We start from the raw sequence: 51,906 nt of genomic DNA on the forward strand, positions 1-51,906 counted from the left end.
CGTATCCGCCTGAACGCCCGTGTGGCTTGCCAGGGTGCCCATCGCAGCGGCTCGGCGCTGAGCTTGAGTTCCTCCTCTTCGACCTCTTGGGAGGCCTGCCAGAAGAACAGATAAGGCGAGATCGTCGTGCCAAGGATTGCCAGCAATGTCGTGAAGAAAGCCCCGCTCCATTCGAAGTGCGGAATGAAGAGGCCTTTAGCCGCGTCGATCCACGGCACATTGGCCGCGAACATCGCGACCACATACGCAAAAAGGCTCAAGGTGATCCATTTGAGGACGGACACGTAGCGGGTGTAGTCGAGGAACACGATCGCCGAGACACAGATGATCGCGAAAGCGACGACATAGAGTGACCTCGGTCCGCCGACGAGCAGTTTCAACGCGTCGGCCATGGCGCTGAGATCGGCGCCGATATTGATGACGTTGGCGACGAACAGCAGCATCACCACAACGGAAAGCACCGGGGCCGGATAGTGTCGGCTGAGGTTACCCGAAATGCCCTTGCCTGTGGTGCGGCCAATGCGAGCGGCGATCTCCTGGATTGCCGCCATCAGCGGGAAGGTGAACAGCATCGACCAGCCGATGTTGAAACCGAGCTGGGCGCCAGCCTGGCTGTAGGTTCCGATGCCGGACGGATCGTCGTCGGACGCACCGGTGATGAATCCGGGCCCGATCGTGCGAAGGAACCGTTGGAAAGGACCTTTCGCCAAAGTGCTGCTTTGTTCTCGATCGATTTGGGAACCGACTCCGCTCATGGAAAGGCCACCGGCGCGAGGTCGGCGGTAAACGCGAGGTGCGCCATGAATTTGGGACGGCTGTTCCGCATTGCATAAGTACCGGCTAACGAAGGCATAGAGTAACCGGCGGATGCACGATCGGTTCCAGAGTGACCGTCACCTCGGCACGGCGAGCCGAGGTTCTCATCCACATTCGTTGGCGGCCCAGGTTCCAGCTGACGATCCGAAAACCGCGCGAGGCAGGCATCCGCAGTCCGCTCAATGCGAGCCGGCCTCGGCAATCCGGTGGCAAGGATAACCGCCGACAACCCTGAACTCGAACGGACCAGGGCGTAGCCACGTCGGCGGCCTGTCAGTCAGCTCGACAACTCGAGTCCGTCTGTTGGGGCCGGCGCGCAGCGTGCCCCTCCGGCGCCGAGCGCCTTTCGGGAGCGTGACGAAGATCAGAGCCGCAATGGCTGTCGCGCGGAATTTCTCGGCTCCGTCGGGAAATTCCGTCGTTTCGATCCCGCAATGGAACATAAGTGCCGGTGTCCGGTTCGGTGCCCGGCGGCTCCCCCGCCGCCATCGGGGTCCCTCCCGATAGAAGCCCGCCCGCTCACCCCTCCGGACGGGCTTCTCTGTGGGGAGAATTTCTTTCAGCCATGGGAGAGACTGGCATGGCAGGCAAGACCACGCATGATCAGCAGCAGCGCATCATCGAGGAGCGTGTCAACACCAAGAACGCCGGTAAGGACTTCAATGCCGAGGAGGAGCTGAAGCGGCCGCATCAGGAACGGGCTGCCCGCGCGAAGGGCAGTACGTTGAAGCCTGCCGAGAGCGACCTGATCGATCCCGACGACCGGCAGATGCTGCGCGGCGAGAACCAGGAGTCGCCGCACCGGAAACGGCGTTCTGAATGATGCAGCTGCCCCAAACTGCATAGCGGTTTTGGGAAGATGCCTCCAGTAGGCGATCAACGCGGCTCGCGCGCGTCATCGAGAGATAGATCGGATCGAATTCGGCGATCTGCTGCAGCCTCTGCCAGTCGAGGATCGTCACCGTATGGATCGCCCACGCGATCACGCCGCTGTTGCGCAGCGCGCTGATGACACGGTTCATAATGCACCACCGAAATGCCGGGAGCGCAGTGCGGCCGGTGTCGCCGGGCCGCCGTCGGCGGCGCCTTCCTGGAAAGCGACGCAAGGTGGCGCGCCGGAGCGTCGCGAAGGCAAGCGGAATCCGGATACTACGGCATGCCGGCCCATCGAACCTTTTGCGCCGGCCGGGCAGTTGCATGCCGACTTCATGGCCAAATGAATGTTGCGCGGCGGCAGATTTTGTTGCCGCGGCCTATCGGCCCGAACAGGACGATGCCGGATTGGAGACGATCGAGAGGGCGGCGGACAGGGTTCTCGAGGAAACGGGCACCCGCTTCCTGGACGATCCGCAGACCATCGACATTCTCAAACAGGCCGGTGGCGTGGCGACCGGGGATGTCGTGCGCCTGGATGGCGCCGAGCTGCGCCGCATCATACGCCGGCATGCGCCGGCAAAGTTCCTGCTGCGCGGCAGGAATCCCGCACGGGATACGCTGGTCGGCGGCGCCGGGCCGCCCATCTTCGCGCCGATCTACGGCGCGCCCAATGTCGTGCTCGACAGCGGGGAGAGGGTGGCAGGCAGCCGGCAGATCTACGGCGAGCTTGTCGCCGCCGCGCATGCCGCGCCTGGGCTCACCAACACCGGGCAGATGATCTGCGTCATGGAGGACGTCCCTGAAGACCGACGGCCGCTGGAGATGCTGCTTGCGCATCTCAGCCGCTCCGACAAGCCGTTCATGGGCAGCATCGCTTCGCCGGCGGCGGCCGAGGCGGTGATCGATTTGACCGCCGCCGCGGTCGGGCGGCCGGCGTCTGCCGGCGCGTGCAACCTTCTCCACCTGATCAATGCCACGCCGCCGCTGACCTATTGGCCGAACCCGTTGAAGTGCCTGCGGGCAATTGCATTGAAGGGCGAGGCGAGCATGGTGTCGTCCTACATGATGATGGGCGCGACGTCGCCCGTCACTGTGGCCGGCGCGCTTATCCAGGGCTACGCCGAGGTGCTTGCCGGGCTTGCGCTGGCTCAGCTCTGGCGTCCGGGCGCGCCGGCGGTGATGGGCATTCTCGCCTATCCATTCGACATGCGCCGGATGCTGCCCGATTTCGGCGACCCGGCCTCGCAGCTCGTCCAGCTCTACGCGGCCGGGCTGGGCAGGCGGCTCGGCGTGCCGGTGCGGGGCGACGGCGCGATCACCTCGGCCAAGATCGACGACGCGCAGTCTGGTGCCGAAGGGGGCAGGGTGCTCTCGGCCGCGGTGGGCTCCGGAGCGAGCTTCATCCTCCACGCCTCCGGTTGGCTGGAGCAGGGCCGCACGGTGTCGTTCGCAAAACTCCGCCGCGATGCCGCTGCTCTGGCTGAATTCGGTCATGGCAAGCCTGCCGATTTGCCGCCGCTGCCGCTTGAACGGGACATCGAGATGGAAATACGCAGCCGCCTCTCGCGGCCTTAACCGGCCAAACAAAAAGGGCGCCGTCGCGAGACGCCGCCCTTCCTGGTTAGCCAGTCGGCTTCTACCAGCTCTGGCGGCTGTACCAGTCGTCGATGTCGCGGCGCACGCGGTCCCTCTCGAGGCCGTAGCGTTCCTGGATCTTACCTTCGAGCTGGTCGCGTTTTCCCGCGATGCGGTCGAGGTCATCGTCGGTGAGCTTGCCCCACTGTTCCTTGACCTTGCCCTTCATCTGCTTCCAATTGCCTTCGACGCGGTTCCAATCCATTGCCTTACCTCCTGTTGAACACGGGTGGCTAACGGCGGCGTGGTCGCGAGGTTCCTGCCGCAAGAACGTTTCTTGGCCGGCAGGCCTGGGAGTGCCGTGCGTCATGCCGGCGCGCCGAGCGTGCATCCTGAAAATTGCAGGGCGTCGCGGGAACATTCGGCCTGCGCGGATGTTCTTGAATGCAGATGGCGCGCAGCCCCGCTCCCCCCGCGAAAGGCGCGCCACCGGACCGGGTTCAGACCCGAGCAGCCCGCCTCGGCCGTCCCTCGCCGGGGCGGGCTTCAATTTGACGATTGGAAGGACCATGCTTCACCGTGCGGCGAAGATCGCTGAGCAGGCTCACAGTGGTCAGAAGGAAAAGACCGGCAGACCCTATATCGAACATCTGAGACGCGTCGCCGATTCGGTCGAGACGCTGGATGAAAAGACCGTCGCTTATCTGCATGACGTCGTCGAGAAAGGCGAGGGCTGGAGCCTCGAGCGGCTCAAACAGGCCGGTTTCAGTTCATCCGTCGTTGCGGCCGTCGACGCGCTGACGAAACGGATGGACGAAAGCGAGGAGGGTTCGATTCTCCGTGCCGCCTCGAACGAGCTTGCCTTGCCCGTGAAAATAGCTGACCTGCGTGACAATCTCTGGCAGGCGCATCAGGCTGGCATTGCGCCGGACCGCTACGAGACCGGGCTCAGCATCCTTAGCGACGTGATCGCCAGGGGTGGACACTCCGTTTGACGCATGCCCACTGGCTTAGTCATCGAGCTGCAGCAGGTTGACCTGCGGGTCGGCTCCGCAACGCTCTCGCAGCGCCCTTTCGAGGTCATTGCGATTGTCATCGTCCAATATGTCGGGCAAATCAAGCGCCGTGAGAGCCTGATCGTCGAACTCGATCGGCGCGCCGTAAAGCTGAGCAATCTGCATCACCAGATCTTCAATGTCTTCGCGGGCGATGTTCTCGGCCAGGTTGTTCAGCCTGATCTCTTCCGAAAGCCGGATTATGTTCACGATGCCTTTGATCCGCAGAGCCTGTTGAACTCTGTGGTGGGCGTCATCGCGCAACCGGATGGAGAATCGTCGGAACATGGAATGCCTCCTTCCTTGGAGGTTATCCCTCGATCCCAATCATGCGCCCCGCGATCGCCAATAGCAAGAAAAAAAGCCAAAAAAAGAAACTAATCAATGAGTTAGCAGAGGCCAACAAATGTGATTTCGGCGCATCGTTGGTATAGTTAGTCTGCTCCCTCTTTCACAGCTTAGGCATCCTTGACGTCCTGTGTGGTAAACCCTAGTTTCTGCTCATAGTGAGACACTTACTCACTCGTAGCATTTTTGTCTGTGGTAGAGGCGGGCATGGCTGAACTCGAACGGCCGCAAAGATTGCAGATCATGCTGACCGACGAGGAATTGGCGGCGCTGGAGAACTGGCGTTTCGAAAAGCGCATGCCAAGCCGATCGGCTGCGGTGCGTGAGCTTTTGCGTCGCGGGCTTGCATCGGACGGATTCCTGACCGCCGACGCAGGCGCGAAGTCGCAGGATTTTGGCGTGATAGCCCAGGACAGAAAGGTCGGCGATGGCTCCAGAAACTCGAAGCCATAGCAGATGCGCTCGAGACGTTGCCTTGATGTCTGTCGGCCCTAGCTAATGCGCATGACCAATCCAGGGGGGATTTTTCGTCAGGACGCCCATGCCGACGCGCGCCTCGCGGCGATTGTCGATTCCTCCTACGACGCCATCATCGGCAAGAATCTCAACAGCATCATTACCGATTGGAACCAGGCGGCCGAGCGCATGTTCGGCTACAGCGCCGAGGAGGCCGTGGGCCAGTCCATACTGATGCTGCTCCCCGAGCATATGCACAACGAAGAGGCCGAGATCATCGGCCGCATTCGCAGGGGCGAGGGTGTGGGAAGCCACGAGACGACGCGCAAGCGCAAGGACGGCTCATTGATCGCGGTGTCGATCACGGTCTCGCCGATCAGGAACAACGCGGGCGAGATCATCGGCGCTTCGCAGATCGCCCGCGATATCTCCGCCGCCAAGGAAAGCGAGCGCCGTATCCGGCTCTTGATGCGCGAGGTCAACCACCGCGTGAAGAACCAGTTCGCGGTGATCCTGTCGATGGTCAGGGAAACCAGCAAGCGCTCGACCGACCCCCGCGAGTTCGAGGAAATGATCCGCGCCCGCATTATGGCGCTGTCGCGCTCGCACGACCTTCTGGTCACCACGGAATGGGCGGGCGCCAGTCTGTTCGACCTTGTCCAGGAGCATCTGAAGCCTTTCGGCCATGAAGACCGCATCTCGCTTTCCGGGCCGCTTCTGACGCTGCAGTCGAATGCGGTGCAGAATCTCGGCATGGCCTTCCACGAGCTCGGCACGAACTCGTCCAAATATGGCGCGCTGGCCTCGGGGGGCCGCATCGAAATCACATGGAAAGTCGAGACCGGACCCGAGGCGCAGCGGCGCTTTCATCTTGTCTGGCACGAGACCTCCGGCACGGCCGCGCAGATGGCATCCGAACGGAAGGGCGATCGCAAGGGTTTCGGCACGGTGGTGCTGCAGCGTGTGGCGCCGCAGTCGCTGAGCGGTTCCTCCAGCCTCGAACGCGTCCCCGAGGGTCTGAAGTGGACGCTTGAGGCGCCGCTCGAGGCGATAGTCGTGCCGCAGCTCGGCGCTGACGACGGAAGTGATTTCAAGGGCTGAGGGGCCGGCCCGGCCGGTCCTCCCTTGCAGCTTTGTAAAAATGCATTACATCATGTAACAGAGCGTGTGATTGCACGCTCGTATAGGTTGCTTTGGTCAAGCTTCTTCCATGGAGGTTGTCATGGCAATGATGGAAGCAAGAAAGAGTCTCGACTGGATCTCTCTGGTCCTCGCGGTCTGCCTGTTCATCTCTCCCTGGGTCATCGGATTCACCGCGGCGATGGTGCCCGCGTGGAACGCCTGGATTGTCGGCGTTCTGCTTGGCGCGCTGGCGCTGGCGACGCTTTCGGTGTTCGCCGAGTGGGAAGAATGGGCAAGCGTGATTCTTGGGCTCTGGCTGATCGTGTCGCCCTGGTTGCTAGGCTTCGCAGCTGACACCCGTGTCATGGCCACGCATGTCGTTCTCGGCGTGCTGGTGGTCGCGGCATCGGCCTGGGCCGTTTGGGACTTCCGTCATCCCCACGCGCATGCGTGAGCGGTGACTGAACGGGAGCCCGCCGCGTGAGCGGCGAGCTCCTCGGGCTTTGAGCTCTTTTGGGGCACGGGGCAGGCGGCTGTTGCGGCGGCTTCACGCAATTGCTGCAACCGGAAACCTTTTCGTGCATTCTTGGGAATGATCCCGATACTCCACCCCGAAACCCCCGCCAAATGCTGCTCTTATTGCGGCGGCCGCGACCATGATTTCGAGGAGTGCCCGAAACGCAAGGCCGATGCGGGGAAAGAGCGCGAGACGGCGCGGGTAGCGGCCGCTAAGGCTCAGCTCGCCAGCGAAGATGTCCGGCAGGACGAGGGGGCGCGCTGTTCCTCCAGCGCTGCCATCATTTCGCACCTTGGCCCTGAGCGCATGCTCCGCATCCGCCATTAATTGCAGGCCTCGCCGCATCCGCAACTAATTGAAATCCCGCCCCGTTGATGTCACGCGGTCGCGCCAAAGCCGTGACTTTTTCTGGATAATCGGAGAACGGGATCGGACCGGTCTATAATAGCGCCGGGCGTACGCGGGTAGCGGATATCGTCTCGATCAGAACAGGTGCGGAGCCTGCCGGGCGGCTGTCGGCGGAACGGTTGCGGTTCCTCGTCTCTCAAATCATTTGGCGCTTGCCTTATCCCGTCAGCACACGCGCCGCCGCCTCGGCAAAGGAGATGTCGCCCTTGATCTCGCGCATCGCCATCGAAGTCACCGTGCGCCGCACTCCGGGCAGGCGGCTCAGCTCCTCGCGCAGCATGCGGTCGAGCGCCATCATGTCGACAGTGACGATCTGGAGCAGATAGTCGGCTTCGCCCGTGGTGGCGTAGCAGCGGCGGATCAGCGGGTGCTTCTTCACCGCCGCCTCGAAGGCGTCCGACACCTCGAAGTCGATCGACACCTGAATGAAGGCCTCGATGCCGAAGCCGATCCTGGCGGGGTCGATCCGGGTCGAATAGCCGCGGATAACGCCGGCCTCTTCCAGCGCCTTCACGCGTTTCCAGCAAGGTGTCTTGCTCAAACCGACCTCCTCGGCGAGTTCGCCGAAGGAGATGCGCGCGTCGCGCTCAAGCGCGGCGACTATTCTGCGGTCGAGGGCGTCCGGCGTCATTCGTTCTCCAAAATGGCAGAAAAGCCCGACAATCGTCCTTCATCTAATGTAGTTTGAATAACAGAAAGGAACAATGTTCAAGCCGAAAGCGCTATCCTTGTCGCTGGGTCGAAAACCCGCCCGCGAGGAGGATGAGCCATGGACAAGACAGACTATCACGCCCGCATCGAGGCGCCCGAGATGCGCGATTACGGCGTCTATCTGAAGTGCGACCGGCTGCTCGCCTGCCAGAAGCCGCTCGCCGAGATGGTCAATGCCGACGAGCTGCAGTTCCAGATCGTGCACCAGGTCGAGGAACTTTGGATGAAGCTCATTGCCTATACGCTGGTCGACGTCCTGGACTATCTGGAAAGACAGGACACCCACCGCATCGTCACACTGATGGGCCGCGTGCACCGGCTGATGCGTATGATGACGGCGCAACTCGATCTCCTGGAGACGATGTCGCCCAAGGAGTACCAGCAAATCCGCCTCCAGCTCGGCAATGGCAGCGGCCAGGAATCGCCGGGCTTCAAGCTCTTGCTGCGCCTGCCGCCGGATCTTTGGCGGGCCTTCAAGCATGCCTACCTCGACGGCCGCGGGCTAACCGTGCAGGACATCTATGACGAGCATTACGATCACGGCGATTCCTATGTCGTGGCCGAGGCGCTGATCGAGTTCGACGAGCTGTTCCAGAAATTCCGCGCCAACCACCTCTATCTGATCCACCGCTCGATCGGGCTGGGCGCCAAATCGCTGAAAGGCAGGCCGGTGGAGATCCTCGAAGGCGGCGCCCGCCACCGCTTCTTCCCCGAGCTCTGGGACATTCGCTGCGACATGACCGACCGCTGGGGCGCCGAATACGGCACCGTGCGGGAGTCGATCAGCCATCCGCGGCACCATTCTCCTTCTTCCCTTGTGGGAGTTGGTGTCGCCGGAGGAGACGGATGAGGGGTGCTCCAGGGAAAACCGGCGTCTCACTCCGCTGGATCACCCTCATCCGTCTCGGCGCTACGCGCCGATCCACCTTCTCCCACAGGGGCGAAGGGAAGGGCGGCGCACGTCCCGCCAAACAATTTTTCCCACCCCTGTCGGAATCCTCTCCTTTCGCCCGTCCTTGGGGCATCAACAGACAAACCCGGAGGGACACTCGTGGAAAACACCCAATCGGCCTGGCAGACCGCCGCCATTCTCATCGCCCGCTTGATCTTCGCCGCCATGTTCGCGATGGCCGTGGCTTTCAAATTCATGGATATGGGCGCCACCGCCGGTTACATCGCCGCCGCGGGCTTTCCATTCCCGCTGTTTCTGGCCTGGTGCGCGGCGATCCTCGAGGCGCTGCTGGTGATATCCTTCCTCACCGGCGCTTATCTGACGCCGCTGGCGCTGATCGGAGCGGTCTATGTCACCTTCCTGGGCTTTGCCTTCCATGGCCCCTCGCACTGGGCCGGAAACCAGGCCGAGTTCGGCGCCTTCATGTCGCATTTCCCCTTCGCCGCCGGCCTGCTCTACGCCGCCGTGCACGGCCCGGGCAGCGTGCTTTCGCTGCGCCAGGGCTGGCCAGGCAGGGCGTGAACTCTTCCTTCTCCCCGTTCCACGGGGGTGAGGCGTGGTCCGCGCTAGCGGACGAAAAAGCCGATTGCCTGGCTTGTCCAACAATGACGCCCAGAGCGAAAGCGCAGGGCTGTCGTGCCCCGGTGGGGTGGATGCGGGGCGGAGCCGGCGTCCTCGCAAAGCGCCCTCCCGCAGCCTCACATCTGATCGTTATACGGCTCCTTCATTTGCCCGACCATGCGCGCCAGCTTGGAGAAGGACGGCATGTCCGCTTCCGGTTGGCACTGGTTGGCGAGCTCGAGCAGCCGGATCGGGAAATTGATGGCGTCGCGGTTCGAGGCCGAGATCGCCTCCGAACGCTCCTCGCCGGTCTCGCCGGCTTCGGCCTTGCGCAGCGCGATGTCGATTTCCTCGACCGTGAGCACGCCTTTCTTGACGAGCACATGGTTGATCGCGGCGACGGCCATCAGCAGGCCCTCGAGTTGGAGATTGGCGACGTTCATGGCGTTCCTCCCATTGACCTCGCCTCAAGAACGCATGAGGGGCGTTTCCGATCCGGGCGGGGAAGCTTGCGCGGACTAAGACTCCATCCACCGCTCGCCATATTCGTTCCAGAGCTGCCTGATCTCGCGGTTGCCGAGCGGCGGCGTCTGGCGGTCGCCGTACGAGACGGCGACGGCGCTGAGGTCGTACTGGCCCTCGGCTTCGGCGATGAAGCGGATCGCTTCGCCGAGTGGTCTCGAATGGAAGATCGGATCGGCCTGGCCCCGGCCCAGGCTGCGAACGCCCGAAATGCTTGCAGGCACATACCGCATCCGAAAGACGGATGCCATGGCAGGTCTGTCCATGCTGCTCTCCGCGATTCCCTCAGGGAATGATCCCATAAGCTCCGGCTAATGACCAGCCTCGGACAACCGGCCCACAGCACGGTGTGAAGGGGGCAACGCAGCCTTTGAAAGGAAAAAACCTGACATGGAAAGAAAAAGGCCCGGCGCGATAGCCTGGCCTTTTCTTCCGCGGCCGCCGCAAGGCAGCCTGCGCTCACCACCATTATCGATCGGGCCGCTGCAGCCGGACCGGGAAATGCCTACCGATGCCAGCGGCGCAGCCAGTCCGACTCGGGGTCGTCGGTTCGGCTGATCGCCATGCCGGCCAGCAGACCGACCACGCCGCCGATCAGCATCGCCGTCGAGAAGGTGCCGGGGTTCTGCTGCACTGCTTCCGACACGCTCTGCGCCTGGCTGCGCAATTGCCTGGCCGCGCGGGAGGCGCGATCCGATGCGCCGCTATACAGGTTGGAGGCGCGGCTGGAGGCGCCGCTATAGAGGTTCGACGCGCGTTCGGCCGCACCCTCATACCAGCCACTCGCGGCCTCGGCTTGCTCCTCGGCCTTGTCGGCCAGTGCGCGGTTCAATCGGCTGACCTCCCGTTTCAATTCGGCGATCTGCCGCTTCATCGCGCCTTCGGACGCCCTGGAGGAAGCCGCGCTGCCGCGCGATCCACCGCCACTGCGCGAGGCGCCGCTGCTGCGCGATGCGGCGTTACGGGGACGGGCCGCGTTGGCTGGGCTGGTGCCCGGGGTGCCGGTGCCGTTTGCCGCGCCGCCGCTGCTGCTTTCGTTGTCTGCCATGGGTTTCTCCTTTGTGCCCCTTGCAACGGTCGGGAAGCCGCATGGTTCCCCGCCGGAATTTCCACGCCTGGAGCGAGGTAGCCGTTCAAAAGACAATGGCCGTGGAGCTAGCTTCCACGGCCATTGGGCGACGAGATTTGTCGGCAGTCCTACTTGCCGCAGTTCTTGTCGTTGACGTTCGGCTGCATCGTGCCGGCGGTGGAGTTGCTGGCGTCGCCCTTGGAGGTCTGCGGAGTATTCGGACAGTTCTTGTCGGAGTTCGAGTTCATGTCGCCGCCGGTCACGCTGCCGGTCGTGCCGATATCGGGCGCCATCTGGTCAGGCGACGGAGTGGCCGGCGTCTTCGGGTCGACGGTGATGGTCTGGCCGCTGCCGCCCGCGCTGTCATTGCCGCTGCTAGTGCCGGCGGTCTGGGCCATTGCCGCCGTCGCGAGGCCGATCGTCAGGGCGGAAGCTGCAAGAATCCTTGTAAGCATGGTCTTCTCCTCTGTTGCGTGACGATTGTCTGTCGCGTTGCGACTAAGGGTGGAACCCATCGGACCAAGGTTGGTTCCGACAAAATCCGCCCCGCTTCCGGCTGGCGGTTCAACCTGCGGCTGCGGCGCCGGGACTGCGGGAAGAAGACGCGTTTCGACGGAGGGAGTTTTACAGCATAGGAAAATTTGCCTAGAACCTATTGCCCGGTGAGGGCAGCTATGCTACTATTTTGTCCATGGTGCTGATTTGCGCCGATGACCCGCCGCCCGGCGGGTTTTGTTTTTCCGATGCTTTCGAAGCCCTGGCAGGACAGAGAGACGCGTGAAGAATACGCCATGCCTCCCGACTGCCGACATTTCCACCAGAGATTCCCATGCCGCGCTACGCCACCATCATCACCGCCGATGACGGCGCCCAGATCGTCAGCGCCATCGGCGAATTCGAGAGCGCAAGCCTGCCGCCCAGCTCAGGCCGTGTCGAGCAGGTCGCGGCCGGCGTGCGCATCGGCATGATGCGTGGCGGCACGGTCGATGCAGTCGCCGGTTTCGGTTTTCCGCGCCAAGGCCTCGGCCCAGCGGCAGCCCGTGCGGTCACGGCGAAGCTGAAGGCGATGGCCGCGCCGACCGTCGCTTTCGAATCTCGGAAGTCTGTCCGCGCCAAGCCGCGAAGGAAACCGGCGCGCAAGATGCGCAAGACGAAGGCGACAAATGCCGCGCCATCGGACGCCGCGGCCCATGGCTGACGAAAACAAGGCCGTGCCGCGCAAGCCCGCTGGCGCGAAGAGGGCAGGGCGAAAGCCGCAGGCTCCTCGCGTGGATGCCGCTGTGCCCAGCCGCCCGAAGCGCTCGCGAAAGACGCTGGTCGATGACTTCTCCGCCGCCCTTCGCGCCGACTTTCGCGCCCATGGCGCCGGCGTCATCGCCGCGGTCAGGGCCGAAAAACCCGACCAGTATCTCAAGGTCGTGCTGACGTTGCTGCCCAAGGATTTTTCGGAAAATATCGATGCCGCCGGTAGAACCAGTCTCGAGCAATTGAGCGATGAGGAGATCCGCAAGCGCATCCGCGGCCTCGAAACGAGTCTCAGGCCGTTCCTCGACAGCGATGCAGACCTATCTGGCGCTGCTCGAGGAGATGAACCGGCGCCGTCGTCGTAACCTCCTTGCCGCCTACGCGCCGTACGAACGGCAGGCCGACTTTCACGCGGCAGGGGCGAGCCATCGCGAGCGCCTGTTCATGGCCGGCAACCAGCTCGGCAAGACCAGGGCAGGGGGCGCGGAGTGGGCCATGCACCTCACCGGTCGCTATCCCGACTGGTGGGTGGGCAAAGTGTTTGGCCAGCCGGTGCGGCTCTGGGCCGCCGGCGTCACCGGCGAGGGCACGCGCGACAACCCGCAGCGCGTGCTGGTCGGCCCGCCGCAGCAGCAGAGCGAATGGGGCACCGGCATGATCCCGGCCGACGCCATCGCCGGCACGGTGATGGGCCGCGGCGCGCCGGGAGCATTGGATAGTGTGATCGTGCGCTGGGGCGGTGGCGGCGACGTGCAGGCCGGCCAAAGCGTGCTCTCCTTCAAGTCGTACGAGAAAGGCCGCGAGAAATGGCAGGGCGAGACGCTGCACGGCGTCTGGTTCGACGAGGAACCGCCGCTGGATATCTATTCGGAAGGCCTGACCCGCACGAATGCGACGGATGGGATCACGATCGTGACGTTCACGCCGCTGCTCGGAATGAGCGATGTGGTGCTCAGGTTCTTGAGCGCGGAGGCGATTCAGGCCCTGGGTTCCTCGCCCCCGCAAGGCGGGGGAGAGGTGGCCGCGTAGCGGCCGGAGAGGTGGTTCTTCGTAGGTGAAAAGCTCTACGAATAGCTTGTGCTCTTACCTCGAAAGTCGGCGCTGCCTCCCGCTCCGTCGAGGAACCAGGGCTTGGAGAAACCGCCCCGAAACCATGATTTGCGATGCCGCTTTGGCCGCAACCGAAGGTCGAGTAATTTCCGGCCGCGATCCGGAGCCGACATGCGACCTGCATCCAACCTGCTTCTTCTTTGTGCGCTGCTCTCGGCCTACTCCGGCTCGAGCGGCGACTGGCGCGCCGATGCGATCGCTTCGGCCGAAGCCAGGATGCGCGGCCTGATCAACAATCCGGAGGCGAGTTTCTCGCATGTCGATCTCACTGGCGACAGCGCGAGCGGCCAGACATGCGGCGTCGTCGCAAGCAAGGTCGGCATCTTCACCAAGGAAGCGCGCTTCATCGTCTATATCGACGGCGCCGGCCCCTATGTCGAGCCGGGCCTCGGCTCGTCCATGTCGCAGGCCGATTTCGACTGGGCCTGGAAGAACGATTGCGTCAACGAGGGATACAAGGGCTGAGCGCCGCTTCCTCGCCCGCGTGAAGCGGGGAGAGTTGGCCACGCAGCGGCCGGAGGGGGCCTTCGTATAGCTCTGACCTTCGCCGAAGCGAGACTCGTCACATCCATTCGGCCTGCGCCGTCCCCTTTCCGTCGCGGCTTCGCCGCGCGCTCTCGCCGGGCGAGGAACTGGAGTTGCCATGTCCCGACACGTTACCTTCATGACCATCGACGATGCCGGGCACTATAGTCCCGAGCAACGCGCCGAGATCATCGCAGCTTACCCCGAGCACGAGCGCGAAGCCCGCGCGAAAGGCATTCCGGTGCTGGGCTCCGGCCGAATCTTCCCGGTGCCTGAGGAACTGATCGCCTGCGAGCCGTTCAAACTGCCGCGCTGGTGGCCGCGCATCGGTGCGCTCGATTTCGGTTGGGACCACCCTTCCGCCGCGGTCGAGCTTGCCTGGGATACCGAGGCCGATGTCGTCTACGTGACCAAGGCCCATCGTGCCTCCCAGCAGACGCCGGCCATGCAGGCGCTGGCGCTGAAGGCCTGGGGCGAATGGCTGCCCTTCGCCTGGCCGCGCGACGGCCGCCGCGAAACGCTGGAAGGCGCAGGCGTTGCGCTCGCCAAACAATATACCGCGCATGGGCTGAACATGCTTGCCAGTCACGCCCGTTTCCCCGACGGCTCGGTCTCGGTCGAGGCCGGGCTGATGGACATGCTCGACCGCATGCAGTCCGGCCGCTTCAAGGTGTTTTCGACTTTAGCCGCGTGGTTCGAGGAATTCAGGTTGTTCCACCGAAAGAACGGCCAGGTGGTCAAATTGCGTGACGATTTGATGTCCGCGACGCGCTACGGCGTGATGATGCTGCGGGAAGCCGTGGTTGATCCAATGGAGTTCAAGGCAGCGCGGCGGCCGGCGGGACAGAGTGATCCGCTGGGGGCTTTCAGGTGAGGCGCTGAAGCTGCCTTCCTCGCCCCGTTCACGGGAGAGGATGCCGGTAGGCAGATAAGGGGCAGCGCCAGCTTCTCGGAACGTCGCGCTGCCCCTCATCCGCCCTTCGGGCACCTTCTCCCCGTGAACGGGGAGAAGGGACGGAAATCCATACCGTGACCTCTGCCGCAGAGTGCCGCGGCGCAGAATTCTGTAGCCATTGCAATGGTTTAGCGTCGCGGCGTGGATCCTAAGGCCTGCGCGCGTCGCTCGGCTCCTTACTTCGCCCTAGGATGACGAAGCTCCTGCCGCCGGCGCTTTTATTCCGCGACGCCGCCACCTTCTCGTCTCTCCGAAAATCTCGATCCGACAGCCTCGAAAGCGGCAACCGATGCGCCATGCAACGGCCATGCTGCCGGGGGCGCATCCGCGCGCCAGGAAGCATTCACATGGTCCACATCATCCCGCTCTTCACCGATCAGCGCCGCCCCGATGCCGGCGATGCGGCGTCCGACGCCGGGCCGGCTGGCCCGCTCGATCCCTATTGGCAGGAGGTCGCCGCTCACTACGAACGCCGCATGGCGCGTCAGCAGGCCTTCGACACCGAGATCGCGGCGCGCAGGCTGGGCGGAGAGATCGCCAGCGCCGAGGCCGATGTCGCCGCCAATGCGCCGGCCGACGGGGAGGGGCTGCACCACGCCATGTATGGCGAGGTCGACCCGCATACCGGGCGCGTCGTGCTCAAAGGCCGCTTCGACACGCTGTTCGACAATTTCCTGAAGCAGGCGCCGCCCGAGCTGCGCGCCGGCCTCGCCAGCCGCAAGCCCGCCTTGCGAGAGGCAGGCTCGGTGCGCATGGCGATGCAGCAAAATCAGCGCCGCGCCCAGTATGAGCAGGACCACCTGGCGGCGGCCCAGGCCGAAGAACTCGACACCATCGCGAAGAGCGATCCGGACGACCACGCCGCCTTCGATGCCGCTCGCCAAGCCGGCCTCGACCTCATCGCCAAGATGAACCTGGACCCTGAGAGCCGGCAACAGACCGAAGCCGCGTGGCGCGAAAACACGGCAAGGACGCGCATCGAAGCGCTGATCGCGCGGGATCCTGGCCGGGCGATTGAGGTGCTGAACGGCGGAACAGTGGCGCGCAGCCGCCAAGCCGACGATCCAGGAACCGATCCTCTTGTCGATTTATCGTCCGACGGCATTCGGCAACTGCTCCGCCAGGCGCGCGCCGCGACAATGAACAGGCTGATCGACGCGCGCGCCAACATCGATCTCGCTTCGCAGAATGCCCCGGACGCGATTGCCAATACGGGCAACTACTCCGGCACCATGCCAAGCGCTGCGGATTTCGCTGCGAGGAGGGCGGTAATCAGTATCAGGAGTTCGGTCGAAAAATCGACGCCGGTCGCCAAGCCTTCGGCATGCGGACCATGCCGAACCAGGCGATCCACGCAGCGCTGCGTGATGTTGAGCCCGGCCCTAGGGCTTCCGACGAAGACCACCTCCGATATCAGGTCACTGCTGCAGCTGCGCTCAAGACTCTAGCCGAGAGGCAGGCAGATCCCGCAGGCTATGTTCGGGAAGTCTTTCCCGATGTGGACGCCGCGTGGGGCGAAGTCACTGGCCAGGCCGGCAAGCCAGGGATCAACGATCGGGAGGCGTACAGCCGGGCGATTGCCCTCTCGGTTGCGGCGCAACGGCAATTAGGCGTCGAAAATCCCCAACCTCTGCCGAAAGCCGTGGTCCGAAGCATCGCCGATGGTTTCGGCGAGAAAGGCGCGTCGCAGGGTGACAGGAACACTGTCCTGGGTGATCTTGTGGCGGCAGCCAACGATCCTGCGACCAGGAAAGCTTTATCTCAACAGCTAGACCAAGCCGGATTTTATCAGCCAACCGACGTCGATCCGATCACCACCGCGGCGACAGGGGAGCAATCGCCTTCTTCGGCGGCTCCTGGCGAAACCCAAGTCTGCAGTTCGACAGGCCGCAGAGGATTTCGGCAATTACCTCAGCGAAGGCTTCGAGTCCCTGGCCGGCGCCCCGCACGACATTGGGCTGGCTCTCAGGGACCTGCGCGATTCTCCTTGGGACTTCCTTGAACAACTGCCGGTCACCCCCGGCTCGGGGGCTGTTGCGGGAGGGCGCTTGGCGTCAGAGGCAGCCGGCGAAGCTGTTGCAAAGGGCTTGGCCATAGTCCGCGGCGGGACGGGCAAGTTCGGCAAGCCGCTGGAGGAGTTCGCGACAAGTGGTTCGCGCGCCAAGTCGGGGCTCGCCGCAGATGCTGCGGTGGCTCGCCAAGCGGCTGAGACGAAATCTCTGGTCAAAGCCGCGGAGGATATCGCCTCTCGTGTGGGCACGGGCGCCAATCTCAAGAAGGCTGAGGTTCTTGAGATCATAAAGGCGATCGCAAGAGATCCTTCCAAGGTAAAGTATCAAGGTGCATCGTTGGGGAGGGCTGCCTCAAAAAACTACCGTAAAACGTTTCTAGACGCGAACCCGAATCTGCAGGGAGAAGTTATCGTACACCATGCGGCGGAGCGACAGATATGGAGAAGATTCCCAAGCATCGTCGCTGCGGACGAGGAGCACTCTCTACAGAATCTTCGTGGCATCCCAAAAGAATTGGATAGCCTTTTGCATAAGGTCATTTTCCGGCAAGAGTGGGATGAATTTTACGAGTCGCATCCTCAGCCAACACGTCAGCAGGTGCTAGACTACGTCACCTACATCGACAAAAAATACGGACATCTGTTCAATCCTCCAATAGGTGAGTGATGCGATTTTTTAAAATACGGCCGAACGTCGCTGGTGGGATTGGCGAACACACGGTTCTTGACTCGAGCGTTCATCCACCCATCGTAACCAAACTTCACTACGAGGTAGAGGGCTGGTTTGGGGACGTGATTGTTGCGACGTTTCCTTGTTTCCTCGTCACTGAAGAAACCCAGCGCGCGCTGCAGAAGATGGGCTTTACAGGCGCGACATTCGCCGACGCCGAGGTGACGACCTCGGAAGAGTGTCAAGAGGATCAACCCGGCCTGGACCTACCACATTTCGTTTGGTTGAAAGTGAATGGAAAGGCGGGTCAAGACGACTTTGGCATCGCGACACCCTTCCGCCTCGTCATTTCGGAACGCGTTCTCGATCTGCTTGAATCGTTGGGCATTCCGTTCGCGATAGTCGAGCCTTACGACGACGAATAGCATCCTCGCCAAACTCACCGAGGCATATCACTGGCATATTAATCGTAGGGCAATTCCGAGACATACGCCGAGGCCCAGGGGCGTCGGAGTTTCTACACCAAATGCATCGCTGGCAGGCGTCGCTGCTGACTGCCGGGAGTCTGCCCATGCCCATCCGCATCGTCCCCGCTACGCTGCGGGACCTTTCCTACATCGCCGCCAATCTGCGCCCAGAGGACCGGGCCGAGATCGACTGCCAGCTCGACCATTGGTCGCCGGCGCTGCTCGCGCTCACGGCGCTTCAGGGCTTTGCCTATGTCGCCGAGCTCGATGGCAATCCGGAGGCCGGCTTTGGCGCGGCCGAGCAGCGGAGCGGGCTCTGGATCGCCTGGAGCTGGGGCACGCGCCGTATGAGGCGCTGCGTGCCCGAGATCACCCGCTTCTTCCATGCGGTGCTCGGGCCTCAGGTCGCGGCCAAAGGCGCGTGGCGGGTCGAGGCGAGGGCGCTTGCCAACAATGATCTTGCCTTGCGCTGGCTAAGCAGGCTCGGCGCCACCCAATGCTGTCGCCTGCCGGCCTATGGCAAGAACGGCGAAGATTTCTCCCTCTATGACTGGACAAGAGAAAGCTGGAACCATGTGTCTCTTTCAAAAACCCCCCGAACTGAAACCACTGCCGCCGGTGCCGACCGCGCAGGACAAGGACGTGCAGGCGCGAGAGGCCGCGCTTCGCGCTGAGCTCGAACAGCGCCAGGGCACGCTCTCCACTGTCAAGACCGACCTTGCGCCGAGCGACCTCACCGGCCAGCGCCGTGTGCTGCTGGGAGTCTGACGCCATGACAGCGATGAAGCGCAGTTTTCGAAGACGCGTGCTGGACTGGTGGTATTGGAGGCGGCATGCGCGGCTGGTGAAAAGGCGGTAGGTCTTCACCTTCTCCCCTTGTGGGAGAAGGTGGATCGGCGCGTAAGCGCCGGGACGGATGAGAGGTGCTCCAGCGGAGTGAGACGCTGGTCTTTCCTGCCGCCTTTGCTGGACAGGCTTTCGTCAAGCTGGAGCCCCCCTCATCCGTCGCCTTCGGCGACACCTTCTCCCGCGAGGGGAGAAGGGGAAGGTCATGCAGCCTTCTTCGCGAATGCCCAGACCATCAGCGGGTATTCCTCGTCATTGCTCAAATCCCGCCAGATGCCATAGGCGCGGACCGGCCCTCCAATGTGAGCGCGGGCGCAAGCCTTGTTGCCCCAGCCGAAGGCTTGCACGTCGTCTTCGCCAAAACCGCCTTCGACCATCAGCTGCTTCAGCCCAGCGGGCGTCCAGCGGTTGTAGTCGTGCGGGCGCGCATGCACCCGGAACAGGAAGGGCGTCGCTACCATCGCCCAGCCGCCGGGCTTGACCATGGCGTGGATGTTGGCGGCGGCCGCTTGCGGGCGCTGCACATGCTCCAGCACCTGGTCGGCGATGACGATCGAATATTGCTCCTCGGTGCGATCCTTGCAGATGTCGAATTCCGGGAAATCGACCGAGCGATAATCGGGGCAGAGCGCCCGCCAATAGCGGTTCCAGCCCGGCGAGATTTCGATCACGTCGCGCGACTTGCGGTTCGCCGCTTCAAGAAATGTGTTGAAGGCTTCGATCTGGCGGATGCGCAGCCAGTTGCGCCCGTCATAGCGAAGCAGCCGCTTCACGGCATGTTTGCCGCGATTTTTGAGCGCGCCGGCAAGGCTTGTCATTTTCGACCTCCTCCTGCCCGCCCGCGTTAGCGTCGATAGCACCGAGAAGTGCGCAAAAGATGACAGCCCAGCCTTTTCCTCGGCCCCGCGAAGCGGGGAGAGGTGGCCGCTTAGCGGCCGGAGAGGGGGCTGCGCCAGCCCCGCAGAATAAGGCTCGATCATTCTGCGCCGAACACCCAACTCGGCGCCAGCCCCTCTCCGTCTCGGCTTCGCCGAGCCACCTTCCCCCACTTTCGTGGGGCGAGGAAAAGTCCCCGCCAAACAAGCGAGACCTTCCCATGACCGATTCCCGCGCCCGCGATATCTTGTCGCGACAGGCCGAACTCGAGACCGAACGCGCCGCCTACGAGCCCGTCTGGGAGGCGGTGGCGGAGTTCTGCGATCCGGATGCCCCCGACATCTGGTCGGGCCGCCGCACGAGCCGCGGCGAGAGCCAGGCCGAGCGGCAGGAGCGGCGCGGCTCCCGCGTCTACGCCAACACCATCAACTCGGCCGCGAACCGGCTCGCCGCCGGTCTGGAGAGCCTGATCATCCCGCAATCGGAGAAATGGCATGGGCTGACCACCGCCGAGATGGATGACGAGGAGACCGACGAGGAGAAGGAGTGGGCCGAGGCCTTGCGCGATTTCCTGTTCGCGCTGCGCTATTCGGCCAACTCCAACTTCGTGCCGGCGACGCAGGCTTGCCTCAGGAATGTCGTGCGCTACGGCCCGGCCTATCTCTATGCCGAGGAAGGTTTTGGCGGCACGCTGATCCGCTATGCCTCGATCCCCGTGGTCGAAGGCTATCTGTCGCGCAACCGCTGGGGCCACGTCGACATTTTCCACCGCCGCTACGAGCGCACCGCGCGCCAGGCGGCGCAGCTTCTGGGCTATGAAAAGCTGCCGGCGCGCATCAAGGCGCTGGTCGACGACCCCGCCAAATGCGAGGAGAAGATCTCGCTGATCCAATGCGTGCAGCCGCGCGACGAGCGGCGCATGTACCGCTCGGGCGGCTTCTACCAATATCTCGACCAGGCTTTCGCCTCCTACCACGTCATCGAGGACGAGGAGGAGATCGTGCGCGAGTCAGGCTTCCGCACCTTCCCGGTCTCGACCTTCAACTGGCGCCGCTACGAGGGCGACGCCTACGGCATCTCGCCGGCCATCGAGGCGCTGACCACGGTGCGCGAAGAAAACGCCGTTCGCCGCTCCGGCTTGCGCGCCCTGCAGCAGATCACCGACCCGCCGACGGCCTCCAAGGCCAGGCTCGACTATGTGCCGGTGCTCAATCCCGGCGAGAACTATCCGGGCCTGATCGACGACAGTGGCCGGCCGCTGATCCAGCCGATCGCTACCGGCCAGAATCCAAGCTACGCCTTCGACTATGCGGCGAGCCGCGCGGAGGAGATCCGCGACATGATGTTCGTCAACCTGTTCCAGACTCTGGTGCAGAACCCGCAGATGACCGCCACCGAGGCGCTGATCCGCCAGGAGGAGAAGGGCGCGCTGCTCGGTCCCTCCGGCTCGATCATCCAGGCCGGCTTTGCCGCCAATCTCGACCGCGAGCTGTCGATCCTCGAGGACAAGGGCATCTACGACCAGGACAGCCGCTTCCGTCCGCCGGACAGTCTCGCCGGCAAGGCGGTGCGGCCGACCTTCACCGGCCCGCTCGACGTGCTGCGCCGCTCGGCCGAAGCGCGCGACACCATCCAGGTGGTGACCACCGCCATGCAGATGGCGCAGTTCGATCCCGGCATCATGGACAATATCGACGGCGACGAGGCAATCCGCGTCGTCCAGAGCGCCGGCCGCAGCCCGCAGCGCATTTTCCGCCGCAAGGACGAAGTGGAAGGGATGCGGGGTGCCCGGGCCCAGGCGCAGCAGGCCCAGGCCGGCATGGCGGCGATCGCCACAGCCGGCAAGGTGGCCAAGGACGCGGTGCCGGCCGCGGTGCAGGCGCGCGACAGCGGCCTGCCGATAGCTTGCAAGCGATGATGCAGGGCGGAGCCGGTGGCGCCGCTGCTGGTCCGGCCGGCGCGACGCCCGGCGGGCAGGGCGCCGTGCCTGGCTCCCAGGGCGGCCCCTCGGGCGCCGCCAATGGTGCCGCATGAGCCGCAAACGCTTCGCCCGTCCTTCCGACGCCGGCGGCCCGCTCGCCGCGCGCGAGGCGCTGACCAAGGCCTATCGCCGCGTCTTTTCCGGTGAGGTCGGCGAGCTGGTGCTGGCCGACCTCACCGCCACAACAGGCTACTATCGCCGCCCCTCCTACGGCGACTGGCTGGCCCGCACCAAGACGCCGGAAGGCTTCGAGCTGCACAGCGCGCTCTCCAACGCGCGGGCGGAAGTCGTGCAGCACATCATGGGGTTCCTGGCGCTGGAAGACGCCGACCTCGCTGCGCTGGAAAAGGCGGCGCGGGCCGAGGAGAGGTAGCGCCCTCCTTCTCCCCCTGTGGGAGAAGGTGGATCGGCGCGTCAGCGCCGAGACGGATGAGGGGTGCTGGAAGAAACGAGGCGTCGCCAAACTTGGCTCCCGACTAGCAATGGGATGAGTGGCCGCCAAGCTGGAGCACCCCTCATCCGGCCGCTTCGCGGCCCCCTTCTCCCACAAGGGGAGAAGGGGACGCCGGCGCCTCTCGCGCACTCCTTTCACCATCCACGCTCCAACCGAACCCCACCATCCGCACGGCCCAACCGGCGCCATCCTCGGCGGCCCGTCGCCGCGCGCCTCCACCCGGCCAGGAAAACAGCCAAATGGTCCACATCATCCCTCTTTTTGTCGGCGAGCGCCGGCTCGATACCGGCAATGCGGTGCAATACCCGGACTCCTCTCCGGTCGGCGAGGCGATGCAGCAATTCGGCGACCGGTGGCAGGCCGCCGCCGAGCGCTACGAGCAGCGCAAGGCGCAGCAGCAGGCTTTCAACACCGAAATCGCCACGCGCCGGCTGAACGGCCAACTTGCCCAGGCCGAGACCGAGGCGGTGGCCAATTCCCCCGCCGATGGCGCCGGCCTGCACGAAGCCATGTATGGCCAGGTCGATCCGTATACCGGCCAGGTGGTGAAGACCGGCCGGTTCGACACGCTGTTCGGCAATTTCCTGAAGCAGCTGCCGCCCGAGCTCCGCGCCGGCCTTGCCGCGCGCAAGGAGGCGCTTCGCGCCGTCGGCGGGCGGCGCATGGCGGCGCAGCAAAATCAGCGCCGAAAGCAATACGAGCAGGATCAGGTGGCGGAGGTTCGCACCGCCGAACTCAGAAACATCTCGCAGAGCGACCCGAACGACACCGCTGCCTTCGATGCCTCCCGGCAAGCCGGCCTCGATCTCATCGCCAAGATGGATCTTGACCCGCGAGCCAAGGCGCTGGCCGAAGCCGACTGGCTCGCCCGTACGGCGAAAGAGCGCATGCAAGCGCTGATCGCACAGGACCCGCGCCGCGCCGCCGAGCTGCTGAGCGCCGGCCCGGCGGCCAGCGACGGCATGGGCGAGACGGTGCGCTCGCAGCTTGGTGCTGGGGCTCGGGACGAAAAAACTGCGGTAAATGGCAAAAAAACACCGGACGAGACGGTGGCGCAAGTGTTCGGCGAACGCCCGTCGCCTGGCAGCGACGCGGCCATACCGCTCGATGCCATCACCTACCTGAAACCCGGCGATATCGCTGCGCTGAAGGCTCAGGCCAACAACGCCTTCGCGGCCCAGATGGTCGGTGCCAATGCGCGGGTCATGCTTGCCGAGCAGAGGGCGCCGTCCGTCATCGCGGCCACCGGCAAATATCCCGAGGAAGAACCAACCGCGCAGGACTTCGTCCAGGTCTACGGCGCCGACCTGGGCCTAGAACGATTCAGACTATTCCGGATCAACACCGGCATCGGCAAAGCCTATTCCGACATGCATGCGGCGTCGAACCAGGCGATCCGTGCCGAGCTCCTTCACTCCAGGCCCAGGCCCGGCAGTTCACCGGAAGCGCGCGACCGCTACGACATCAAGGTCGGCGCCGCCCAGTTGATCATGGCCGCCCGCGCCGCCGATCCTGTCGCTTACGCCAGTATGTTGTTTCGCGGCGATGCTCCAGACTGGAGCAAGATCAAAACGCCCGAGGAACTACAGGCCGCCGTCAACTGGGCGGGAGCAGCCCAGCAGCAGCTGGGTTTCGATAAAAGATTGCCGCTGCCTTGGGATTTTGCCGACCGCCAGGCTGCGAAATACATCGACCCGAGCAAGCCATTCAACGAGCGTCTTGCCGAGTTGAGTTCGCTTGTCCTTGCGGTTCGTGACCCGGGCGCACGCAGGGCAATGGCCAAGCAGGTTTCCTTGGCTGCGGAAGCCAGATTGCGCTCACAAGCGGCCCAAGATCCCAGCGTCACACCAGAGGCGTTGGACAGTCAGATCGCCAAGTTGAAAGGCGAGATGGATTGGATCGGGGAACATCCAGCCCGAGCCCAATACAGCACCATGTCCTGGTGGCTGCAGCAACCTGTCACGGCGTTTAGCGATATCGGTCGGACCATAGCCAAGGGCGCGACCGCCGGGGGCGCGGACAGTCTTGTCGCTGGGCTGGCCACCTCAGTATCGGGCGAGAGCTACGAGCAGCGTCTGGCCCGAGAGCAGGCCGAAACGGAGGATGCAGAGGACCGTGCTGGCTGGGCCGGTTGGGCAGCCGAGGGCCTTGGCGCTGGTCTGACCGGCTACGGCGCCGCAAAAGGCCTGTTTGGCTTGCTGGGTCGGGCTGGGGCCGGCGCGGCGGCGGAGGGCGGAGGCCTGACGGGCCTCGGCACTCGAACCGCCGCGGGAGCCGCCACCGGCGGCTTATACGGCGGGGTATATGCCTACAACACCGATGAAAGCATTCCCGAGGGCGTGCTCACCGGGGCGGTCGGGGGTGCCGGCCTTAATGTTCTTGCCGAGGGGATTGGCGCTGTCGGTAGGCAGGTGGCCAGAAGACTCGGAAGGCGTTTTGGCCCTGCCGAATTGCCGACTTCTTCGGAAACGGGAGAGATAGTTGCGGGCTCCTCCCCTCCAAGCAGGAAATTCGCACACTCGACGGAGGGGTCTCCTTCTGAAGGCGCAGACTTTCAGAAAGGCACAGAGGATTTAAGCAAACTTGGCTCGGATTACCCGTCAGGCAGTTTTTCGATATCAGATTGGGCAGGCTATTCAGCGTTAGTTCCGAAGCCAAAAGGACCGTTCAGATTGCCAGAGGGCATGGAATACGATGCTGCGAGAGACGCTGCTGATAAAGCCAACCGCACTTTTCGCCGCAAGCAAGGGCTTGTTGGGGAGCCCGTGGACGTGCATGAAATCCATCCAGTGAAGTTTGGGGGCAGTCCAACCGATCCGGCGAACAAGATCGTCCTGCCTCGCGATGTGCATCAGCAACAGGTTACACCATGGTGGAACCAGTTGTTAAAAGATTTAGGAGAAAAGGAGTGAAGTATTTTCTAACAGACGGAGAGCTTGAAGGGCCGGCCAGATCTTCAGTCGTCGATGAATTGAACGCTAGTTTAGGGGTAGAATTGCCAAAAGATTATACAGATTTCCTTAAACAGCACAATGGTGGGGAGGGTTTTATCAATGATAGCTACATAATATTTTTCAAGGCAGAAGAACTGGCCGATTTTAATAGGGAATATGAGGTGGAAAAATATGCGCCAGGTATTCTCTTGTTCGCGTCTAACGGAGGAGGTGAAGCATATGGGTTTGATACTCAAGATCCAAATATGTCAATCGTGCGCGTTCCGTTCGTAGGCATGAGCAGGAAGTTAGCTTTGAAAACGGCGCGTAACATAGCTGACCTATTTTCTCGATTGGCGGAATGAAAATGAGCGACAAAAACGGACACTCGCGCCACAAGGGCATGGAGCTGTTTGAGATTACACCCGTCATCGTTGGTGGTGATCCAATCAGCCTGGAGAATAAAATCTGGGTGACCAGGCAAGAGCATTTTGAATTGGTACGCTTTTGGAATCGAACTATCGGGGATTTGCGTAAAGCGGCGCGAGCGGAAGAATAGGCGGCGCGGTTGTCGAGCCTCCCGAAGGCCAATGTCGGCGCGCTTCAGGAGGGCTGGCCGATTCACTTTAGGGCTTCGAAGAGCGAGCCGCTTGTAGGTTTTGAAGTTATTCGTGAGAAGGCAACGAGAAGGGGTCGTTACAGGGATGCAGATTGTGCCAGCATTGCTCGATTTTAACGGAGATCGGTGATGTTTCCAAAGTTTCGGCGAAGCTTTTCTCCTGACGCAGGCCGCAAGCCTGACCCTGTAAGCATCGACACCGGCGTGCCAAGCCTGAATGAGCTGCTTTCCGGTTTCAGTGGAGTGTCGTTCAACCACGGCCTTTACCGCATCGTCCGTGCCCAGGATTTGGCCGCGTGGAGCAACAGAATAGTCGTCGGCTTCCCTGCATTCGCCGGGCGCATTACCTGTTTTGGATACGGTTGGTTAGGCAGGACATTCGCCATTGACACCAGACGAACCGAGGATGGGGAGCCTGGCGTCGTGATGTTCGAGCCAGGGACCGGCGAGGCGCTTCAGATACCAGCCAATATCCAGACTTTTCATGAAACCGAATTGGATGAGTACCAGGATGCCGCGTTGGCCTCGAATTTTTACGCGACATGGCGCGGGAATGGTGGCGCCGAACCTGCCTATGACCAATGCATTGGCTACAAGGTGCCGCTCTTCCTGGGCGGCAAAGACGATAGTGCAAATCTGGAACTGACAGATCTGGAAGTTTATTGGCACATTACGGCTCAGCTCATCGCAAAAGCGAGGGGTTTGCCTCCAGGGACGCGGATAAACGTCAAAGGCGGGTGACCTCCACGAGCCCAGGCAGCCTACTTTTTGGCGAGGTGAGCTTGCGTACAACCATAAGTACATATATATGAAGAGAGACGATTACAGGTTGCGGGCAGGCGGAAATGAGGGGCGAAGAACGGCCATTTTTCGCCTTTGACGGGTATCGAGTGGAGCCGCAGTTCGGAAACTTCGGACGCTTCATAAATAGACAAGGGGGATTTACATGGGGGCAGGCTCTGCCGCGATGCTGCTCGGGGCATTGGTTCCGACATTTTTGCTGAGCCGGTTGTTGTTGTGGATTACAAAGCGCTGGAACGGCGGCGTGTCCGGCCTGTTGCTGGTGCATGTTATTTGCGGCGCGCTCGCCGTTTTCGCGTCCGCTTATGGCTATTCGCACGGGGCGCCGGATTGGTCTCACAGCCTCGTGTACGTAGTTGCTCAGTTGATCTGGCTGGTCGTGGATTTTGTTCGCGGCCGTCGTCAAAGCCAGACTGCGAGCTGAGGCGCTCAGACCACGGAGCACCTCAAACGCTTGAAATGAGCCGTTTAGCCGATGGTCAATTTTGCAGAGCCAGACTTCGACACCGTCACGCGCCTGCCAGGTCGTGGATGAGATTTTGAACCGCGTGATGTCCGGGAATGGGGTAACAGCGTCGGAGATGTGGTAAATGCGTACAAGCAATATTCCGATGTGAACGGTCCGACGTCATGGAAGCACAATCGAGATGACGTTGATCAGATGCCGATCGATGATGCTCGTTTTGCGAGGGCTTCAGCGCTTGTGGATAGACACCTGGCTGAGCGCGCGGCAGGCGCACCCTCGGTCGTAGGAAGCCATTTGCAACACGCCAATCCCGGGAAATCGACAGAGAACAATCAAGAATACATTTCTAAATTTGATGGCCCTATATTGGGTAGACATCATCACGGAACGGAAAAATCACTTCAACCGTACCGCCCCGCACCGTTCAAAATATATCTACCGGAGGACTACTATCCCTCGGGGCAATGATCGATCATATCGGCGTCACCGCCTGGGCACGATAGCCACCAGCGACGTGGCATCGAAATCAAGAGTGGTATCCTAAGGGGCACACCCAACGTCGACGAGTGTAAATCGCGTTTCGTCGCCATCATCGGTCCGAACGGTATAAAACGCATTGGGGTCTGTTTCGGCGGGGCGCCAGGTGAAATCCTTGACGAAATCCTCATCGGTTAGAAACATGTACGACCTCCTGGGACCGTAGATGAAAGCGTGCTCGCCTTCATTTTCGCCTTTCAACTCAGCCGCCGTAGCTGGTTGCAACTGATCCTTCTCCATCGTGAAGAAGGCTTTGCCGAAGCCTTGCCGGATGACGGTTGTCAGTGCGCCCGACTCGAGTGATTTGAAGAGCACGCCCCTCGGGCAGCTTTTCGATAGAGCTTCCGGCTGATCCAGATCGTCCGACCGGGCCACGCCGCCTGGCAGCGCAAGCAGAGCCATTGCTGCAAGAATAAGTAATCGCAATTGTATCTCCTGCAGTTGCATCTAACGAGCACAGCCAAGGTCTTGAAGGGTAAAGTCAACGTCGCGCCCATCGTTCGTGCGGACGGTATAGAATGTGGTGGACGCCGTTTCGGCAGGCCGCCACGTGAAGTCCTTGACGACCTTTGGCTCTACCGCGAACATATAAGAAAGCATTGGGCCGGCGATAAACCCATGCTCGCCGTCTTTCATCACCAGCTCTGCCGCTGTAGCCGCCTGCAGATGAGTGCAATCATCCGAGAAGCATGCCTTGCCGGAACCTTGTCTGATTACGGTCACGACAACACCCGACTCATATGCTTTGAACATAACGCCCTTCGGGCAGCTTTTGAGCAAAGCTTCCGGTTGATCGGCGTCGTCCGACAGGGCCTCTTCGCACGACAACGCAAACAGAGCCATAGCGACGAGAATGAGCGAGCGCAGATATACCCTCCATGATTGCAATGCGAGATATAGTGTCTTATAGAGGTTGTATCGGATTTTATCGAGATGTCCAGTCGAACGCGTGCGTTGGTTCCACCCAGCATGCTCCGGCAGAAGTGGCTGGTCGGCAAGAGAACCAATTGTTGTCTCGATGCGGACCTGAAAAGATTGCCCGGCTGCACCCGGATAGACGGCTTGAGAATCAGCGGCGGCGATGGGGGTTGAAGATAGATGATGAGTGGCGTCGAAAAACGTAAGAAATTTGCGGTAATTCTTATAGTGGCTTCAATATTTCAAATATGTCTGTTTTTGTTCATTTCGGGAATTCCGTCGTACGTTCGCGAGCCTGATGGAGTTATCTACTTTACAAAGGCCTTCCTTGTCATTTTTCCTCAGTCAATGATAATGGTTGTAACCTCGGGATTAATTTATATGTCGTCGCCATGGTCATCAATATATTATATATATTTTGTAATTTGGTTAATTTCATTTATTGGTGGAAATTTATGGACGGCGTTCATCGCGGATTTCTTTAACATTTCGAACTGATAAAATAGGAAAACATAGAATGGCAGAACCGACTTCTACATTTACCAGGCGCAGACCAAGCAATATATCGAGCGGGTGGCGCCTTGGGCGAAGGAGGCTGCGGATCGATTGGGTGTTCCGGCCACAGCCATCCTGGGCGCCGTGGCCAACGAATATGACACCCGCTTCAACCCCGATCTTGTTTTCGACATCAGGGGCGGGGCCGGCCAGTCGCTTGGCGACTGGTTCGGGAATGGCGGATTCTTCAAAAGCATCAAGGACGACTATGAAGACGTAAAGTCCGGAAACGCGTGGGGACCAAAATTCTTGCACCCTGCCATGATAGATGTCGGCCCCGGAAACGTTCGGATCGAAACCGTGATAGACCTTTTGGGAGACTATCTGGCCTCGCATAGGTCCGACGGCCAGGATCCGCTGGAACTGCGCCAGTACGAGAACAACTATCCCAAGCTCGTGGAGATATCCTCGATTTTAACCAGCCGAAGGCAACCATGGCCTTCGCCGGGCTGATGGTCGCAAAGGCTGACGCGTTCTTCAAAGATAAGAATGCCGCCGCCTGGAACAGGCTCTCCGATGATGAAAAGGATGCTCTACGGGTCACCTACTACAAGCTCGGCCCTGAAATGCTTTCGAAGAACATCGACCGGAAGACGCTTGAGACCGACGAAGCCGGCGTGGATTTCAATTACAACCCCTATGGTGACGGGGGAGCGCAACACCTCAAGAACGTTGCCGCAATTAAGCAGGCGCTTGAGCGCGGTTTGGCGGGAGTCGACCATAGTCCCGCGCCCAGGATCCATGGTTTGAATGCGCACAAGACGGCGGTCGCTCCCGACGGGCATCCTTCCGGGTCCTACGATCTGACGGGAGATGGAAAAACGCTTCCTCAGTCCATCTCCCTCTCACCGGCCGATATACTGCGCCTGAAGAAAACCGTCACCGCGGGATATGACCAAAGCGAAGGAGAAATAGCGGCCAAAGCGGCAGTGGACTCGATTTTGAATCGGCTTCACTCCGGGCGCTGGAGCGATAATGTCAGGGCCGTGGTAAACAATGCGAGAAGCGTTGGCGCGGATAACGGCGAGGAACCAGGCAAGAAGGACCCATATGATGTCGATCGGCTATCGGTCGATGATCCGCGCTTTGCAGATGTCTCAAGGCTGGTTGACGAACATCTATTGAATCGTGCGGCGGGTACGCCGTCGATAGTGGGTAACGACTTGGGCTACGCCGATTCGCAATTACGGTGACGGTGGCCCTAATTTCCTCTCATAGCGCCAGCATCTCAGGCCTTGGCGCTGCCCCTCATCCGCCCCTTCGGGGCACCTTCTCCCCATGAAACGGGGAGAAGGTAAAGCCGGGCACTATCAATAATTGCCGTTGTAGTACCGGTCGTCGCAGGGCGCGGTGTAGATGCGGCCGTAGCGGTCCTGGTAGCGGCAGAGCTGGTCGCCGCGGCGCTGTGGGGTGGTGGCCGAGCCGACGACGGCGCCCAGCAGCGCGCCGCTCGCGGCACCGATCACCGTGCTCTTGGTGTTGCCGCCGATCGCCTGGCCGACCAGCGCGCCGCCGGCGCCGCCGAGCAATGCGCCGGTGGTGGCCCGCTGCTGGCCCTCGGTCTGCGTCTCGCAGCCGGCAAGGGCCGCGGTCATGAGCACGGCCAGAATAGCCTTCTTGATGATCATCACTAGAACTCCTCTGAAGCCCCAGGGACTGACGACGGGGGCGAACGAAGCTGAACTGCGGTCGCATTGCGGCGGAACGGCGGCGGAGCCCGCTCACGAAGTGAATCACGGTTTCGCGGCGGTTGAACGCCATGGTTTCCAAACCGGAAAGACCACGCAAACAGTAGCTTAGCGCCGCTGGCGGAATCAGCTGGCGAAGATGCCTTGGGCCGCGTCGATAAGCTGGATGCAGCATGCCGATCGGCGCCAGGACCTCCGCTGCCGCCGCGGCGGTCGTTGCCCGGGAGTCCAATTGGCCTTCCTCCGCCGCGCGAACCACGCCTTACCCCAAGAATTCCCCCCAAGAACGGAGAATGACATGATCCGAGGACTTCCCCGGACCCTTGCCCGCGCTGCTGCCCGCGAGGCCGGCCTTGCGCCGCCCAAGCTCGGCTTGAAGGCCGTGACCAGCGGGCAGGGCGGTTCCTACCGCACCGTCTTCACCTTCACCGGCATGCAGGTGCCGGTGACCGATGCGCTCGCCTATGCGAGCCAGAAGATTTTCGATTTCACCGATGGCAAGGTGCGCATCAAGGGCGGTACGGCGCGACTGCAATTCGCGGTGCTGACCATGCGTGCATCGACCATCAACGACAATGCCGCGCTCAACTGGTCGCTGGGCTCCGCCGCGGCGTCGAGCGCCACGCTGGACGGCGCCGGAGCTGCGCTGTCTTCCGCCTCCACCGCCGACATCGCCGCCGCTTCGACGCTCGACGGGACGGCGACACCGGTCGATCTTTATCTCAACCTTGCCTTCGCCACCGGCACGGATATCGACGCCGACGGGACGATTGCGGTGACCGGCACGATCACGCTGCTGTGGGAGAACTGGGGCGATAATGCCTGAAATTCGAAGCCGCTAGTCTTCACTATGGGCTTGGCGCCACGCCGCCCACTCCGCTGCGGACAAGCTTTCGCTTCCATGGATACGGTGCCACTCGACCCATTCGGCATGCGTCGGCAATTTTCCGAACGGCGGCTGATAGCCGCAGAGATCGTAGTCGGCCTTGGGCAGAAGCATAGAATTCTTCTCGTAGAGAACCATCGCGATGGTCTCGCTGTGTCGATAGAGACCTCGAGGCACTGCTCCTCCGTGCTTAGCGAGACAGCGACCGCGCCATGCAGCTTGGCATGGATCGCTCTTCCCAACAATCAAAGGAACACATCACATGACAGATCTGGCAGAGGCCGGGTCCGTGGCCGCTCGGCCGGCGGGCAACCTGGCGACGCCTCCGGCTAACGGGGACACCGGGTCCGCCCCAGCGGCCGGCAGAAGTTGGTTTGACGGTCTTTCCGAAGGCAACCGCAAGCTTGCTGAAGCCAAGGGCTGGACAAAGCCTGAAAGCCTCGATCGGGTTTTCACATCCTATGCGGAACTGGAGCGCCAGCAGGGGGAAAGCCTGCGCGTTCCGGCAAAGGACGCGCCGAAGGAGGAATGGGACAGGTTCCATTCCAGACTCCCGGAGGCCCTGCGTCCGGTGACCTCGGCCGAGAAGGTCGAATACCGGCGGCCCGACAACCTGCCGGAGAACTTCGCCTATTCGTACGAGCTCGCCAATGCCTCCAAAGCCTGGGCGGTCGAAGCGGGCGCCAGCCCCAAGATCGCCCAGGCCTATCACGACCGCTTTGTCGGCTACATGGCCGAGCAGCAGCGCTTGCAGCAAGCGGCGTTCGCCCGCTCGGTCGAGTCCACGCATGACGAGTTGGTGCGTGACTGGGGGCCGACCGACAGCGACGGCTTTCGCCAGAAGCTCGAGGTCGCCAACCGGGCGATGAAGAAGCTCGGCCTGGTCGACGCCTACAAGCAGAAGGGCATCCTTCTGCCCGACGGCGCCCTGACCGATCCGCAGATCGCCCGTGCCTTCCATGCGATCGGCGAGGCGATGTTCCGCGAAGACACGATCGACGCCGACGGGGCGCCCAGGGGCCACAACCCCTTCCGGCGCAACGCCGCCGGCGAGCGCAATATTTCGGCGATCTCGGCCCTCGTCAAAAGCGACCCTCAACGCGCCCGGCGGCTCGCCCGGGATGCGGGCGAAAACCCGGATCTCTGGATGCCCAACAACCCGCTCTAGCCGCCGGCCCCATCTCACCAACCTCAAAGGAAAGACCAAATGGCAGACGCCTATACCCGCATCGCGGACGCGATCGTTCCGTCCGTCTATGCCCAGTACTCGTTCGAGGAGCACGTCCAGTCCCTCGAAATCTACCAGGCCGGTATCCTGTTTTCCGACCCGGCGATCTCCTCGAAGCTCTCGATGGGCGGCCGCTCCGTCGACATGCCCGGATGGAAGGATCTCGGCAACGATCCGTCCGAGCCGGTCAATGACGACCCGGCCGATTCCATCGAGATGAAGAAGATCGGCTCGCGCCGCGAGGTCGCCGCCCGTAACGTGCGTGCTCAAGCCTGGGGCGTGCCGGACCTGACCGCAATCCTTGCCGGCGACGACCCGCAAAAGCTGATCGTGCGCCGCCAGACCGAATACTGGCAGCGCGCCAACAAGCTGACTTTGCTCGGCATCCTGAAGGGCGTTCTTGCCGACAATATCGCCAATGACGGCGGTGACCTCGTGCGCACCACCGGCGCCTCGATCGTCGACACCGACATCATCGAGGCGGCGTACCTGATGGGCGATCGCGCGGACAAGTTCCGCACCATCTGGATGCATTCCAAGCAGATGAAGGCGCTGAAGCTCGCCGACCTCATCGACTATGTGCCGTCCTCGGAGCAGGGCGGGCCGCTGATCCCCTATTACATGGGTCTACGCTGCGTGGTCGATGACGATATCCCGCAGGCGGCCGGCGTTTACACGGCCTTCATGTTCAAGGACAAGGCGATCCTGTGGAACGAGCTGCCGGTCAATTCCGAAGGCGGCCCGCTGGAGTTCGACCGCAAGCCGCGCCAGGGCCATGGCGGCGGCGTTACCGAAATGGTCGGGCGCCGGCATTTCGTGGCGCATGTGCCGGGCACGAGGTTCCTCGACGCCTCCACCGCCGGCGAGTTCGCCACCGACGCCGAACTGGCGCTGGCCGCCAACTGGGACCGCACCGCGTCGAGCGTGAAGAACATGAGCTTCATCGCCCTGAAGACGACCGAGGCGTAAGGCGAATGCAAGGCGCTCGTCCGTCAATCGGCGGGCGCGGCAAGTTCACCAGCCAGCGGCGAGGGGGCCGGCATGTAAACTTGCGCCCTCTCGCCCAAAGCTTCATTTCAAGGATCGATGCCTGCCTCACGTGGATTAGGGAATCCTAAAATAAGTGCGCCGGATCAAACGGTTAATGGCTATTAATGCCAAGAAATTCGGCCCATAGTGATCTTTTTGCTACAGCAATCCGATATCGTCCGAGGCTAGACAATGGCATCTTATGAATCGGGCTGGGGAATTTCATGAAATCGTTTTTTCTTGCTTCTGTTTTCGGTCTCGCTCTTTGCGGTTCCGCTACGGCTGCTGACGTGCTGGCGTCCTCCGAAGCGCCAATGGGGAACTGGCAAGGTGCCTATGCAGGTGTGATCGGCGCCGGCACACTCGAGCACTACAAGATTCATCTGACGGGCGCCCCCTCATTTGTCGAGAGCAAACACAGCGTGGGTTCCGCGACGATTGGTGGCTTTGCTGGCTATAATTTCCAGTCGGGCCAGGTCGTCTATGGCGTTGAAGGCGAGCTCGGCTATCGCTTCAAGAAGTCCACTTTTAACGATGTCACCGGCCCTGGTACGCTTGACGTTTCGACAGGTCTGTACGGATCGCTAAAGGGCCGAGTCGGTCTGGATATGGGATCATATCTGCCGTTCGTGACCGCGGGTATCACCGGGGCGCGGCTCAAGACGTTTTATCCTGGCGGCCCGGCAGAGGCCGATGCCACCTTGTTCGGCGGTGTGGTCGGCGCAGGCGTCGACGTTGCGCTGACTCATGACGTCTTCCTCCGCGGCGAGTACGACTTCTCCTTCTTCGGCAAGAAAACCCTGGAATATTGCGGCTTCGGTTGCCGTCTGGATCACACGGTTCAGACGCATGACTTCAAAGTCGCCATCGGCATGAAGTTCTAAGCTTTCGAACCTTAGGCGGCGTCTAAAGCGCCGGCGCTTCTTCGCGCCTTTGTCCTGCGGACATCTCCCCACAAGCGATCCACTTGGGGGAGATCGGCTACCTTGGCGAACCATTTCATCCTGTAAGGTTGGCGACGGGCAAAAAGCCGGCGCAGCATCCGATTTTCCTTTTGCGGGGTGTCCGTTAGACCAGAGGGGCCGCTGGCCTCAGGGGCTGCGGATAAACGCACGCAATCCAAGCCGCCATTGGCGGCTTTTTTCATGCCCGGAGTTACCCATGATTTTTGCTCGACCAAACCGGAAGAGGCGCTGACCCATGGCCATCACCCCGCTCGACATCGCCAACATGGCGCTGGCCGTCCTCGACGAAGCGCCGATCGACAGTCTCGACCAGGACGTCAAGGCGGCCCGCCTGGTCAACCTTCATCTCGACCTCACTCGCGAGGGCGAGCTCGCCAAGCACGCCTGGGTCTTCGCCATCCTTACGGCGCAGATACCGGGAGCCGACACCGGCAGCGGCGACTGCACGCTGAAATATGTATACGAGCTGCCCGCCGACTGCATCCGCCCGCTGCCGCTGACCGGCAATGGCGAGCCCGACGGCCAGCCGATCTCCTGGCGCCAGGAGGCGGGCCTCATCTACTCCGATCAGCCCGGACCGCTGACCGTCCGCTACCTCGCCAACCTCACCGACCCGAACGACTGGGACGCGCTGTTCACCGAGGTGCTGGTGGCGGCGCTGGCGATCAAGATCGCGCATCCGCTGACCCACAAGGCCGGCATGATCGACATTGCTCGCGCGGCTTACGACCGCGCGCTCGACGCGGCCTTCAGCGCCAACGCTATCCAGCGCGGAGGGCGGCTTTATATCGGCGCCTGGGCGACCCAGCGCGGCGATTTCCGGAGTCTTCGTTGATGACTGCGCTCTACCCGGTCCAAGACGTCTTCACCCGCGGCGAGATCTCGCCGAGGCTGCACGCGCGGGCTTCACTCGACCTCTACCGCGCGGCGCTCGCCAAATGCGAGAACTTCGTCACGCTTCCGCATGGCGGCATCCGCGCCCGCGGCGGCACTTATTTCGTCAATGAGGTGAAGAACTCGGCGAAGAAGACCCGCGCCATTCCCTTCATCTTCTCCTCCGAGCAGGCCTACTGCCTGGAGTTCGGCGACCGGTATATCCGCGTTTACGCCTATGGTGCGCGCGTCGGCACGGTCGAGATCGCGTCGCCCTATCTCGAGGCGGACCTTTTCGAACTCGCCTATGTGCAGTCGGCCGACCAGATGTGGATCACCCATCGCGATTATCCGCCCAAGGTGCTGACCCGCGAGGCGCACACCATCTGGACGTTGACCGACTTCCAGTTTCTGGATGGGCCTTACGACGAGATCAACGACACCGGAACCACGATGACGCCATCCGACGTAGGCGCTGTACACCCTCTTATGACAGGCGTCACTACGCCAAGCGGCACAGTGACAGGAAAGTATTCAGTAGGAAATGAGTGGCAGGCATTCAACGATGCAGCAAGCGACTATTACGATGGCTCGCATGGCGACGGTTGGATAGCCTATGACTTCCCGGGCTCTACAACTAAAATATGCGACGCATACTGGATAAAGTCTCTTGCATCGAGTCCCCAATTCACACCCGTCTCGTGGACCTTCGAGGGCTATGACGGAACCAACTGGATCGTGCTCGACACTCGCGCAGCGGAGACTGGGTGGGGGCGCAACGAGAAGCGCTTCTTCGAGTTCTCCAACTCGGTATCGTTTCAGGCGTACCGCATAAACTGGACGGCTACCGACGACAGCAACCAGAACGACAGCGATATTAAAAGCATGGGTTGGCACGAAGACGGCGACACGATGACGCCGTTCAACCTCACTGCCTCGTCCATTATGGGCATCAACGACAATACCGGCTTCCAATCGACCGATGTCGGGCGCACGATCCGGCTGCTGGGCTCGGACGGCATCTGGCGCTGGGCGAAGATCGCGAGCGTCATCAGCACCACCGTGGTCACCATCAGGCTCTATGGGCATTCGCTGCCGAACCTCACCCCGATCACCCGCTGGCGTCTCGGCACGTTCGTGCCGGGGAAATATGTGGAATCGGGCTCGCTTTACGAGGAACGTCTGACGTTCAGCCGGCGCTTCTCGGTCTATGCCTCGGCCACCGGCGACTTCGACAATTTCGCGCTCGGCGAGAAGGATGACGACGCGCTGGAATTCATCCAGGCCGGCGGCGGCCAGGCCAACGACATCGTCTGGATCGCCGATTCCGACGGTGCGTTGCTGATCGGTACCTCGGGCGGCATCCGCGCGCTGTCCGGATCCGGCATAGACGAGGCGCTGACGCCATCCTCGTTCAAGAACCGCCGCTCGCGCACCTTCGGCTGCGCCCGCATCCGGCCGGTCGATGCCGGCCAGTCCTTCCTCTATGTCACGCGCTCGCGCCGCTCGATCGCGGAGTTGACGCAGGTACAGACCGGCCGCTTCACCTCCGACGACATCGGCCAGATTTCCGAGCACATCACCAAGCAGGGCGTGGTCGAACTCGCCTTCCAGACCGACCCGGACCCGATGCTGTGGTTCCCGCTCGATAATGGCGAGCTCGGCGGCTACACCCACCAACCCAGCCAGGAAGTGCGCGGCATGCATCGCCATCGCTTTGGCGGCGGATTTTCCGGCTCCGGTTGGGCGGTCGTCGAGAGCGCGGTGGTCACGCCCGGACAGAATGGCGTCGACGACATCTGGCTGATCGTCAAGCGCACCGTCGGCGGTGTGACCAAGCGCTATATCGAGGTGATGCAGGCGCCTTTCGAATACGGCGCGCTGGAAGACGCCTTCCAGGTCGATTGCGGGCTGACCTATTCCGGCGCCGCGGTCAACATCGTCTCCGGCCTCGGCCACCTCAATGGCGAGAAAGTCGACGTGCTGGCCGACGGCAAGGTCTTTCGCGGCCTCACCGTCGCCTCCGGCCAGGTGACGCTGCCTGGCGGCGCAACCGCCGCCAAATGGCAGGTCGGGCTTCCGTTCCAGGCGCAGGCCGACACGCTGGAGCTCGATGTCGGCGGCCAGGACGGCTCGCTCATCGGCCGCCGCAAGAAGGTGGCCAAGCTGATCCTGTCACTGCTAGAGACCGACACCACGGGGCTTCAGATCCAGTCCTTCATCCGCGGCCGCTGGGAGGCCGTGCGCATGCCCTCGATCGTCGCGCCCGACGGCAAGGCTAAGCTCTACACCGGCAATGTCGAGGTTCCGATCGACGACAGCTGGGAAGGGCAGGGCAGGGTGAAGATCCGCCACGTCAATCCCACGCCCTGCACGATCCGGGCATTCACGCCTGTATTTGACGCCGAGCCTTAGGCGGTTTTTCTGCCGCGACACTCAACGCCGAGTTCCCCCCTCTGGCCTGCCGGCCATCTTCTCCGCAAAGGGCAGATCAGCTGGCCTCTCCACCTTCGCCAATCGCCGACGTCGCAAGATTGGTGACCCGCCGGGACTGCCAATCTCGTCCTTGCTGGTAGCGGGAGATGTCCGGCAGGACAGAGGGGGTGCTGTCCCCGCCAGCTTTACGATTTTCAGCCCTCCACCAAGGAACCTACCTCTCATGATACCCCAAGCCGAAGCTCTCGGCAGGGCGCGCACGGCTGCGGATCTCGCAGCCGTCATCGCTCTGCTCGACGCCGATCTCTCGGAAGCCGTCGCCAGCCGCCAAGGCCTGAAGCAAGCGGAAGACCGCGCCATTCTCGGCGATGGCGACCTCGCCGCCGCGCGGGCCGCGCTCGACGACTGCAATGACAGGATCGCGATGCTGGAACGAACAATCGCCGCCGCCGGCACCCGCCGCGCCGCCGTTGCGGAAAGCGAGGCGCGTGCCGACATCGAGGCGCTAGCCGAGGAGATCGAGGGCAAGGCAGCACTTCTCGGCTCCCGCTGGTGCGCTGTTCGCCGCCTCGTCGAGGAATTGCGCGAGGAACTGTTCGAGGCTGATGCGCTGTCGCGCGCCATCGCCACTGCCAATGGCCTGTTCGATGCCGCCGGCTTGCCGCGCCTGAAGGTGAGCCTTGCAGCCACCCGCCGCGCCGCCATGGCCGGCCCGCGCGCGGCCGCGCCCGCGCGTCTCAGCCGCGCAGGGCTCGCCGCCGACCGGCAGCTCCTTTCGCTCATCGGCACCGGCGGCGCGCTCGACCCCCGCCCGGCGCTGCGCGCCCCTGTCGCGGGCTCAACCAGGAAACCCAAGACCCGGCGAGGCTGAACCATGTGTACATTAGCTCTTCTTGGACTGGCGGGTACGGCCGTCTCGGTCGGCGGCTCCCTGATGCAGGGCGCCCAGCAGCAGCAATTGGCCAACTACCAGGCCAAGGCCTACGAGCAGCAGGCGCAGGCCGAGGCCCAGCAGGCCGCCTTCGACCGGAGTCAAGAGCGCCGCAAGCAGGACCTGCTCGAAGCCCAGGCGCGCGCGCAGGCCGGCGCCTCCGGTGTAGGCATAGCCGGCTCGCCGACCGAAGTTCTGGCGGCGAACGCCCGGCAGGGTCAGGTCGACCTCGATGCGACTCTGTACAACTCACGCCTGCGCCAGAACAACCTCAATACCCAGGCCGCGATCTCGCGCTTCCAGGGCAGCCAGGCGATGACGGCCTCGATCTTCAAGGCCGGCAACAGCCTCATCGATGGTCTGTCCGGCCTCTATGACCCGGCCAGGACCGTGAGCTTCGGCGGGTCGTCGCTCTCGCCTCGGGCGAGCCGGGCCATCATCGGCGGCTACACGGGGCTCTACTGAGACGGTCCACATCATCCCTCTTTTTGTCGGCGAGCGCCGGCTCGATACCGGCAACGCGGTGCAATATCCGGACTCCTCGCCGGTCGGCGAGGCAGTCCAGCAGTTCGGCGACCGGTGGCAGGCCGCGGCCGAGCGTTACGAACAGCGCAAGGCGCAGCAGCAGGCCTTCGACACCGAGATCGCCGCGCGCCGGCCGAATGGCGAGTTTGCCCAAGCCGAGGCCGAGACGGTGGCCAACGCGCCCGCCGACGGCGCCGGCCTGCACGAAGCCATGTATGGCCAGGTCGATCCGTATACCGGCCAGGTGGTGAAGACCGGCCTGTTCGACACGCTGTTCGGCAATTTCCTGAAGCAGGTGCCGCCCGAGCTGCGCGCCAGCCTTGCCAGCCGCAAGGAAGCGCTGCGAGAGGCGGGCGCGGTACGCATGGCGCTGCAGCAAAATCAGCGCCGCAAGCAATATGAGCAGGATCAGGTGGCGGAGGTCCACACCGCCGAGCTCAACAACATCGCGCGAAGCGACCCGAACGACACCGCCGCCTTCGACGCCTCCCGCCAGGCCGGCCTCGACATCCTCGCCAAGATGGACCTCGATCCGCAGATCAGGCTGCAGGCCGAAGCCGGCTGGCGCGCCCGTACGGCGAAGGAGCGGATGCAGGCCCTGATCGCACAGGACCCGAGTCGCGCTGCCGAGATCCTCGGCGCCGGACCGGTGGTGAGCGAGGGCATGGGCGAGACTGTGCGTGCGCAGCTTGGTGCCAGCGCGCAGGATGAGCAGGCCGCCGCGAAGGGCGACTGGCGCCGCAGCAAGACGCCCGACGAAGTGATCGCGCAGGCGTTCGGCGACCTTCGTGAAGAGGAACAGCGGGCGATCCGCCGACAGGCTGATGCCGCTAATCTTGCGCTGAAGGTCAGGATTGGCGCTGCGATCAGCCGCGCCGAAGCAGAGGCGCCTGACGAGATCGCGCGGGCAGGCAGCTACTCCGGCAACCTACCAGGCGAGGATGCCTACAAGATCGTCTACGGCCCCCACGAGGGGCCGAAGCGTCGGCAGGGTCTCGAATGGCAGCTCGATGTCGGGAAGAAGATTTTCGACATGGGTACGATGTCGAACCAGGCCATCAATGCAGCCATTGTCAATGCCGAGGCCGGATCGAATTCCTCGGCAGACGAAGAGGGCGATGAGCCAACCGCCGTCGCGGGAAAGCTGGTCCTGGATAGGAGGCGGGTCGATTCCGGTGGCTACGTCAATGAAACGTCTCAAGAGATCGCCGCAGGCTGGAAAGCCGTATTTGGCAATGGGCCTTCTGATCCAGAAGCCTATGACCAGGACACATACGACAGAACAATAGAATTGTCTGTCGCCAGGCAAAAGGCATTGGGCATCGATGATGAAAATCTCCATCCCGTGCCGTTCGCCATGCTTCTCAAGCTTGCCGAGGACCGCGACAGCGGAAGTATGGACTTAATGGACAACTACGCAAAGGTGAGCAAGTTGTTCCCGCACACGAAAGGCGCTGTCGCGCAGGCGGCTCTGGTCCGGGAACTGGATGCTGCTGGTCTCGGCGGCATTCTCCCCGGTGGCAAGCCAGGCCTTTCTCCGAGAGAGGTGTTTCAAGCGGACGCGAAGGCCATTAGCAAGGAGACTGCGAATGCCGGCTTACTCGCCGGCAAATTGATCAAAGGGGCTGGCTACGTTGTTTCCCTTGGATCAACCGAGCGTCCCGATTTCGGCCATGGATACTACCAGCCAGCGAACAGCACCGAAAAGGTGATGATGCGTCAGCATGGTGACGCATTGAGCTGGGCGATACCGGTGCCCGGGGTTGGTCGAGTTGTTGAGAGCGCGATACCGCGCGCAGTTGAGCGGTTCGGCGTCGCCGCGGCTGAGCGTGCCGAAAGCCCTATCGCCACCAAACCCCTCGCGAGTGCGGACGCAGCGAATATCTCTGTTCCAGAAGCTGTTCCCAGGCAAGGAGCCGGACCCGAGACCGGCGCCGAGACGGCAACCAAGGCGGAGGGCCGACAAGCAGCGCTGGCACCCGGTTTGGCAAACAGGCCACCGCTCGAAATACGACGCCCTGAAGGCTTTAAGCTCGATATTTGGACGGCGCCGATGTTGGACGCTGCTCACGCAGTACTTCAGTTCGCCCGCAGCAAATTCGCAGGCAAGATCGTCGTGAATGCTGAAGATGGCTCCAGCATTATTATTAGAGCGAAGAGCCTAAAGCATTCGCTGTCTTCCGGTGCAGGACAGATATCGCGGAGTGCGTTGGCCGCAGCCCTCAGGCTCGACGACCTAATAGCCTCGGCGCATTTTGTCGAAGCTGTACCGGACCGGAAAGGTCGAGCTGAAATCCTAAGTGTGCTTCACTACGAACGCGCAATCACGATGGACGGCCACGATGCACTCATTCGCATTGTTGTACGCGAAAACAGGGACGGCCGGCGCTACTACGATCACTATGAAGTGCGCAAGTTGTCAGCTGGGAATCCGAACCCAGGTTCCGGCCCAAATGATCCACTGGGCACCAGACAGGGCGAGTAGAAGTGGAGTGAAGAGGCGGCAGTGGCTCCCGACCCGCGGCCGGATTTTACTCCAACAAATCAGGTAATTTGGGGGGCCACTACCGTTCAAAATCTACTACAAAATCGAACAGAAGTCTATTGTCCGACGCAACCAAAACGTCAAATCCGTAAATGGCGGGTCCAGTTCACCGTAGGCGGAATAGTCGAACCGATTTTTGGCTCGGATACGTTATTACGCTGAACTTACAAGCTTTGGGATGGGAGAACCCGAGATATGAATCAATCGGATTAGCAGTGTTATGCTAGATAACGAGAAATCAAGAATCGAAGTATGAGCCCCGCAGAATCAGAAACGACGAGCTTCGTCGATTGGGACCATCGCCCCGCGATTATTGGCGTTGGAGGCGCATACGCCATGCTTAAACCCAACACGGCTTGGGTTCGAGTCAGCGCTGCGGACGTTGGGAATTCGGCCGGCATTCTCGATGAAAAAGAATGGCGCGAGCGCTTCGAAGGGGACTTTGGCAAACTCGACCTACCGCTGGACCTCGCCGATACACCGTCCAATGTTCCGTGGCACTGGCGAGACAGCAAGAAATGAATCCGCTGTCAGACAATCGACCGCTGCGGTTCGTCGATTGGGAGCGCCGCCCCGCTGTTATCGGTGTGGGGGTGCAAATGCCATGCTTAAGCCCAATTCCACCTGGATCCGAGTTAGTGCAGCGGATGTCCGAAATTCTGCCAATGTGCTTCACGAAAAGGAGTGGCGTGATCAGTTCAAAGAGGAGTACGGGGAACTCGACCCGCCATTGGAACTTGCCAACACGCCATCAAATGTTCCGTGGCATTGGCGCGACAGCAAGAAATGAAAGCGCTAGGAGACAACTGGCCCAGGTGCGGTTATAGCCGATGACAACGAAAAGCTCCTCATCGACGTCAGGACCGGACGACAACTCTCCGATCCCGAGACCGGAAGACTCCTCTACGACCGCGAAGGCAGAGCCCTCGGCGCCGAAAGCGTGGTCGGACGACGTACCGTGGGAAGAGAAGATATTGCCATCCTACCGGAAGAATATGCCGCCATTACTAAGGCAGCGATTGGCCAGGGGTATACGCCAGTCGAGGCGGGAGCGCTTCCAAAAGGAGTAGTCGGGAAATACGTAGTTGCCTCGGGTCCAAATGGCGCGGACAGGTCTATCTATCTTTTGAAGACACTTTCAAAAGGAGCGGCAAGCAAAGTAGGGGCGCATGAAATGGGCCACATGATCGATGATCTTGCTGGCAAGATCGTCGGTCATGATCGGGTTGGGCCGGTTCGAATGATCGACCAGGATGGGATCAAGGCCGAACTCAGGTGGCTCTACAACGACCTCAACAATCCCGTTCTGCAGAGGGCTCGCGCCGCCGGGCAGGCTGTCGAACAATCCTCGTCGAAAGTGTACCGAGGGTTCGGCCCGGAGCAAATGGGTTACAAGAAGGGGATGGAGGCGGACAGGGAATTGATGGCGGAAGCCATTCGCGCCTACATGGCCAACCCCAACTATATGAAGACCGTCGCGCCAAAGACGGCTGCCCGCATTCGCGCCTATGTGAATGAACACAAAGATCTGAAACACATTGTTCAGTTCAACAGCGCTCTCGGCACCGCCAGCGGGGCGGCCGGAGCGGGAGCGGCTTTGGGTTCAGATAGCTCGGATTCCGAGCGCGGGCAGGCTCAGTGAGGTTGGCGAAAATCGCGGCGACAATGAACTGATTTCCGGTGCGGCTATAAATCCAGCCTGCGCGCCAATCCAAATCTTTTTCCAAGCCTCGCTTTCGCGGGGCTTTTTCATGGAGCAAGCCTTATGGCCCGACCTGTAACTGCCGCCGTTCGCCTGTTGACCGGCGAGCGCGAACCCGTGCGCCTGGCGACGACCGCGAACATCACCCTTTACGGCCTGCAGACCATCGACGGCGTGCTGACGCAAGTCGGCGACCGCGTGCTGGTCAAGGATCAGGCCGATCAGACCCAGAACGGCATCTACGCCGCGAGCGAAGGCCAGTGGTTTCGCGCCGCAGACGCCCGCACCGCGCGAACGATGCAGAAGGGCACGACCGTGCATGTGCAGAAGGGCACCGTCTCGGCCGATCGTGTCTACGCCTTCGAGACGCTGGATCCGGTGATCGGCGCCGATCCGATCCCGCTCAGCTTCTATCTCTCGCAAGACACGCTCGGCGGTGCGGTGGACGCGGCCAACGCCGCAGCGACGAGCGCGGCCGCGGCACTCACTTCGAAGAACGCGGCGGCCACCAGCGCCACCAACGCGACGGGCTCGGCCACGGCCGCCTCCGGCTCCGCCACCGCTGCGTCCAGTTCCGCTACCAATGCCGCGATCAGCGCCACCAATGCCGGCAATTCGGCGACGGCGGCGAGCGGCTCCGCTTCCGCCGCCGCAGGTTCGGCCACCAGCGCCGGCACGTCGGCAAGTGCTGCCGCCGGATCGGCTTCGGCCGCGTCTGGCTCGGCCACCGCCGCTTCCGGCTCCGCGACCAATGCCGCGACCTCGGCCACCAACGCGGCGGCAAGCGCCGTCGCCGCCGCCAATGCGGCGGCGGCACTTGGCTACACCTTTTCCACCAGCATCGCCGATGCCGATCCTGGCAACGGCACGCTCAAGCTGAACAACGTCAGCGCCGCCTCCGCCACGGCCGCTTATATCGACAATCTCGATTCCAGCGGCGCCACGGTGAGCGGCCTGCTGGACACGTTCGACGACAGCACCAACACGATCAAGGGCCAGCTCACGCTGCGCTCCAAGGCGTCGGCGGCAATCGCCTATGTCTACAACGTCATCGGCTCGGTGGTGGACGGGGCGGGCTATCGAAAACTGACGCTCGCCTATGTCAGCGGCGCCGGCACCTTGCCTACGACCGCAGACGGCATCTGGCTGATCTTCACCCGCGCCGGCGATAAGGGGGCGGATGGCACCGGCGTCGGCGACTTCACCGGCCCGGCCTCCTCGGTGACCGACAACGTCGTGACCTTCGCCGGCACCACAGGGAAGGCCGGCAAGGATAGTGGCGTGGCAGTGGCAAGCCTGATCACAGGGCCGGCCTCGGCCGCGACCGACAACATCGCCACGTTTAACGGCACGACCGGAAAGCTGGTGAAGGACAGCGGCGTGGCGGTGGGAAGCTTGGCGCCAAGAGCCAATGCCTCTTTCACCGGCACCTTCAGCCCGCCGACGAACGCGATGGCGCTGAATACTCTGGCTGACAGCGCTGCGGTGTCGGTCCTCGGCCGATCGGCCAATTCCAGCGGCGCACGCGCGGATATCGCGGCGGGGTCGGATGACACTCTGCTGCGGCGGGTGTCCTCGGCGCTGGGCTTCGGCCAGTTGACGGCAGGCATGGTGCCGGCCGGGCTGGTGACCTATGCCATGCTCGCGTCGCAGGCGATTGCCTCGAACAGTGAATTCCAGCTCGGCACGGCCAGCAAGTTGCTCACAGCTGCCGCGCTCAAATCGACGGTCGCCTACCAGGCGTTGACCTCGGGCGCGACCGTTTCCTGGGATATGTCGCTCGGCAACAACGCCTCGCTGGCATTGAGTACGTCGGCGACTCTGAACAATCCAACCAACGCCAACCCTCTGTTCGGTTTTGTCGTGAAGGTGACTGCGGTCACCTCTGCCCGAACGCTGTCTCTCGGGGCGAATTTCGTGGTGGCCACGGGCGTCGAGAGTTTCCCGATAACCATCCAGACCACCGAAACCGTCTACCTGACCGGCTTCGTCGACACCACCAGCCGCCTCGTCATCACAGGCGTCGTGAGAACATAAGGAGCAAACCATGACATCGATTCTCGTTCGGAAAACTGACGGCATCTGGGGTGAATGGCACGGCTCCCTCGTCGTGCAGCAGGTGGTCGGCAGCTACACCGCAGTCTACGGCGACGGCCGTCAAATTGAGACGCCGTGCGATCCCTATCCGATCGACGTCCAGATGAACGGCGACAGCCTGCGCGGCTTCTACGACCAGGGCATCTGGACGCTCGAGAAAGTCGAGGCGGTGGGCGGCAGGATTGCAGCGCCGTTTGAGGTGCCGGAGGGAAAGCAGACGGTCGGCTTGCCGTCTTATGTGGAGATCGATGGCGTGATCCAGCAGGTCTATGAAGTCGAGGACATCCCGCCGCCGGAGACGCCGAGTGCGGAAGAAAAGATCGCAGCCATGCTAGCGAATTTCGATCTCTCAATCAGCGCGTTGAAAACCGCGCTTGGGCTTGCTTGATATGTTGCCCGGTATCGTCCCGGCTATAGCCAGGCCCCGTTATCGGGCCGGCGCTGTGAACTTTGACGGCGTCACCACCGTCCTGTCTCGCGGCGGCGGTTTGACGGGAGCCGTTGATGGCAATTCGATTTTAGCGTCCTTTTGGTTCAAAAAGGCTACGGACGCTGGTCCGCTGACGCCGCTAGGCGGCATCGGCGTAACGGGTGCTACCGGCTCTCGCGTTCTGCTGAACTTGAGCGCTTCCGGCCTCACGTCGGTTTCGGTGAGTAATTCGTCGGGTACTACCATTGCCGATATTCGGTCATCTCCGGTGTACAACGTCGCGTCTGGATGGAACCACTTCTTAGCTTCGTTTCAGTTGGCGAGCACGGCCACACGTTGGTTTTATATGAACGACGTTTCTGATCTGGCCACGGCAGCGACCTATACCACCGGTCAGAACATCGACTGGACATTGGTCGACTGGTTTGTCAGCGGCGGTGGCACGAACAACCCCAAAATGAACGGGGACTTGGCCGACCTCATGGTATGGCCAAGCTACCTGGACCTATCGGTCGTTGCTAACCGTAGACTGTTTATCGATTCGATCAAGAAGCCCGTCAATCCGACAGTCGCGGTCGCGGCTCTGGGAACGCCTCTGATCTACCTTAGCGGCCCGACTTCGGGATGGCCGACAAACAAAGGTGGAGGCGGGGGCTTTACGTTATCTGGAACCCTTGCCGACGCAACGTCAAGGCCGGGAGATTAATCGAGTAGCTGGAAATATACCGCGACCAGGAATACCGCCAAAATAATATTAAGAAGCGCTAGCCCGACTAGAGCCCATAAAAGCAGCGGCATCGGCTCGTTGTAAGAGGCTTCACCTTCCCAAACGTCGTCAGCACTTTTGTACTCGAAGTCTTCCATGGCTCGGCCCCTCTTCGGAAGCCGATACTAACAACATATTCGACAAATCCAAGCATCGACTGCCCTGCCGGCCGGAAAGGAACACTCATGGATCGCAATTTCGCGCGTGCCCTTTCGCTCGTCTTGAAATCCGAAGGCGGCTGGTCGGACAACCCTGCCGATCCTGGCGGCGCGACCATGAAAGGTGTCACACTGGTCAATTTCCGCCGTTACGTGAAGGCCGACGCCACCAAGGCCGACCTTCGCGCCATCAGCGACGAGCAAGTCGCCACGGTCTATCGCCGTTTCTACTGGGATGCGATCGTTGGCGCCGAGCTCCCCGATGGTGTCGACTATGCCGTCTTCGACTTTGCCGTGAACAGCGGGCCGGGCCGGGCGGCAAGATATCTGCAGGCGGTGCTAGGCGTTGGCCAGGACGGCCGCATCGGTCCGGCGACGCTCGCGGCGGCGAGGGCAAAACCCACCGGCGTCGTGATCGACGCGCTCTGCGACGCGCGGCTCGCCTTTCTCGAAAAGCTTTCGACCTGGCCGAGGTTCGGCCGGGGCTGGAGCGCCCGCGTCGCCTCGGTGCGGCGGCAGGCATTGCTGATGTCGGCCGCGCCGTCGGCGGCTGGAGAATCCGCGTCGCCGGAGCCTGCATCGGGCGATGATATTACGCCGGCAGCAACGCCCGCCGGCGCCGGATCGCCCGCCGTAAGTGATGCACCCATCGCGCTACCCAAATCCGCATCGTCCGCCAAGGCCGCCGGCGTCCTCGCTTTGATCGCGTTGGCGCTCGGTTCGCTCACCGCCTGGGCCACGCATCTTCCCTGCGATCTTTTCGGAGTGTTCTGCCAATGATTGCCGTCATCATCCGCATCGCCCTGCGCTATTGCGCGGGTGTGCTTGTCGCACGCGGTCTCCTGGGCGCCGACGACGCCTCGGCGTTCTCCGCCGATCCCGACATCCAGATGGCGCTGGAGACCGGCCTCGGTCTCGCCATCGCCGCGACGGCCGAGTGGTGGCATCTGCTCGCACGCCGGTTGGGCTGGGAGCGCTGAGATGGAAAACCTGCAAAGTTTGCTCGCCGCCTGCATTGAAGCCGCCAGGCCGTATGTGATCGTGGGCGCCGCCTGCTTCATCGCCGGTCTTCTCATCGGAGCGCTGCTATGAGCGCGTTGCTGGCATGGCTTCTCACCAATCCGACGATCCTGGCGATCGGCGCCGGTTTCGTCGGCGCGCTCTGCTGGGGTTTCCGCCAGCGCCTTGCCGGCGCGCGGGCCGAGCTGAGCAAGCAGGCCGACGCGGAGGCCGCAGCCCGCAATATCGCCGACCAGGTCGACAACGACATCGGCGCCTTGCCGGCAGGCGCGATCAGGAAGGAGCTGAAGTCATGGGCAAGGGACTGATTGTCGCCGCCATAGCCGCCGCGCTTGCCGGCTGCACGACGGCCAGGGGCGGCTTCTGCGCTGTTGCCTCGCCTGTGCGCCTTTCCAATAGGGCGGTCGACGCGCTATCGGACCAGGAGGCGAGGGCGCTGCTTGCGCACAACCGCAAGGGCGAAAAACTCTGCGGCTGGAGGCCGTGATGCATGACATCTTCGATCTTCTCGGCATCAAAGGCCAGGTCGTAGCGGCGGGGCTCGCCGGCGGCGTGCTGAGGGCGCTGTCGCGCCATCGCTACAAGCTGCGCGAGATGATTGCCTCGCCCATCTGCGGCGCTTTGGCCGCCGCCTATCTGACGTTGCCTGTCGTCGCCTGGGTTCGTGCAAGCGGCCTGCCGATACCGGACGCCGCCGACGATACCACCACGCTCGCCGCAGCCTTCCTCATCGGCGTCTCGGCAATGTGGATCTCGGACATCCTTTTCGAGGTGGTTGTGCGAAGATTCAAGCAGACACCGGATTTCTAGGCAGCGGAGGCGTTGAGTCAGACACGACATACGTCGGTCCCGGTCTCAGCGTTCGCCTGTTGGAGCCGCTGGAAGAATCCAGGCGCAACGCCTATCTATGGAGCAATCCAAAGGAGGTGTGACATGGCTTCTTCCACCGAGCGTGCGGTCCTTGCCGGCGGTTGCTTCTGGGGCATGCAGGATCTGATCCGGCGCTTGCCCGGCGTGATCTCGACGCGAGTGGGCTATAGCGGCGGCGATGTTCCCAACGCTACCTACCGCAATCACGGCACTCACGCCGAGGCGATCGAGATCATCTTCGACCCGGCCAGGACCAATTTCCGCACGCTTCTCGAATTCTTCTTTCAGATCCACGATCCGACGACGAAGAACCACCAAGGCAACGATATCGGCACAAGCTATCGTTCGGCTATTTTCTACACCAGCGACGAGCAGAAGCGGATCGCCGAGGACACGATAGCCGACGTCAACGCATCCGGCCTGTGGCCTGGCAAGGTCGTCACCGAGCTCGCCCCGGTCGGGCCCTTCTGGGAAGCTGAGCCCGAGCATCAGGACTATCTTGAGCGTTACCCCAACGGCTATACCTGCCATTTCGCGCGGCCGGGCTGGAAGCTTCCGGTCCGCCAGCAGGCGGCCGCGTCATAATCATGGCTGCTTGATATAGCCTTACGCGCTTTGATCCGCCCGCCGTGCCGGAAGGCATGGCGGGCTTTTTTTGCGTTCCGGCCTGCCGCCCGGGGCGGGCAGGCTCAGCCCTTGGCGCGACGCCCTTCGTGTTCGTGGCTGCCGATCCAATGGGCACGGATGCGGTCACTGGCTTCGAGATAAGCCATGTCGATCAGGTAGGTCAGAAGCTTTTCGCCATCGGCTTCGGCCTTCTGGCGAAGTTCTCGCAAGATCCCCTGCGCAAACTGCAGGTTTTCCATTTTGCTAGGCTGGTCCATGGGCCCCTCAAACGTATACGCGGTAAGTTTGGCTCACTATGCTTGTATGAAGATTGTGGCCCCGCTCGCGGCGAAGCTGTACCCGGTTGCATTGATGCTCGATCAACGAACGCGTTGGACATCGAGCGGAAATGTCGATATTTTACGCGCCCGACCGGATAGCGACCATGCACGAAGACGAGGGCAGCACTCCCGACAAGTTGCAAGTTATGCTTGACGTGATTGCCAGGAGCGTGCCCTCGGCCGAGAGCGGGCAGGCCGATTTCGGTCGGTTGAGAGCCGATGCCGCCAAGGCCGCCGGCGTGCTGATCGAATTTTACGGCGATGAGGCGCTGGAGCGAGCCAAACTCATCGAACGCCGATCCCCCCAGTCGCTTTTCGCGCGCATGGTCACGGCCGAAATCGGCAGGCGCGGCAAGCGAAGCTAGCGAAAGCGGCCTCAGGACGATCTTCGCCTCCTCAGTTTTCTATCAAGGCGCTGCTCGGCCTCTTCTTCGATATTGTCCAGAAGATAGGACATTAGGTCGTGCCCGATCGATCGCGCTATGTCCTTGGCCTGCCCGACATGGTTGTGGATCTCGCGCAGCGCCTGCTCCTCGCACGCGGTGTCGTACGTCAGATCAACGAACCAGCCAGGGTAGAGGGCCGCTTCGCCCACCCCGTCGACGTAACATTGGCCGACGGCCAGGATCTTGCGCAACCCCATCTTCTCCGAACGGACCCTATAGATCTGCCTGAAGCTGGACTTGCGCTCCACGGCCTCGCGGATAGCCAGCCGAACCCTTGAGCGGTCGTCCTGGTCGATGCTTTGCACGCATCGCTCCAGCGACGCGCCGTGCGAGAATTCGTCGAGCGTCAAACCGAAGTAGTCTGAAAGATTGGCGTCGCCATAGACACGGTCGCGCTTGATGTCCCAAGTCCAGAACCCGTCGATCGGTGGATACCGTACATGCATGTTGCGGCTGTGTTCAGGCGCCGACGTCATGAAAACCGCCCCGTCCGGTTTCAAGATTCGGCAGCACTATGTAGCAAAAACGGGAAGAAACAAAGATGGCCTTTTGTACAAGGCCTAAAGTCATTGCGCTTGCCGGTCGTGGCAATTTTAAACGTCATGTTCGCTATAACCGGAATGGGAAGTGATTAAAAAAATTTCTTGAGCCGAAAGAATTTTCACCTTGGTACTGCAACTGCAGCTTGTACTTCACAAGATAAGCACTGAAGATGCCAGGAGGAACAATCTCAAGGGTTGTATTGCCGCGGGAAACATGGTTGAAAATTCTTACATTTGCAAAGTCGGTAAAACTCTGTTGCCTGAAGCCGTGCCGGCCACGACTCATGTTTTACCACGTTCAAAACGCTAGCGGCAGCGGATTGGCCGGCAAACCGACTGCTGGTTGAAAAAGCAAAACTTCAAGAAAAGTCCGCGCATATCAATCGACAGCCGAGCGCTTTTCCGGATTATCCGGTGGCGGCCGCTCGACCGAAGGTCGTTGTCGTTACGACCAAAGTCCGCCAAGGGTCCGACCTAGGCTGACCTTTGTTGTGGCTCCGCGCTGGGTTCATCGCCTGTGGCCGAATCATCGGCGACCCGGTCATGCTCGAACTGACGCGCCGCGGGCAGGGGGTGCAACCAAGGCTCGCGGCGTCCGATCCAGAGTTCGTAGCTCGGCACCAACCCTTCGGTTGGCGCAACGTCCAGGCTGCCGATCGGGACCTCGGCCTCGTCATCGCCGACGGACGGAACGCGGCTTCCGCAACTGGGACAAAAGCTTCGAATGCCGTAGCTGCTGGTGATGCCGGTGGTTTCGAACGCTCGCAGCGGCCATACGGCATAGGCATGGAAGGCCGATCCGCTTGTCTTGCGGCAGTCCTTGCAGTGACAGAGGCCGACCCGGAGCGGCTCGCCGGTGACGCGG

At 62.2% G+C, this 51,906-nt stretch carries 66 protein-coding genes (2 of these 66 only partly in view); 49 read left to right on the forward strand and 17 right to left on the reverse strand.

All coding sequences use genetic code 11. The annotated features are described in order from the left end of the window. On the reverse strand, positions 1–755 hold the 5' portion of the coding sequence (locus tag ACVMIM_RS18040) for an NRAMP family divalent metal transporter (protein ID WP_476113621.1). It extends 556 nt beyond the left edge of the window; 755 of the gene's 1,311 nt are visible here — the first part of the coding sequence; the start codon lies at positions 753–755; the stop codon falls past the left edge of the window. 641 nt (positions 756–1,396) lie between these two features. Between ACVMIM_RS18040 and ACVMIM_RS18045 the strand changes: the two genes are divergently transcribed. Together ACVMIM_RS18045 and ACVMIM_RS18050 are read left to right on the forward strand one after the other, a co-directional pair. After that, positions 1,397–1,639: a hypothetical protein gene (locus tag ACVMIM_RS18045; protein WP_041001297.1), complete on the forward strand. Its 243-nt coding sequence runs from the start codon at positions 1,397–1,399 to the stop codon at positions 1,637–1,639. A 458-nt stretch (positions 1,640–2,097) separates the two neighbouring features. Further along, positions 2,098–3,267: a trimethylamine methyltransferase family protein gene (locus tag ACVMIM_RS18050; RefSeq protein WP_476113622.1), complete on the forward strand. Its 1,170-nt coding sequence runs from the start codon at positions 2,098–2,100 to the stop codon at positions 3,265–3,267. Between the two features lie 61 nt (positions 3,268–3,328). Here ACVMIM_RS18050 and ACVMIM_RS18055 read toward each other — a convergent pair whose 3' ends face one another. Then, complete coding sequence (locus ACVMIM_RS18055) at positions 3,329–3,532, reverse strand: CsbD family protein (protein WP_041001296.1); 204 nt, start codon at positions 3,530–3,532, stop codon at positions 3,329–3,331. A gap of 304 nt (positions 3,533–3,836) precedes the next feature. Here ACVMIM_RS18055 and ACVMIM_RS18060 point away from each other — a divergent pair, with 304 nt between their 5' ends. Beyond that, positions 3,837–4,262, forward strand: coding sequence for an HD domain-containing protein (locus ACVMIM_RS18060; protein ID WP_476113624.1), 426 nt, complete (start codon positions 3,837–3,839; stop codon positions 4,260–4,262). A 15-nt stretch (positions 4,263–4,277) separates the two neighbouring features. Here ACVMIM_RS18060 and ACVMIM_RS18065 read toward each other — a convergent pair whose 3' ends face one another. Beyond that, positions 4,278–4,610: a hypothetical protein gene (locus tag ACVMIM_RS18065; RefSeq protein ID WP_476113625.1), complete on the reverse strand. Its 333-nt coding sequence runs from the start codon at positions 4,608–4,610 to the stop codon at positions 4,278–4,280. Positions 4,611–4,877: 267 nt separating this feature from the next. On the opposite strand from ACVMIM_RS18065, the gene ACVMIM_RS18070 reads away from it, so the two are divergent. The 4 genes from ACVMIM_RS18070 to ACVMIM_RS18085 all read left to right on the forward strand — a co-directional run bounded on the left by ACVMIM_RS18070 (position 4,878) and on the right by ACVMIM_RS18085 (position 7,092). Beyond that, positions 4,878–5,123: a hypothetical protein gene (locus ACVMIM_RS18070; protein ID WP_041001292.1), complete on the forward strand. Its 246-nt coding sequence runs from the start codon at positions 4,878–4,880 to the stop codon at positions 5,121–5,123. Positions 5,124–5,174: 51 nt separating this feature from the next. Beyond that, entirely contained in the window at positions 5,175–6,227 is a 1,053-nt protein-coding gene (locus tag ACVMIM_RS18075) for a sensor histidine kinase (protein WP_476113626.1), read from the forward strand. A 121-nt stretch (positions 6,228–6,348) separates the two neighbouring features. After that, positions 6,349–6,702: an SPW repeat protein gene (locus ACVMIM_RS18080; RefSeq protein ID WP_476113628.1), complete on the forward strand. Its 354-nt coding sequence runs from the start codon at positions 6,349–6,351 to the stop codon at positions 6,700–6,702. Between the two features lie 138 nt (positions 6,703–6,840). Then, positions 6,841–7,092, forward strand: coding sequence for a hypothetical protein (locus ACVMIM_RS18085; protein WP_476113630.1), 252 nt, complete (start codon positions 6,841–6,843; stop codon positions 7,090–7,092). Positions 7,093–7,330: 238 nt separating this feature from the next. Here the strand turns inward: ACVMIM_RS18085 and ACVMIM_RS18090 are convergent, their stop codons facing one another. Continuing rightward, entirely contained in the window at positions 7,331–7,804 is a 474-nt protein-coding gene (locus ACVMIM_RS18090; protein WP_278050633.1) for an Lrp/AsnC family transcriptional regulator, read from the reverse strand. Positions 7,805–7,942: 138 nt separating this feature from the next. Here ACVMIM_RS18090 and ACVMIM_RS18095 point away from each other — a divergent pair, with 138 nt between their 5' ends. Both ACVMIM_RS18095 and ACVMIM_RS18100 read left to right on the forward strand, forming a co-directional pair. Then, a complete protein-coding gene (locus ACVMIM_RS18095; RefSeq protein WP_476113632.1) occupies positions 7,943–8,734 on the forward strand; it encodes a tryptophan 2,3-dioxygenase family protein in 792 nt (263 codons plus the stop codon). 201 nt (positions 8,735–8,935) lie between these two features. Continuing rightward, the gene (locus tag ACVMIM_RS18100; RefSeq protein WP_476113634.1) at positions 8,936–9,358 is read left to right on the forward strand and encodes a DoxX family protein; all 423 of its coding nucleotides are present in this window, start codon (positions 8,936–8,938) and stop codon (positions 9,356–9,358) included. A 176-nt stretch (positions 9,359–9,534) separates the two neighbouring features. Here the strand turns inward: ACVMIM_RS18100 and ACVMIM_RS18105 are convergent, their stop codons facing one another. From ACVMIM_RS18105 to ACVMIM_RS18120, 4 genes are all read right to left on the reverse strand, one after another. Further along, the gene (locus ACVMIM_RS18105; RefSeq protein ID WP_041001284.1) at positions 9,535–9,840 is read right to left on the reverse strand and encodes a hypothetical protein; all 306 of its coding nucleotides are present in this window, start codon (positions 9,838–9,840) and stop codon (positions 9,535–9,537) included. Positions 9,841–9,915: 75 nt separating this feature from the next. Continuing rightward, complete coding sequence (locus tag ACVMIM_RS18110; protein WP_476113637.1) at positions 9,916–10,185, reverse strand: hypothetical protein; 270 nt, start codon at positions 10,183–10,185, stop codon at positions 9,916–9,918. A 239-nt stretch (positions 10,186–10,424) separates the two neighbouring features. Beyond that, the gene (locus ACVMIM_RS18115; protein WP_476113639.1) at positions 10,425–10,967 is read right to left on the reverse strand and encodes a hypothetical protein; all 543 of its coding nucleotides are present in this window, start codon (positions 10,965–10,967) and stop codon (positions 10,425–10,427) included. 149 nt (positions 10,968–11,116) lie between these two features. After that, complete coding sequence (locus ACVMIM_RS18120; RefSeq protein WP_476113640.1) at positions 11,117–11,443, reverse strand: hypothetical protein; 327 nt, start codon at positions 11,441–11,443, stop codon at positions 11,117–11,119. 374 nt (positions 11,444–11,817) lie between these two features. On the opposite strand from ACVMIM_RS18120, the gene ACVMIM_RS18125 reads away from it, so the two are divergent. The 10 genes from ACVMIM_RS18125 (at position 11,818) to ACVMIM_RS18170 (ending at position 18,739) form a co-directional block, all read left to right on the forward strand. After that, positions 11,818–12,186 carry a hypothetical protein gene (locus tag ACVMIM_RS18125; RefSeq protein ID WP_476113642.1) on the forward strand — a complete coding sequence of 123 codons (369 nt, stop codon included), beginning with the start codon at positions 11,818–11,820 and terminating at the stop codon, positions 12,184–12,186. Beyond that, positions 12,179–12,598, forward strand: coding sequence for a hypothetical protein (locus ACVMIM_RS18130; protein WP_476113644.1), 420 nt, complete (start codon positions 12,179–12,181; stop codon positions 12,596–12,598). The genes ACVMIM_RS18125 and ACVMIM_RS18130 overlap by 8 nt, the downstream gene beginning before the upstream one ends. After that, positions 12,546–13,262 (forward strand): terminase large subunit domain-containing protein, encoded by a 717-nt coding sequence (locus ACVMIM_RS18135; protein ID WP_476113645.1) that lies wholly within the window; start codon positions 12,546–12,548, stop codon positions 13,260–13,262. The genes ACVMIM_RS18130 and ACVMIM_RS18135 overlap by 53 nt, the downstream gene beginning before the upstream one ends. A gap of 192 nt (positions 13,263–13,454) precedes the next feature. Further along, complete coding sequence (locus tag ACVMIM_RS18140) at positions 13,455–13,808, forward strand: hypothetical protein (protein WP_476113647.1); 354 nt, start codon at positions 13,455–13,457, stop codon at positions 13,806–13,808. A gap of 178 nt (positions 13,809–13,986) precedes the next feature. Further along, positions 13,987–14,742 carry a phage terminase large subunit family protein gene (locus ACVMIM_RS18145; RefSeq protein WP_476113649.1) on the forward strand — a complete coding sequence of 252 codons (756 nt, stop codon included), beginning with the start codon at positions 13,987–13,989 and terminating at the stop codon, positions 14,740–14,742. Positions 14,743–15,170: 428 nt separating this feature from the next. Then, positions 15,171–16,271 (forward strand): hypothetical protein, encoded by a 1,101-nt coding sequence (locus tag ACVMIM_RS18150; protein WP_476113651.1) that lies wholly within the window; start codon positions 15,171–15,173, stop codon positions 16,269–16,271. A gap of 600 nt (positions 16,272–16,871) precedes the next feature. Next, positions 16,872–17,501, forward strand: coding sequence for a hypothetical protein (locus ACVMIM_RS18155; protein ID WP_476113653.1), 630 nt, complete (start codon positions 16,872–16,874; stop codon positions 17,499–17,501). Continuing rightward, on the forward strand, positions 17,501–17,929 hold the full coding sequence (locus ACVMIM_RS18160; RefSeq protein ID WP_476113655.1) for a hypothetical protein: 429 nt from the start codon (positions 17,501–17,503) through the stop codon (positions 17,927–17,929). The genes ACVMIM_RS18155 and ACVMIM_RS18160 overlap by 1 nt, the downstream gene beginning before the upstream one ends. A 146-nt stretch (positions 17,930–18,075) precedes the next feature. Beyond that, entirely contained in the window at positions 18,076–18,645 is a 570-nt protein-coding gene (locus tag ACVMIM_RS18165; protein WP_476113657.1) for a hypothetical protein, read from the forward strand. Continuing rightward, entirely contained in the window at positions 18,614–18,739 is a 126-nt protein-coding gene (locus tag ACVMIM_RS18170) for a hypothetical protein (RefSeq protein WP_476113659.1), read from the forward strand. Before ACVMIM_RS18165 ends, ACVMIM_RS18170 begins: the two co-directional genes overlap by 32 nt. 281 nt (positions 18,740–19,020) lie before the next feature. On the opposite strand, the gene ACVMIM_RS18175 is transcribed toward ACVMIM_RS18170, so the two are convergent. After that, complete coding sequence (locus ACVMIM_RS18175) at positions 19,021–19,635, reverse strand: class I SAM-dependent methyltransferase (RefSeq protein WP_476113661.1); 615 nt, start codon at positions 19,633–19,635, stop codon at positions 19,021–19,023. 278 nt (positions 19,636–19,913) lie between these two features. Between ACVMIM_RS18175 and ACVMIM_RS18180 the strand changes: the two genes are divergently transcribed. The 7 genes from ACVMIM_RS18180 to ACVMIM_RS18210 all read left to right on the forward strand — a co-directional run bounded on the left by ACVMIM_RS18180 (position 19,914) and on the right by ACVMIM_RS18210 (position 26,905). Further along, complete coding sequence (locus tag ACVMIM_RS18180; protein ID WP_476113663.1) at positions 19,914–21,611, forward strand: portal protein; 1,698 nt, start codon at positions 19,914–19,916, stop codon at positions 21,609–21,611. A 112-nt stretch (positions 21,612–21,723) separates the two neighbouring features. Then, positions 21,724–22,047 carry a Bbp19 family protein gene (locus ACVMIM_RS18185; RefSeq protein WP_476113664.1) on the forward strand — a complete coding sequence of 108 codons (324 nt, stop codon included), beginning with the start codon at positions 21,724–21,726 and terminating at the stop codon, positions 22,045–22,047. A gap of 320 nt (positions 22,048–22,367) precedes the next feature. Then, the gene (locus tag ACVMIM_RS18190) at positions 22,368–25,040 is read left to right on the forward strand and encodes a hypothetical protein (protein ID WP_476113666.1); all 2,673 of its coding nucleotides are present in this window, start codon (positions 22,368–22,370) and stop codon (positions 25,038–25,040) included. After that, entirely contained in the window at positions 25,037–25,426 is a 390-nt protein-coding gene (locus tag ACVMIM_RS18195; protein WP_476113667.1) for an SMI1/KNR4 family protein, read from the forward strand. The genes ACVMIM_RS18190 and ACVMIM_RS18195 overlap by 4 nt, the downstream gene beginning before the upstream one ends. 2 nt (positions 25,427–25,428) lie before the next feature. Then, complete coding sequence (locus ACVMIM_RS18200; protein WP_073987562.1) at positions 25,429–25,620, forward strand: hypothetical protein; 192 nt, start codon at positions 25,429–25,431, stop codon at positions 25,618–25,620. A 189-nt stretch (positions 25,621–25,809) separates the two neighbouring features. Then, a complete protein-coding gene (locus ACVMIM_RS18205) occupies positions 25,810–26,421 on the forward strand; it encodes a T6SS immunity protein Tdi1 domain-containing protein (protein ID WP_476113669.1) in 612 nt (203 codons plus the stop codon). A 205-nt stretch (positions 26,422–26,626) separates the two neighbouring features. Continuing rightward, complete coding sequence (locus ACVMIM_RS18210) at positions 26,627–26,905, forward strand: hypothetical protein (RefSeq protein ID WP_476113671.1); 279 nt, start codon at positions 26,627–26,629, stop codon at positions 26,903–26,905. A 582-nt stretch (positions 26,906–27,487) separates the two neighbouring features. Here the strand turns inward: ACVMIM_RS18210 and ACVMIM_RS18215 are convergent. Both ACVMIM_RS18215 and ACVMIM_RS18220 read right to left on the reverse strand, forming a co-directional pair. Beyond that, positions 27,488–27,931: a hypothetical protein gene (locus ACVMIM_RS18215; protein ID WP_476113673.1), complete on the reverse strand. Its 444-nt coding sequence runs from the start codon at positions 27,929–27,931 to the stop codon at positions 27,488–27,490. Next, a complete protein-coding gene (locus ACVMIM_RS18220; protein ID WP_476113674.1) occupies positions 27,932–28,237 on the reverse strand; it encodes a hypothetical protein in 306 nt (101 codons plus the stop codon). A 771-nt stretch (positions 28,238–29,008) separates the two neighbouring features. Between ACVMIM_RS18220 and ACVMIM_RS18225 the strand changes: the two genes are divergently transcribed. Next, positions 29,009–29,410, forward strand: coding sequence for a hypothetical protein (locus tag ACVMIM_RS18225; RefSeq protein ID WP_476113676.1), 402 nt, complete (start codon positions 29,009–29,011; stop codon positions 29,408–29,410). Next, positions 29,392–30,150, forward strand: coding sequence for a hypothetical protein (locus ACVMIM_RS18230; protein WP_476113678.1), 759 nt, complete (start codon positions 29,392–29,394; stop codon positions 30,148–30,150). Before ACVMIM_RS18225 ends, ACVMIM_RS18230 begins: the two co-directional genes overlap by 19 nt. 117 nt (positions 30,151–30,267) lie before the next feature. Here the strand turns inward: ACVMIM_RS18230 and ACVMIM_RS18235 are convergent, their stop codons facing one another. Continuing rightward, positions 30,268–30,585 (reverse strand): YMGG-like glycine zipper-containing protein, encoded by a 318-nt coding sequence (locus ACVMIM_RS18235; protein WP_040980804.1) that lies wholly within the window; start codon positions 30,583–30,585, stop codon positions 30,268–30,270. 358 nt (positions 30,586–30,943) lie between these two features. Here ACVMIM_RS18235 and ACVMIM_RS18240 point away from each other — a divergent pair, with 358 nt between their 5' ends. Further along, positions 30,944–31,471 carry a hypothetical protein gene (locus tag ACVMIM_RS18240; protein WP_476113679.1) on the forward strand — a complete coding sequence of 176 codons (528 nt, stop codon included), beginning with the start codon at positions 30,944–30,946 and terminating at the stop codon, positions 31,469–31,471. 12 nt (positions 31,472–31,483) lie between these two features. Here ACVMIM_RS18240 and ACVMIM_RS18245 read toward each other — a convergent pair whose 3' ends face one another. After that, entirely contained in the window at positions 31,484–31,645 is a 162-nt protein-coding gene (locus ACVMIM_RS18245; protein WP_476113681.1) for a hypothetical protein, read from the reverse strand. Between the two features lie 148 nt (positions 31,646–31,793). Between ACVMIM_RS18245 and ACVMIM_RS18250 the strand changes: the two genes are divergently transcribed. The 13 genes from ACVMIM_RS18250 (at position 31,794) to ACVMIM_RS18310 (ending at position 46,998) form a co-directional block, all read left to right on the forward strand. Then, positions 31,794–32,699 (forward strand): hypothetical protein, encoded by a 906-nt coding sequence (locus ACVMIM_RS18250; protein ID WP_476113683.1) that lies wholly within the window; start codon positions 31,794–31,796, stop codon positions 32,697–32,699. Positions 32,700–32,738: 39 nt separating this feature from the next. After that, positions 32,739–33,728, forward strand: coding sequence for a Coat protein (locus ACVMIM_RS18255; RefSeq protein ID WP_476113684.1), 990 nt, complete (start codon positions 32,739–32,741; stop codon positions 33,726–33,728). A 284-nt stretch (positions 33,729–34,012) separates the two neighbouring features. After that, a complete protein-coding gene (locus ACVMIM_RS18260) occupies positions 34,013–34,672 on the forward strand; it encodes an outer membrane protein (RefSeq protein ID WP_476113686.1) in 660 nt (219 codons plus the stop codon). Positions 34,673–34,988: 316 nt separating this feature from the next. After that, the gene (locus ACVMIM_RS18265) at positions 34,989–35,588 is read left to right on the forward strand and encodes a phage connector family protein (protein ID WP_476113687.1); all 600 of its coding nucleotides are present in this window, start codon (positions 34,989–34,991) and stop codon (positions 35,586–35,588) included. Then, positions 35,588–38,041, forward strand: a complete 2,454-nt coding sequence (locus tag ACVMIM_RS18270) for a phage tail protein (RefSeq protein ID WP_476113689.1) — start codon at positions 35,588–35,590, stop codon at positions 38,039–38,041. Before ACVMIM_RS18265 ends, ACVMIM_RS18270 begins: the two co-directional genes overlap by 1 nt. A gap of 244 nt (positions 38,042–38,285) precedes the next feature. Beyond that, positions 38,286–38,933, forward strand: a complete 648-nt coding sequence (locus ACVMIM_RS18275) for a hypothetical protein (protein ID WP_476113691.1) — start codon at positions 38,286–38,288, stop codon at positions 38,931–38,933. A 3-nt stretch (positions 38,934–38,936) separates the two neighbouring features. Continuing rightward, on the forward strand, positions 38,937–39,458 hold the full coding sequence (locus ACVMIM_RS18280; RefSeq protein ID WP_476113693.1) for a virion core protein, T7 gp14 family: 522 nt from the start codon (positions 38,937–38,939) through the stop codon (positions 39,456–39,458). A gap of 58 nt (positions 39,459–39,516) precedes the next feature. Beyond that, positions 39,517–42,003, forward strand: a complete 2,487-nt coding sequence (locus ACVMIM_RS18285; protein ID WP_476113695.1) for an LPD3 domain-containing protein — start codon at positions 39,517–39,519, stop codon at positions 42,001–42,003. A 312-nt stretch (positions 42,004–42,315) separates the two neighbouring features. Then, positions 42,316–42,585, forward strand: a complete 270-nt coding sequence (locus ACVMIM_RS18290) for a hypothetical protein (RefSeq protein WP_476113696.1) — start codon at positions 42,316–42,318, stop codon at positions 42,583–42,585. A gap of 661 nt (positions 42,586–43,246) precedes the next feature. Then, the gene (locus ACVMIM_RS18295) at positions 43,247–43,705 is read left to right on the forward strand and encodes a hypothetical protein (protein ID WP_476113698.1); all 459 of its coding nucleotides are present in this window, start codon (positions 43,247–43,249) and stop codon (positions 43,703–43,705) included. A gap of 123 nt (positions 43,706–43,828) precedes the next feature. Continuing rightward, positions 43,829–45,802 (forward strand): autotransporter outer membrane beta-barrel domain-containing protein, encoded by a 1,974-nt coding sequence (locus ACVMIM_RS18300; protein ID WP_476113699.1) that lies wholly within the window; start codon positions 43,829–43,831, stop codon positions 45,800–45,802. Positions 45,803–45,812: 10 nt separating this feature from the next. Then, complete coding sequence (locus tag ACVMIM_RS18305; protein ID WP_476113701.1) at positions 45,813–46,250, forward strand: hypothetical protein; 438 nt, start codon at positions 45,813–45,815, stop codon at positions 46,248–46,250. After that, positions 46,237–46,998 carry a hypothetical protein gene (locus ACVMIM_RS18310; RefSeq protein WP_476113702.1) on the forward strand — a complete coding sequence of 254 codons (762 nt, stop codon included), beginning with the start codon at positions 46,237–46,239 and terminating at the stop codon, positions 46,996–46,998. Before ACVMIM_RS18305 ends, ACVMIM_RS18310 begins: the two co-directional genes overlap by 14 nt. Here the strand turns inward: ACVMIM_RS18310 and ACVMIM_RS18315 are convergent. Continuing rightward, positions 46,995–47,156, reverse strand: coding sequence for a hypothetical protein (locus tag ACVMIM_RS18315; RefSeq protein WP_476113704.1), 162 nt, complete (start codon positions 47,154–47,156; stop codon positions 46,995–46,997). The two genes, ACVMIM_RS18310 and ACVMIM_RS18315, sit on opposite strands and share 4 nt — an antisense overlap. An 87-nt stretch (positions 47,157–47,243) precedes the next feature. Between ACVMIM_RS18315 and ACVMIM_RS18320 the strand changes: the two genes are divergently transcribed. From ACVMIM_RS18320 to msrA, 6 genes are all read left to right on the forward strand, one after another. Further along, positions 47,244–47,996, forward strand: a complete 753-nt coding sequence (locus ACVMIM_RS18320; RefSeq protein WP_476113705.1) for a glycoside hydrolase family 108 protein — start codon at positions 47,244–47,246, stop codon at positions 47,994–47,996. After that, positions 47,993–48,196 (forward strand): hypothetical protein, encoded by a 204-nt coding sequence (locus ACVMIM_RS18325; RefSeq protein WP_476113707.1) that lies wholly within the window; start codon positions 47,993–47,995, stop codon positions 48,194–48,196. Before ACVMIM_RS18320 ends, ACVMIM_RS18325 begins: the two co-directional genes overlap by 4 nt. A 108-nt stretch (positions 48,197–48,304) precedes the next feature. Next, the gene (locus ACVMIM_RS18330) at positions 48,305–48,544 is read left to right on the forward strand and encodes an ABC transporter permease (protein WP_476113709.1); all 240 of its coding nucleotides are present in this window, start codon (positions 48,305–48,307) and stop codon (positions 48,542–48,544) included. After that, positions 48,529–48,723 carry a hypothetical protein gene (locus ACVMIM_RS18335; RefSeq protein ID WP_476113710.1) on the forward strand — a complete coding sequence of 65 codons (195 nt, stop codon included), beginning with the start codon at positions 48,529–48,531 and terminating at the stop codon, positions 48,721–48,723. The genes ACVMIM_RS18330 and ACVMIM_RS18335 overlap by 16 nt, the downstream gene beginning before the upstream one ends. After that, a complete protein-coding gene (locus ACVMIM_RS18340) occupies positions 48,723–49,046 on the forward strand; it encodes a hypothetical protein (protein ID WP_476113712.1) in 324 nt (107 codons plus the stop codon). The genes ACVMIM_RS18335 and ACVMIM_RS18340 overlap by 1 nt, the downstream gene beginning before the upstream one ends. Positions 49,047–49,169: 123 nt before the next feature. Next, positions 49,170–49,691, forward strand: coding sequence for a peptide-methionine (S)-S-oxide reductase MsrA (msrA, locus tag ACVMIM_RS18345; RefSeq protein WP_476113713.1), 522 nt, complete (start codon positions 49,170–49,172; stop codon positions 49,689–49,691). Between the two features lie 104 nt (positions 49,692–49,795). Here the strand turns inward: msrA and ACVMIM_RS18350 are convergent, their stop codons facing one another. After that, positions 49,796–49,990 carry a hypothetical protein gene (locus tag ACVMIM_RS18350; RefSeq protein WP_127235553.1) on the reverse strand — a complete coding sequence of 65 codons (195 nt, stop codon included), beginning with the start codon at positions 49,988–49,990 and terminating at the stop codon, positions 49,796–49,798. 167 nt (positions 49,991–50,157) lie between these two features. Between ACVMIM_RS18350 and ACVMIM_RS18355 the strand changes: the two genes are divergently transcribed. Further along, positions 50,158–50,418 (forward strand): hypothetical protein, encoded by a 261-nt coding sequence (locus tag ACVMIM_RS18355; RefSeq protein WP_476113715.1) that lies wholly within the window; start codon positions 50,158–50,160, stop codon positions 50,416–50,418. An 11-nt stretch (positions 50,419–50,429) separates the two neighbouring features. Here ACVMIM_RS18355 and ACVMIM_RS18360 read toward each other — a convergent pair whose 3' ends face one another. Next, positions 50,430–50,999, reverse strand: a complete 570-nt coding sequence (locus tag ACVMIM_RS18360) for a PAS domain-containing protein (RefSeq protein ID WP_476113716.1) — start codon at positions 50,997–50,999, stop codon at positions 50,430–50,432. 516 nt (positions 51,000–51,515) lie between these two features. After that, positions 51,516–51,906 carry the 3' portion of a GFA family protein gene (locus tag ACVMIM_RS18365; protein WP_476113718.1) on the reverse strand. 50 nt of this gene lie beyond the right edge of the window, so the window shows 391 of its 441 coding nt (coding positions 51–441); its start codon lies beyond the right edge, outside the window; its stop codon occupies positions 51,516–51,518.

This window comes from Mesorhizobium sp. USDA 4413, assembly GCF_056280365.1.

Excerpts from the sequence above, each read along its gene's own strand:
- ACVMIM_RS18045 (WP_041001297.1), top strand. The coding sequence starts at position 1,397 with ATGGCAGGCAAGACCACGCATGATCAGCAGCAGCGCATCATCGAGGAG.
- ACVMIM_RS18055 (WP_041001296.1), bottom strand. The coding sequence starts at position 3,532 with ATGGATTGGAACCGCGTCGAAGGCAATTGGAAGCAGATGAAGGGCAAG.
- ACVMIM_RS18060 (WP_476113624.1), top strand. The coding sequence starts at position 3,837 with ATGCTTCACCGTGCGGCGAAGATCGCTGAGCAGGCTCACAGTGGTCAG.
- ACVMIM_RS18065 (WP_476113625.1), bottom strand. The coding sequence starts at position 4,610 with ATGTTCCGACGATTCTCCATCCGGTTGCGCGATGACGCCCACCACAGA.
- ACVMIM_RS18070 (WP_041001292.1), top strand. The coding sequence starts at position 4,878 with ATGGCTGAACTCGAACGGCCGCAAAGATTGCAGATCATGCTGACCGAC.
- ACVMIM_RS18075 (WP_476113626.1), top strand. The coding sequence starts at position 5,175 with ATGACCAATCCAGGGGGGATTTTTCGTCAGGACGCCCATGCCGACGCG.
- ACVMIM_RS18080 (WP_476113628.1), top strand. The coding sequence starts at position 6,349 with ATGGCAATGATGGAAGCAAGAAAGAGTCTCGACTGGATCTCTCTGGTC.
- ACVMIM_RS18085 (WP_476113630.1), top strand. The coding sequence starts at position 6,841 with ATGATCCCGATACTCCACCCCGAAACCCCCGCCAAATGCTGCTCTTAT.
- ACVMIM_RS18090 (WP_278050633.1), bottom strand. The coding sequence starts at position 7,804 with ATGACGCCGGACGCCCTCGACCGCAGAATAGTCGCCGCGCTTGAGCGC.
- ACVMIM_RS18095 (WP_476113632.1), top strand. The coding sequence starts at position 7,943 with ATGGACAAGACAGACTATCACGCCCGCATCGAGGCGCCCGAGATGCGC.
- ACVMIM_RS18105 (WP_041001284.1), bottom strand. The coding sequence starts at position 9,840 with ATGAACGTCGCCAATCTCCAACTCGAGGGCCTGCTGATGGCCGTCGCC.
- ACVMIM_RS18110 (WP_476113637.1), bottom strand. The coding sequence starts at position 10,185 with ATGGACAGACCTGCCATGGCATCCGTCTTTCGGATGCGGTATGTGCCT.
- ACVMIM_RS18115 (WP_476113639.1), bottom strand. The coding sequence starts at position 10,967 with ATGGCAGACAACGAAAGCAGCAGCGGCGGCGCGGCAAACGGCACCGGC.
- ACVMIM_RS18120 (WP_476113640.1), bottom strand. The coding sequence starts at position 11,443 with ATGCTTACAAGGATTCTTGCAGCTTCCGCCCTGACGATCGGCCTCGCG.
- ACVMIM_RS18125 (WP_476113642.1), top strand. The coding sequence starts at position 11,818 with ATGCCGCGCTACGCCACCATCATCACCGCCGATGACGGCGCCCAGATC.
- ACVMIM_RS18130 (WP_476113644.1), top strand. The coding sequence starts at position 12,179 with ATGGCTGACGAAAACAAGGCCGTGCCGCGCAAGCCCGCTGGCGCGAAG.
- ACVMIM_RS18135 (WP_476113645.1), top strand. The coding sequence starts at position 12,546 with ATGCAGACCTATCTGGCGCTGCTCGAGGAGATGAACCGGCGCCGTCGT.
- ACVMIM_RS18140 (WP_476113647.1), top strand. The coding sequence starts at position 13,455 with ATGCGACCTGCATCCAACCTGCTTCTTCTTTGTGCGCTGCTCTCGGCC.
- ACVMIM_RS18145 (WP_476113649.1), top strand. The coding sequence starts at position 13,987 with ATGTCCCGACACGTTACCTTCATGACCATCGACGATGCCGGGCACTAT.
- ACVMIM_RS18150 (WP_476113651.1), top strand. The coding sequence starts at position 15,171 with ATGGTCCACATCATCCCGCTCTTCACCGATCAGCGCCGCCCCGATGCC.
- ACVMIM_RS18160 (WP_476113655.1), top strand. The coding sequence starts at position 17,501 with ATGCGATTTTTTAAAATACGGCCGAACGTCGCTGGTGGGATTGGCGAA.
- ACVMIM_RS18165 (WP_476113657.1), top strand. The coding sequence starts at position 18,076 with ATGCCCATCCGCATCGTCCCCGCTACGCTGCGGGACCTTTCCTACATC.
- ACVMIM_RS18175 (WP_476113661.1), bottom strand. The coding sequence starts at position 19,635 with ATGACAAGCCTTGCCGGCGCGCTCAAAAATCGCGGCAAACATGCCGTG.
- ACVMIM_RS18180 (WP_476113663.1), top strand. The coding sequence starts at position 19,914 with ATGACCGATTCCCGCGCCCGCGATATCTTGTCGCGACAGGCCGAACTC.
- ACVMIM_RS18185 (WP_476113664.1), top strand. The coding sequence starts at position 21,724 with ATGAGCCGCAAACGCTTCGCCCGTCCTTCCGACGCCGGCGGCCCGCTC.
- ACVMIM_RS18190 (WP_476113666.1), top strand. The coding sequence starts at position 22,368 with ATGGTCCACATCATCCCTCTTTTTGTCGGCGAGCGCCGGCTCGATACC.
- ACVMIM_RS18200 (WP_073987562.1), top strand. The coding sequence starts at position 25,429 with ATGAGCGACAAAAACGGACACTCGCGCCACAAGGGCATGGAGCTGTTT.
- ACVMIM_RS18205 (WP_476113669.1), top strand. The coding sequence starts at position 25,810 with ATGTTTCCAAAGTTTCGGCGAAGCTTTTCTCCTGACGCAGGCCGCAAG.
- ACVMIM_RS18210 (WP_476113671.1), top strand. The coding sequence starts at position 26,627 with ATGGGGGCAGGCTCTGCCGCGATGCTGCTCGGGGCATTGGTTCCGACA.
- ACVMIM_RS18215 (WP_476113673.1), bottom strand. The coding sequence starts at position 27,931 with ATGCAACTGCAGGAGATACAATTGCGATTACTTATTCTTGCAGCAATG.
- ACVMIM_RS18220 (WP_476113674.1), bottom strand. The coding sequence starts at position 28,237 with ATGTTCAAAGCATATGAGTCGGGTGTTGTCGTGACCGTAATCAGACAA.
- ACVMIM_RS18230 (WP_476113678.1), top strand. The coding sequence starts at position 29,392 with ATGGCCTTCGCCGGGCTGATGGTCGCAAAGGCTGACGCGTTCTTCAAA.
- ACVMIM_RS18235 (WP_040980804.1), bottom strand. The coding sequence starts at position 30,585 with ATGATCATCAAGAAGGCTATTCTGGCCGTGCTCATGACCGCGGCCCTT.
- ACVMIM_RS18240 (WP_476113679.1), top strand. The coding sequence starts at position 30,944 with ATGATCCGAGGACTTCCCCGGACCCTTGCCCGCGCTGCTGCCCGCGAG.
- ACVMIM_RS18245 (WP_476113681.1), bottom strand. The coding sequence starts at position 31,645 with ATGCTTCTGCCCAAGGCCGACTACGATCTCTGCGGCTATCAGCCGCCG.
- ACVMIM_RS18250 (WP_476113683.1), top strand. The coding sequence starts at position 31,794 with ATGACAGATCTGGCAGAGGCCGGGTCCGTGGCCGCTCGGCCGGCGGGC.
- ACVMIM_RS18255 (WP_476113684.1), top strand. The coding sequence starts at position 32,739 with ATGGCAGACGCCTATACCCGCATCGCGGACGCGATCGTTCCGTCCGTC.
- ACVMIM_RS18260 (WP_476113686.1), top strand. The coding sequence starts at position 34,013 with ATGAAATCGTTTTTTCTTGCTTCTGTTTTCGGTCTCGCTCTTTGCGGT.
- ACVMIM_RS18265 (WP_476113687.1), top strand. The coding sequence starts at position 34,989 with ATGGCCATCACCCCGCTCGACATCGCCAACATGGCGCTGGCCGTCCTC.
- ACVMIM_RS18270 (WP_476113689.1), top strand. The coding sequence starts at position 35,588 with ATGACTGCGCTCTACCCGGTCCAAGACGTCTTCACCCGCGGCGAGATC.
- ACVMIM_RS18275 (WP_476113691.1), top strand. The coding sequence starts at position 38,286 with ATGATACCCCAAGCCGAAGCTCTCGGCAGGGCGCGCACGGCTGCGGAT.
- ACVMIM_RS18280 (WP_476113693.1), top strand. The coding sequence starts at position 38,937 with ATGTGTACATTAGCTCTTCTTGGACTGGCGGGTACGGCCGTCTCGGTC.
- ACVMIM_RS18290 (WP_476113696.1), top strand. The coding sequence starts at position 42,316 with ATGAGCCCCGCAGAATCAGAAACGACGAGCTTCGTCGATTGGGACCAT.
- ACVMIM_RS18295 (WP_476113698.1), top strand. The coding sequence starts at position 43,247 with ATGATCGATGATCTTGCTGGCAAGATCGTCGGTCATGATCGGGTTGGG.
- ACVMIM_RS18300 (WP_476113699.1), top strand. The coding sequence starts at position 43,829 with ATGGCCCGACCTGTAACTGCCGCCGTTCGCCTGTTGACCGGCGAGCGC.
- ACVMIM_RS18305 (WP_476113701.1), top strand. The coding sequence starts at position 45,813 with ATGACATCGATTCTCGTTCGGAAAACTGACGGCATCTGGGGTGAATGG.
- ACVMIM_RS18315 (WP_476113704.1), bottom strand. The coding sequence starts at position 47,156 with ATGGAAGACTTCGAGTACAAAAGTGCTGACGACGTTTGGGAAGGTGAA.
- ACVMIM_RS18320 (WP_476113705.1), top strand. The coding sequence starts at position 47,244 with ATGGATCGCAATTTCGCGCGTGCCCTTTCGCTCGTCTTGAAATCCGAA.
- ACVMIM_RS18325 (WP_476113707.1), top strand. The coding sequence starts at position 47,993 with ATGATTGCCGTCATCATCCGCATCGCCCTGCGCTATTGCGCGGGTGTG.
- ACVMIM_RS18330 (WP_476113709.1), top strand. The coding sequence starts at position 48,305 with ATGAGCGCGTTGCTGGCATGGCTTCTCACCAATCCGACGATCCTGGCG.
- ACVMIM_RS18335 (WP_476113710.1), top strand. The coding sequence starts at position 48,529 with ATGGGCAAGGGACTGATTGTCGCCGCCATAGCCGCCGCGCTTGCCGGC.
- ACVMIM_RS18340 (WP_476113712.1), top strand. The coding sequence starts at position 48,723 with ATGCATGACATCTTCGATCTTCTCGGCATCAAAGGCCAGGTCGTAGCG.
- msrA (WP_476113713.1), top strand. The coding sequence starts at position 49,170 with ATGGCTTCTTCCACCGAGCGTGCGGTCCTTGCCGGCGGTTGCTTCTGG.
- ACVMIM_RS18350 (WP_127235553.1), bottom strand. The coding sequence starts at position 49,990 with ATGGACCAGCCTAGCAAAATGGAAAACCTGCAGTTTGCGCAGGGGATC.
- ACVMIM_RS18355 (WP_476113715.1), top strand. The coding sequence starts at position 50,158 with ATGCACGAAGACGAGGGCAGCACTCCCGACAAGTTGCAAGTTATGCTT.